Below are 54,535 nucleotides of genomic sequence, written 5' to 3'. Positions count from 1 at the left end.
CAGCACAAATCTCGCAAATCCCGAGCTATTGCAAAGACGACGTACAGCGCGAGATCGCCACTGCCGTGGTAGGCCTTATGCGTGGCGCCTTCGGTGTGCACAACCGATGCAATGGCCAGGTCGACGCCAATTCCACGCTGCTTGAGTACCGGCTGATCGGGGCGACCCGAGACCTTCCGGAAGGCTGGCGCGTTGTCGTGATGGCTGAGCTCGGCGCGCTGCGGCTCGATCTCTACAGCCCCGATGATGAACGCGTCGGTTTCACCGACGTGCCGCGCGACGAACTCTCCGGGCGCGTGTACGACGCGATCCAGAAGGCAATCGCGATAGCAACCACCGCAAAGGAATCTGCCGCGTGAAAACCCAGTTCCGCATCGAGAACCCCGACGACGTCCAGATGACCCTCAAGGTCACGATGACGGCGCGCGAATCGATTGCATTGGGATCAGCTAAACGCAGTGCGGGGCTATCGGTGGGACGCGAACCCTTGGGTTTTGGTAACCGAGTTTCGGCGCGCCGACAAAGCGGGAGACGCGCGATGCTAGGCCGAATATCTAGGCGAGTGGCTGACACCCATCGCGCAGTTGTACACCTCCTTCGCTGCCTCCCTGAGGTCTTCAAGAATCTCAATATCGTCGGTCGTCAAAGCCGCAGGATGTTGCTGCCCTCTCGTTTGAACAACACGGACGGTTTCCACGACCGAATGACGGAGGGTTCCTATCATCGCCAGCTGCCCTTTGTGCTCGACGCGTTGCCTGCACCAGGTCAGGCGCGTAAGCAAATCCGAAACTTCGTCGTCGTGAATCGCGATGAGATCAACTATGCCCGGCTTGGTATTCACGAATTTGTTCAATATCCGCAAGATGTCACCGCCCAGCCACGCGAGTTCCGCGCCGAGCAAATATCGGGCTTTTTCTTCATCTGCATTGCGGCGTGCGACATCGCGGCGATGTTGTTCACTCGCGATCCACGCCGCGCCAAATATGGCGGCGATAGAACCGATAGCTTGAACCCACGACGCAACGTCTCCAGAGTTCCAGCCCCACGCGGCTCTTGCCAGCGCAGATGCAGCAAGACCAATAAGCAGTGCCGCTACAAGGCCGAAAGCTATTTCCGTCCACTTCCAAATTCTTTCCACTTTTTATCCCCGAATTTTCGAGGAATCGTAGCATGAGCGAGAACAGTTCTATCGAGTGGACTGACCACACGTTCAACCCGTGGGAGGGTTGCCAGAAGGTGAGCCCCGGCTGCGATCATTGTTACGCCGAGGCGCGCAATGCACGCTTCGGCAGCGGTACCGCGATCAATTGGGGGCCCGGCGCGCCGCGGCGGCGGACGTCGGCGGCTAACTGGCGCAAGCCGCTCCAATGGAACGCTAACCACGCTGCCTTCTTCGAGGAGCACGGACGCCGGCAACGCGTCTTTTGCGCATCGCTCGCCGACGTCTTCGACAACGCTGTCGATCCCGCTTGGCGCCGCGACTTGTTCGACCTCATCGAACTAACGCCGAATCTCAACTGGTTGCTGCTGACGAAGCGAATCGGCAACGTCATGTCGATGGTCAGCGAGACAGCGCAGTATCAATTCAATCTGGGATGCCTGGAAAAGCCGCGGTTACCGGAAAACGTCTGGATCGGCGCAACGATCGTCAACCGCGATGAGATGTTGCGCGACGCAGAGAAGCTTCTCTCCGTGCCGGCGCATGTGCGCTTCTGGAGTGTTGAGCCGATGCTGGGCGACTTAGGAGAAATTCCACCGCACCTGATGCCCGATTGGGTGATCTGCGGCGGCGAAAGCGGCCCCAACGCACGGCCTATGCATCCGGAATGGGCCTGCGATCTCCGCGACCAGTGCGCCGAGGCCGGGACGCCCTTCCTGTTCAAGCAATGGGGAGAATGGGCGCCGGGCGAAAACTGTGGTGGGACGCCGACGCGCACCGAGCGGATCGCAGACTGGTTCGGCGACGAATGGATTTTCGACGCGATGACGCCGCGCGACCACGACGGACTTCACTTTGACGATGAGCCGCTGTTGTATCGCATCGGAAAGAAGATCGCCGGCCGCCATCTTGACGGCCGCACACATGACGAATTCCCGCGAAGTGTTGCATGAGTAAATTACTCAACAGCGTCGCCGGCGGGCAGCCGGTCGGCCTTCACGTTCGCGTCAAGCTCTGCTTCGAGCCGGGCAGCATCGGCAGACTTCAAGGGACGGTCGCGCATCTCTGTGTAGCCGTCGCCGTCGATGGTATAGGACCAACTCCATCTGTCTCGCGCATCTTCACCGGCGTCGATGCTGACGACGTGTCCGTTGCGGATGCTTTCCCAGTGCGGCACGGCTCTCTCCCAGATGGTCTCCGAGGAATCCTAGCATGACCCAACCCACCAGGCTCGAAGTGAGGGCGAATATGACAGAACCGGAAATGAATACGCTGGTTATCCAGACGGCGCGCGATGTCGGTTTGCGCGTGAACATCGGCAGCAAGATGCTGAACGACAACTACACGAATGTGACTGGCTCGTTTCCGTCGCTGGCGCGCTTCGCCCGCGCCCTGCTATCTGCAAGCAAGCCTGCCGCGCCGCAATTGTTCGAAGAGTGGGCGACTAAAGAAGGGCTTATCAGCGAGTCGCACGGCGTTCGATTCGTCAATTCGATGTGCGATGTTGCGCAAAAGGCGTGGAACGCCGCGCTCGCCGCATCCCCTGCCGCGCCAGCGCAATCGGCGGAGCCGGTCACTCTGGAGCAAGTGAAAGCGCTCGAATCGGCTGTTTGTGAAGGCCGAAACGGTGAGGCGCTTCGCCTACTGCATCACATGCGCAATGCACTTGCCGCCCCGCAGCCAGCACAGAATACGCAATCAGTAGAGGCGCAAGCATCCCGCCAGCGCGTAGAGCGCCTTTTGGTCGAGTTGCATAGCGAAGGTCGTCTTAGCGAGGGGCAGTGCGCGAAGGTGCTAGATATTCATCGCATCGAATGGCGCAAGATAGCGGACGACGCGGCGCTCGTCGCCCCGCAGCCCGCGACCGACGTGGTGCTGGACGATGAGCGCCGCCAGGCGATTCTGCACCAGTGCCGCCTATATCTGGACGATGAATCCGGCAAGTACAACGCGCGAGCAGTCCTTACGCGCATTTTCTCTATCGCTGCATCCCCGCAACCTGTGGAGCAGATTTCACCGATCATCGGCACGCAGGCGCCATTCTCGAATTGCCGGTTCAAGTTTTGCGATCTACCGGGACAGTGCCGCGACGAGGGTAAGTGCCACCACCCCGCAGTGCCAGCCGCGCAACGAGTGGAGCAAACGCTGGCGCTGACGGATTCGCAACTCGATGATTTGGTGCGGGCAGTCGAACGCAAGCTGGGCATCTACTGGTACGTCCCCGATGACAGCGAGACGTTTACCCAAAGGCCGATCAATACCGACGAGCAGCGCAAGTTCGTCCGCGCCCTTCTGACCGCCGCGAAGCTAGCAGGCGGAGGCACAACTCAGCCGAAGGGGGAATGATGGGGAATCTACCCGTTCAAGACCTCGCGGTCCATGAGACCGATTCCGATAATTTCAATTACTCGTTCGAGCGCCTCGCCTTCCGAAAGGCCGCCAGCGAGAAACGGCGCTATGTCGACTGTCGAAGTCTTCCCGTTTCCGGAGGGCTGCCTAATAAAAATCATCGCCTCCCTTCGCGCGGCGTTAAGCGTGGCAGTAATCAAGTGATTACACACAACACTCTGCTTGTTCAAGTCCGCCATGTCGATCTCCGTCGTGGTTTAGAGGAATCCTAGCATGAAGGAACGCCCTATCCTTTTCAGCGGCGCAATGGTGCGCGCGCTGCTCGATGGCCGCACGACGCAAATAGGTTATCGACTTCAGGAAGGAAAATTGACGGTCTCAGCGACCAATCGATTCCATTCCGATGATCACCAAAAACGGTTCGTGGTTTTGTTCTTCTGGAAGGTAGCCTTGCAGCTTTGGCGGAATTGCACGCTGAATCCTCGGGCCAATGATCTGTTCGATTTGCTCATCGGTTGCCGCGAGAATCTCTCGTTCGACGTCTCGTTCGACGGAGACGATGATCTCTCGTGCGAACCGATTTGGACGTGTCCGGGTAGGAATTGCACGGGTAACAAGAAAATGTCTTTCATTCCCAGGGCGAACCTCCGCATCTGTATCAAACGCGGCGGCGATAAACGGCATCAAGCGGTCGTTGAGAGACATCGCACCCCCTTCATGAATTTGAGGCAAATCCTAGCATGACCGCCGTCATTAGCCCTTGTGGCACGTACCGTTACCTGCTCAAACGCGGTGCCGAATCGATGGCACCGATGAAGTCGACGGCGCTGTTCGTCATGCTCAATCCGAGCACGGCCGACGCGCAACTCGATGACCCGACTATTCGCCGTTGCCGCGGCTTCGCGAAGCTGTGGGACTGCAATGGCCTCGCAGTCGCGAACGTGTACGCGTTGCGCTCGACGAACCCGGCGGCGTTGTGGACGCATCCTGATCCGGTCGGCCCGGACAACGACGATTATCTGTGGAACTTTGCCCGCGAGTTCGGCGACGTTGTGTGCGCGTGGGGATCGAACGCCAAGCCTGACCGAGCGGCGCGCGTCGCCAGCATCATGCGTGACGCCGGCGCGCGCCTTTGGTGCCTCGGCACAACGAAACACGGATCACCGCGCCACCCGCTATACGTCCGCGCTGACCAGCCGCTGATGGAATGGAGCCCCGCAGCTATCGCGGCATCCGCAGAGAATGGAGATAAGGTATGAACGGCAGCAAACGCTCGCTCTGCGGGGCTATCGGGGCCGCCCCAGCACTGAGGCAAGTACCGCCTTCCTCCAAGCAAGGTCGGGAGGCTTGCGCTCAGGAACTTGCGGGACAGGAGCACTCGACTCGCATTCCCACCAAAGGCCGGCCGGTAATCCATGGGATGTGTTTTGCTTCATCCAGCAACCGCAAGAGGCGCATCGGTAAACGACGTAGCGTGTTATCGGCGATTTTGGCGTACCAAAAACACCCGACCCAGAGCACAGGAGCTTTTCGTGCGGGGGAACTGTTGAGGCTCTTCCGATTAACGTCTCGCAAGCAAGGCACCGTTCCATTTCGCCCTCCCTCTGGGACACAACCGACGTATGCAATAAGCATAGGTCATCCATATAGGGCCGGATCATAAGTGGTCGCAAACCGTCTGTGATTGATTAACAGCGCACTACATCGCCAACCTAGCCTGGAAGCAATCCAAAGTGCGGATCGGGTTTCTTTGAGACACGTCAGCGAGGGATGATCGTGCTGCAGCTCGACGAGATTCATAAATCGGCGTCCTGCGCTCGCCGCAACACGAACAAGGTCGCGCACGAATACTGCCGTTAGCATTTAGGTGTCGTTTCGCACACAACTGTAAAGCGCTGTGTCGAGTAGCGTCTAAGCCTTATCCAGAGGCGCTAGACAGGCTAGGCAGCGGGAATCCAAATAGCAAGTGATGAATGTCGGGAGGCGAATACGGCGCGATTTTCGCAACGTAAGTCGTGAAAAAAAGATTAAGAGGGTTTAGGATTACTCCTGAGTGCAGCAAACAGTGTGCCCTCAAAAAAAAGCGGCACACCTTGGGTCTCTCACAACTTTCAGGTGCACCGCTCGACTGCAACCACTTAGGAGTACTCGTGATGCCTAACTTCTACCTCGTGATGTCTTGGCTCTACGCAATGATGGCCGTGATGTACGCCTTCGGCGCACTCTACAACCATTGATTCTGCCTGCGGAGACGGCGGCCTTCTGCTTGCGCACAACTTCAATTTAGCACCAGGCAGACGCTTGTCAATAAGTATCGTTGTCGCTTTTCGTGTTTGATTGCGCGAGGGATTCGATCGCCTGCTGCCGATGTAAAATCGCGCGGCAGGAGGTTAGATCCCCTGCATTTTGCGATTTTGGGCCGCCAGGCGCCGGATCAACTCTTCGATCACGCCGCGCGCGGAAAGTTGTCGCCGGATGCGTTGCCTTCACCCCGCTCGACACTTCACGACACCTTCGACGGCGCGCTGACCGCCGCGCAGCCAGAAACGGAGCCGGCAATGACTGATTGGGAGATAGCGCGGTGCCGTCCTCGGATGCAGGGTGTGTTTTCAGTGGTGGATGCAGTCGCCCCTCTTTTTACTGCTGACAGACGCGCTTGGTCACAAAATCCGCCACGGAATCTGGCACAACGTCAGACCAAGGGCCATCCCCCGAAACCGAATCAACCGTACCGCCATCAGGCGCATAGTAGGTCACAGACCGGAAGCGCATGGAATTGACGCTGGCGTTACAGTGAACTGTGATCTGGCTGATGCTATAGCTATATGGTTTTTTCTTTTCGTGCTGGAGTTTGGCATAAGCGAATTTCTGCCATGTCTCGACATAATCTCCGGTGCGTGTAAGGCGATCTGCCGCAACAAAAATTGTCATGGTCGAGCTTTCGCCGTAGTTTTGCCAGTCGGTCGCGTGTGCAAAGCCGGCAACGCTCAGTAAGGCCAGTGCTAACAGTTGCTTTTTCATGTTTCCCCCGATGTTGCTATTTGTCGATCTAACGCCCCAGGAGCGCAATATTAGCGCGTCGCGAGACCACCGCATTGCGGTGTTAACGTCAAAAGACACGGAAACTTAAAGGCGAGCGCAAACCACTGCGGCAAGATAGTCAGAGTAATTAGACTTTCTCGCCTCGCACAGTCCAGGCAGCGCGAATCAAAATTCCACGGGAGATAGTCGGAGGGCGAATGCGGCACGAATCTGATCCGTCTACGAGACCAAGGTAAGGAAATCGGCCATCGTCATATCGGGCACCTCGTTCGCCAGAATGCCGAACACGATGCGGTCGTACTCCGCGCCGACCTTCTTGTCGAGGATGTCGCAGTACCCGTACTGCGCAGTGAGAATGGCGTCCGCAGTAGCGTCGGCCGCTTCGAGAAGCTTTTGAGCTTTGATCTTGTCTATGGGCTGCATATCGGCATCCGGGAACAAAACTTTAGCGGTATGCGCTGAAAAATCTGCTTACCATTCTCAGTGGCGTAGAGGATTCGCGGTGCTGCCGCATACTCTTTCGACAGGGTTACAATGCGCTCCACTCAGAGCCGGTCAAAGTCGTTGCCGGCCGATGCCACGTGTCATAAGGAGATGCTGGAATGGGAAACAACAAACAGGAGCGCTGGGTCGAATTCTCGCTCGAACAGGTACTCAAACACTTCGCGGAAACACGCATCACGCTCGAAGAAGGCGAGACGCTTGTGGATCATGCCGCGTATGTGGACTTGTCGAAGGGCTTTGTAGCGTTCAAGCTCGACACCTACGTCGCGCCGAAGGTTACGTCTGACCACGATTCGACCCGCGTTCGCGAGTGTCCGTCGTGCAAGAGGCCGCCACGACTCGTCACGACCTACCTCGACCCACGCTCCGAGAGCCATCAATTTGAGTGCGACAAATGCGAACTGACGACGAGCCCGGTCGATTCGATCGAGCAAGCTACCCAGTCGTGGAATACTGTAGTCACGAACTACTGATAGCCGCGCCACCTCGCCGCTTCACCAAGCGCTCCCTCGCCTACCTACGGCGTGAAGAGAGGGAGCGCTTTTCCTAGGCGCCCCCTAGCCGTTTCCGCGTTCATACCAATCATCGATCAATGACTTTGCGCCATCGATGACAGCGCCGCCAAAGTTCATAGCGCCAGCGTCAACCTTAAGCACGGTCTTGGAGTAGCCGGCGGGTAAGGGTTTGCTCACGTCGCCGTCCGCACGCTCGAACGCGACATCACAAATCCATTCTGTCGGCGTTTCGTTAATGCCCAAAAGAATATTGAAGCCGCGGTGCGCTTCTATTGGTTGAGGGGTCATGTGGACCTCCATTTGCAATCAAGAATCGTAGCACGGTCACAGCAGCACAACGAGCCGACGGTCGATGATCGATCGCCCTACTGCTGCTCGAGCACGTCAAGCTTTGCGCGAGCCTGCTGGATATTATTCTGTGTCGCTTCAGCGCACGCTCGAGCACGTGGAGTGATCTCAACCTCCAAACGGCGTTGGAGGTCTGAATTGTTCGGGTCAATCTGTATAGGCATGTGGAGGGGATAGATTGTACGGAGATCCGTCAGCACTTCCCGCATTGCCTTGACCCGATCATGTCCCGATATGCCAATGTCGTGCACTTCCAATGCCGCGATGCGATCTAGATGCTGTTGATGAAGAGTCGGGTAGTAAGCGGCAAGTTTAATGCCGGTATTGACCGGTCCAGCCTCATCAATCAGGCGGTCGACATACGCCATCACATCATCGGTCACGATACCGATTCTGTATTCAATTTCTGCACGCCTCGACCAGTATTCCAACTGGCGAAGGCATTGGTCCTCTCGTCGCTGCCTGAACGGGATGTAGATCGCGACTCCGATGCCGACCGCAGCACCGATCGCTTGAACCCATGACGCCGCAGATGCGCTATCTGACGGCGGAAATCTCACAAACCAGCCGACGACCACACCACCGAGCAGTCCGGCGCCGAACAGCATTGCCCCTTTCAATCGCAACATCCATATCCCTGCGTGGTCTGGTTGAGTTACGCCTTCCCGTCAAGCCAACTCTCTGCGAACTTCTTGGCATGTGCGATGGCCTCGTTAGCCGTCGAGAACACCGGCAACGCGTCGAATTTCTTTTCCGGGTGGTAGCCGATCTTTGTCAATACGACCTGCGCGCCGAACGTGCCATCGTCTGGTTCGCGTGGGGTGCAGTCGATTGAATAGCCGCGATGCTGAAAAACCGTTTTCATCATTTCAGCTGGCTATCGATGTACGCTTGCGCTTCCTGCTTGCCGGCTACGATGGCAGCAGCCTCCGTCGGAAAATCCACAGTCCCAATACGATTCACGGGATACGTGTCAAATCTCCATCGAAACGTCCCATTTTTCTGGGGAAGTGCCTCTACAGTGTATTTCGTGTTCTTGTGGGTGAACTGCACTTTCACACTCCCGGAGCGGTTTTGAGCGAAGGCAATCCTACAACATTGCCGCCCGGATGACTCCTTTGTAAAAACATCTTGCTTAAATATGCGTACATGGCTATTATTAGGCGTGTCATTAAACCAGTGTCGTGATCTCAAGGAGATAGCCATGCAACTCATAATATGGATGTTCCACCGATCAGATTTGTCTCGCTCGCGCGCCATGGTCGCGGAAATCGCCGAAAAGCGCCTCGAAGCGAAACGCAAACTGGATGAACTCGAGCGGAACGCGGCCCGAGCACTGGCTGATGCGCGTCGCGTCGAAGATGACGATTTCCGCATGAAGTTCGAGAAGCGGCTCACACCGCAGTCCGCTTTCCTTCCGTCGCTTGTCCCGGCAGGTGCCGAGCCAACGCCGTTTGACGCTTGGAAGTACGCTAACTCCATTGCCGGCCGTCGCAATCAAAAGCCCACCTTCAAGCCGGCGCAGCCGTACCCGGTCCGGGCACTCTACGTTCCGCGTGCGGCCGCAGCGTAAGCGGCGATCGACCATCACTCATCCAAGACAAGCATGGATACCAAAAATCCGTCGATCGTCGACACCGAGTCTTTCGACGATCGTCTGCACGGCATCATTGGTCAAGTCGTTGCCATCTGCGAAACAGAAGGCGCCACGGATCTGATTGCGCGCGTCAACGCCGCAGTGAAAGCCGAGTACGACGCCCTCGAAGCCGACGGCAAATTTCACATGGCCTTTCCAGGTTGTCGCATCGTTGGCGGAGTCGGTTTGATACCGCCGGGCCTACAGCAGCTGCACCTGATCCCCGCCACGGCCTTCCATTCTCAAGCGCGACATCTGCACGATGACCGCGATGCGTTAGCACTCGGCTTCTTCGGCGAATACGACTTGTACCTGCAAAGCCAGGGCGGTCTCCCACCTACCCTCCTTGCGCGGTACGGCGATCATCCCCCTCAGTACAGTTCGTTCAATCCGACATTCACCAAGCTTTCTGACATCGGCGCGGAATCGCGGCCAGTGTTTGCTGAAGCTCTAGCGAGGGCTCGCGCACTCTCCTTCATGCGGTAAAGCATTTGCGTGAATAGCCGTATATGCATACTATGAAGCTCACACACATATCGAGAGTACTGCAATGCCGAAAGAGCTTTTCACCGAAGAGATTCGAGAGCAGTTGAAAGCAAAAGGCTACGCCGCGGTGGTCGTGCAGGTCATGGCGCAATTCGGCCGAGTGCCGAACGAAATTGCCAGCCGCCACCGTTCGGTAAGCGCCGCGAACAGGCGCGCGGATGTGAACCAGCGCGTCGCGATTCTCTAACCTGAATGTCACGAGGCGGAAAAGCCCCATGAACGAAACAGCCATACCCGATTCGAGCGCTATAGCGGATGCGATGCTGAAGCGTACAGGTGAGACTCTACGGGAGCAGAAACAGGCCTCTACAGCGCATGAAACCTTCGCCGAGAAGGTAATCAGCACGCTGAAGAGCCTTGGTGCGCCGGAGATGCTGATCAGTGGTCAGAGGTCGTTGGACGCTATCAACGCCCTTATCAAAGCCGCCGAGGTCGAAAAATCCAAACCAGTTTCCCTGCTGCGATTGGCGTCCTATTTCCAAAACGAAGCTCCCGAGGGCGCGACGCCGCGGTACTCGGAAGTTGAGAAACAGTTCCATGGCGATCCAGATGTGTTCCCGCTCTTCTTTGGTGAGAAACAGCCCCCCGCAGAAAGGCCGGCCCCGATCCTCAAGGGAATCGGGCGATTCAACGGCGATGGGTGGAAGGACGTGACGAAAAAAGGCGAAGTGGTTTTTGTCTGGAACGCCGAACTGCCGAGACCGTACGCCAAAGGCCAATACCCGCGCATCGGTAACGAAGGCTGGTCTGCGAGCACCTCTCAGTACGATTTTCAAGTGGCTACGATCGATGAGGTTCAAGAGCTATTTGAACGACTCGCCGCGGCCGCGCAGCAATCCAGCGCGTGCAAAGTCGAGGTCCAGCCTAATGAATGAAGCCATAAAGCACCTGCAGGATGCCCTCTACCCGGTGCACGAGTCTTCGTACGTCCCGCCGCGTGAATACCGGACGTCTGTAGATAAACGCGACTTGCGTGCGTTGCTTGATGCAGTCACATCACGCGAGGAAGCCCCGAAAACGATACTCGACATTCGCGCAGATAGCGAGGAGAGCCAGCGCTTCCGAGAATGGCGCGACGGATTCAGGGCGGAGAACGGTCGAGCACCAGAGCTCGTTGACGCGTGGCAGTACTCCATTCTCGAATCTCAAAAGGTGAAGATCTGATGCGCGCCCTATACCTATGTTTCTCTGCGCCGGTCGCGGCGATCACGCTTTTCGCGTTCTGGATCTGTCACCCGGCTGAGCAATATGCGATCAGCTCCGCGCTCCAGGTCTTTGCAGCCCTGCTGATCGGCCATGTCATCGCCGATTACCCGCTTCAGGGCGACTTCCTGTCGCGGGCGAAGAACCGCTTCGTGCCGATTCCCGGCGTGCCGTGGTATCAGGCCCTCGGAGCACACGTTCTGATCCAAGGCGGAGCTGTGTGGCTGATCACTGGCATCTGGTGGCTCGGCATGCTCGAACTCGTCTGCCACGCGCTCATCGACGACACAAAGTGCCGCGGCGGCATCAGCTTCAACGTGGATCAAACCCTTCACATCCTGTGCAAAGCCGTCTGGACGTGCATCGCCATAGCCGTGCTGGCTTGAGACAACCATAACCCCGTTAGAGCGGCCGGTATGGCGCTCTCTTTTTATTCGCAACCAGAGCACTAGTCTCCGGTCAGGATCAATGACATGCCCACAATGACAATGAAAATGGCGCTCGCCAGCGCCGAAGATATGGAAGTCGCGTACGACCTGCTCGGGCTGCTCGACAACGTCGAGCGCGACTACTACCCCGCTGACGAGAGCGATGATGACGCCCCAACGTTCATCGATGTCGACGACTCGGAACATCTGCGCCACGTGTATGGGCGCCTGAAAGCGATTATCGATCGTCGCGGCAGTGGCGCGCTTCACCGCGTGGTTGGCGGGTTCTCTACTGTTCGCTATGAGAAGAACCAGATCCTCGACCTGACGCAAGACGTCGTGGTAATGCATCCGCGTCTAACAGCTGCATTGGAGGCAGTCGAGAAGCTGGCACAGATTCGCGCGTCCATCGTCGCGTACTACGAGAAGGAGGATGACCATACCGGGCGCCGCGCAGCCGAAGACTCGACCGAGGTGCAACTGGTCGATGATCTGCTGGTGCTGCTGAATAACATGGACGCCTTGACGGTGTCCGCCGGCGGCGATGCGGAACGCGCGATCGAGCGCGCGCGGCTAGCCGAGTCCCGGCTTGAGAGCGCGACCCAACCGCTCGACGAGCAGATGGCGCGCTTGAATCAACGCGTGATCGAACTCAACGCCGAGAACGAAGCGCTCCGCAAAGTCCAGTCGTTCCAAGCCCGCGTGCAACCGTGGATGCTGGAATGCTTCGGCCCGGTGATCGCAGCCGACAAGATTGAGCGTAATCACCGGTTCTTCGAGGAAGCAACCGAGGCTGTGCAGGCCAACGGAATGACGCGCAGCGAGGCGCATCAGTTGGTCGATTACACATTCGGTCGGCCGGATGGCGAGCTCCATCAGGAAATCGGCGGCGTTATGGTGACCTTGGCTGCATTGTGTTTGGCCAGCGGCATCGATATGCATGCGGCCGGCGAAACCGAACTCGCGCGCATCAACGTTCCCGAGACTGTGTCGAAGATCCGCGCGAAGCAGGCGGCAAAGCCGAAACACTCGCCGTTGCCTGAGGCGCCCGCAGCACAAGGCCAATCATGAGCGCGCGAGCCACCCATGCGCTGATAGCCCGCGCGGCGCGCATGATCCAGCGCAACGCTGACTGTCTGCGTGAATGTCACGCGCCGCGCGGTGATTGGGGCGCAGAGCGCGAGACGCAGCAGATTTACGACGAAGAAGTGCGCACGGCGAATGGGTTGCGCTCGCTGCTAGCGCCAGCCCCCGCGAAGACGCCACCCGAGATTCCAGAGGGAGACGTGCTTATCCACCTTGCTCGAGTCGTCGGGCTTCGAGATGTCATGCAATGCATCGACGCCAAAGGGGCAAAAGACCTACTCTGGAAGTTCCTCGCCGCGGCGATCGCGGTGATGGACGAAACTGGCGTGGTTGACGCGGAGTTCGTGCTACAGGCCATCAACTATGCTGATGACCTTGCAGTCGCGGAGCACATTCATTCGGACAATGGAGCGCGCCATGCTCTCACCTGAAACTGAGTTCGCCGGAGGAAGCGCGATTATTAGCGAGTGCGGCCGGTACCGGTATTCGCTCGAACGAAGCGGCGACGCGCTCACGGCCGGCGCTGATCGTGCGGCATTTGTAATGCTTAACCCGAGCACGGCCGATTCCACGTTAGATGACCCCACGATTCGGCGATGCCGCGCCTTTGCAAAGCTTTGGGGCTGCGATGGGGTCATCGTTGGGAACCTCTACGCCTTTCGGTCCACAGACCCAAGCGCTCTCTGGGCGTGTGACGATCCAGTAGGTCCCGAGAACGACGACCATCTTTACACGCTCGGCATTTGCCCCGGTCGAATCGTATGCGCGTGGGGAGCCAATGCTCGCGAGGATCGCGTACGAGCGGTTGTGAGCCTGCTCAGAGACGTTGGGGCATCCCTGCTGTGTCTTGGCGTCACTAAGTCGGGAGCGCCTCGCCACCCGCTTTACGTTGCATCGGATCAATCGCTTGTCGAGTGGGTGCCGAATATTTAGCAGCACGCGTTTTTTTGACTTGCCATAGCCATATACGCGTATTAATAGGCGCAACTATTCCGTCTCAAATGGTAGTGAAACGGGTAGTCGAAGGAAACAGGACATGAACCCACGCATGACAATGCGGCGGCTCGACAAGCCCCGCGAAGGCGACCGGAAGTTGATAGGCGGCGTCGAACACGTACGCCGGCGCAAGCTACTGCTGAACCGTCGCGGACAGCCAGTTGGCTACGATCGCTGGCTCGGCTTCGATTGGTTCGTTTGGGAGCCGGCATGATCAGCTCACAACTACCACTCGACCCGCAATGGCTGCTTCACCGCCCTATCGCCGGCCCACGCAATGGCCACATAGGCGAGCAGGTTTTTTGTGAGAAGTGGCTCGAGCTGCAGCAGCGCGAGGTCGAATTCCTCGAGGTCGACGAGCCCGAACACACGATGAATCTCGATCGAATCTTGCGCCACGTCCAGTTGCCAGAAATTGGCGAGCGCGAGTGCTCTGTCGCTGCATCGTGGGCCTGCTACCTCGGATGCAATATCGGCGCCTCAGTGATCCATCTCGGTGATCGCATGCGCGCAGGCGCCGGCGACTATCGGCGCTTCGTCGCAGCTTGGGCGATTCACAACACCCGCTCCATCGGAGTCAACGGGGGCTATCGAGCGATCGAAATCATGCTCGCGTCGGCGGACCACCTCAACACCGACCCGTTTTCGTATGGTGGGCTCAAGCGGGCACCGGACCTTTCCCTCACGGACTATGACGTCATTGAGCACCTATGGCTCTGGCTTGGCACGGATGAGGGCACGGCATGGCTTGATGACTGCCAGTGTGAGATTGATCGCCGCCAGGCCGCCGCATGGCGCGCAGAAAATGCATTCAACAACGCCACCAGCACCAGCAACATCGCAAAATCGGGGTAAGAATGGTGTCCACTCTCAAACGCCTTGAATCACAGTTCAACGCCCCACTGCTGCCCGCAGAGGTGGTGCGCGCCAATTTCTTTCCCCACCTTTCCGCGGACATATTCAATCGACGCGCGCGAGCCAACGATCTGGGCTTCCCGGTCGTCACGGCCGACCGATCACAGAAGGCCGCTATGTTCGTCCATATCGAGGACTTGGCGTCCTATCTGGATTCGCGCCGTGTAATTGCAGTACGCGAGCACGCGAATCTTTCGGGGGCTGGGCAGCCTGCGTGACAAAGTCAAGCCACTTCCAACCGGCGTACTTATCTCCGGTCTGCCGGACGTGGCTGTATCGCTGAAGGCTTTCCCAAGTAACGTGCCCCGTGACGGCCGCGACGTGCGGAATCGTCCAACCCATCTCAAACAGGCGGGAAGCCGCTTCATGGCGAAGGTCATGGAACGTCAGATCCTCGATGCCAATCACCTTACACGCGCGTGAGAATATCGTCGAAACCGACGGTGCGTTGTACGGAAAAATGCGTTCATCCATACGCGGCTGCGCCTCAATGATGCGCATCGCCTCCGGCGTGAGATCGCAGTAGACATTGTTGGTCGCTTTTTTCTCCGGGTCTTTCATTTGCCGCACAAGCACGCGGCCGCGCTCCAAGTCGCTCCAGAGAATCCGACACGTTTCGCCCTGCCGGCGTCCGCTAAATATCGAGAAGACAATCAACGCGACCATAGGCACGCCACCAGGTTGGCGCTCTTCTGTGGCCCTGAAGTATTTGAGTATCTCGTCCAGCTCTGTCAAAGTGGGACGGCGTGTCCGCTCCTTGGATTTTGCAGTTATCCCCAGCTTCTTTAGGACGAGCCTCGCATCTTCGATCTGCTGTTTGTCCAACGGGTATCCCCATGCCGCTGGGGCGACCTTGAACACCGGCGATAGATGAGACATATAGGTCAAGCGAGTGGCTGGACCACACTCTAGTGTGTTCGCCCATTCAACCAGCGCAATGCTCGTCACGTCGCTGCACTTCAGCTTGCCGATCTTCGACGCAGACACCATCTCAAGCACCCGGCGCTTTGTCTTCCCCATCGGCCCAGCGGACTCGGCAAGGTACTTGGTGACCACAGCCGACAACAGAGGATCTGGCCCTGCGTTTAATGCGCCCGGCCTCTGAAGTTCTGCCTCGCGCGAGGTCATCCACTTCTGAGCGATCGCCTTTCTCTCAAACGTTTTTGACTCGCTGTGCACAACCTTTCCGCTCCGTTTTAGGCGGATCTGCGCGGTGTACACTACGCCGCTCTTTGTCGTGCGCGGTGTGATAGTTCCCATTGCTTGGTCTCCCAGTGCTTATGGGCAAAATATTAGCACCGATTTAAGCACCGCCGAATAAAATAAGCACCAAAATAGTCGTATATGATTGATAATAGTACAACATGACTCATTCAATTTTAACCAAGAGTCTCGATTTTAAAGGCCTGTAGGCCCGAAACCCATATCAGACGGACATCTGCAGAAATGGTAAAGACCGACCCCGAATCGCATCAACGCATGACCGAGCGCCGCCGCGAAGGCCACGAGAAGAAACAGGCCAACGCCACCGTCGAAAAAGGTCTGCTGATCGTCAACACCGGCACCGGCAAAGGCAAAACCACCGCAGCGTTCGGCATGGCCGTGCGCGTGCTGGGCCACGGCATGCGCCTTGGCGTCGTGCAGTTCATCAAGGGCGCGCTGCACACGTCGGAACGCGACTTTCTCGGCGCGATCGCCAACTGCGATTTCGTCACGATGGGCGACGGCTACACCTGGAACACGCAGAACCGCGACGCCGACATCGCGACCGCGCGCAAAGGCTGGAACGAAGCGCGCCGCATGATCGAAAGCGGCGACTACCAGATGGTGATCCTCGATGAGTTGAACACCGTGCTCAAGTACGAATACCTGCCGATTGACGAAGTCCTGTCGGTGATCAACGCGCGCGCGCCGATGCTGCACGTGGTGGTGACCGGCCGTCACGCGCCGGACGCATTGATCGAAGCCGCCGACCTCGTCACCGAAATGCGCATCGTCAAGCATCCGTATCGCGAGCAAGGCGTGAAAGCGCAGCGCGGCGTGGAGTTCTGAGCGATGGCCGCGTGCCCCGCCCTGTTCATCAGCGCGCCCGCTTCGGGCCAAGGCAAGACCACGATCACCGCGGGTCTCGCGCGCTACCATCGGCGGCTGGGGCGACGCGTGCGCGTCTTCAAGACCGGACCGGACTTTCTCGATCCGATGATTCTGGCGCGCGCGAGCGGCGCGCCCGTGCTCTCGCTCGATCTATGGATGGTGGGCGAAGCCGCCTGCCGCACGCTGCTCGCGCAAGCGGCCGCCGAAGCCGATCTGATCCTGATCGAAGGCGTGATGGGTTTGTTCGACGGCACGCCGAGCAGCGCCGATCTCGCCACCACGTTCGGCGTGCCGGTCCTCGCCGTGATTTCAGCGAAGGCGATGGCGCAGACTTTCGGCGCGGTCGCCTTCGGTCTCGCGCAATTCCGGCCGCAGGTGCCGTTTTACGGCGTGCTCGCCAATCGCGTCGGCTCCGCGCGGCATGCGCAGATGCTGGAAGAAGCGTTGCCGCCCGGTTTGCGCTGGTGCGGGCACATTGCCGCCAGCGATGAAATCGGGTTGCCCGATCGTCACCTCGGCTTGCATCAGGCGGACGAAATCGACGATCTCGACGCACGGCTGGATCACGCCGCTGACACTTTAGGCCATACCGCGCTCGCCGAATTGCCGCCGCCGGTCGAGTTCGGCGCGCCTTTATCGGACGTCCTGCCGCGCCTGCTGGACGGCAAGACAATTGCGATTGCACGCGATGCGGCGTTCTCGTTCGTCTATCCGGCCAACGTCGCGCTGCTGGAAGCACTCGGCGCGCAAGTCACCTTCTTCTCGCCGCTCGCCGACGAAGCACTGCCCGAACACGCCGACGCTCTGTATCTTCCGGGCGGCTATCCTGAACTGCACACCACCGCGCTGGCCAGCAACACGCGCAGCGCGGCAAGCATTCGCGCGCACGCGGCTGCCGGCAAACCGCTCGTCGCCGAATGCGGCGGCATGCTCTATCTGCTCGACCAGCTCACCGACACGCACGGCGTGAGCACGCCGATGCTCGGCCTGCTGCCCGGCCACGCGACCATGCAAACGCGCTTCACCGCGCTCGGCATGCAGCAGATCGACAGCCTGCACGGGCCGATGACCGGCCACACGTTTCACTACTCGAAGCTGAACACGTCGCTCACGCCGCTGCGTTCAGCTACCCGTCCGCAGGGCGACGCGCCCGGCGAGGCCGTCTATCGCGCCGGGTCGATCGTGGCGACTTACATGCACGCTTATTGGCCCTCCAACCCGGCCTTCACGGCCGCCCTGTTCCATGGCGAAGCCTTTTAACGATTCCGAGCGCGACGCCGTCTACCGCGCGATTTACGAACGCCGCGACATGCGCCATTTCGTGCGCGGTCCGGTCGACCCCGCCGTGCTGCAGCGCCTGCTCGACGCGGCGCATCACGCGCCGAGCGTCGGCTTCATGCAGCCGTGGCGAATCGCGCGCATTACCGATCCCGCCCTGCGGACGGCCTTGCATGACACGGTGGAGAACGAACGCCTCGCCACCGCCGACGCGCTCGGCAAACGCCGCGAAGAGTTCATGAAGCTGAAAGTGGAAGGCATGCTGGACTGCGGCGAGCTGCTGGTGATGGCGCTGATGGACGGACGCGAGCGCCACATCTTCGGCCGCCGCACCTTGCCGGAGATGGACCTCGCGTCGGTGGCGTGCGCGATCCAGAACATGTGGCTGGCCGCGCGCGCCGAAGGTCTCGGCATGGGCTGGGTGTCGCTGTTCGACGTCGACGTGGTTCGCCGACTGCTGCACATGCCCGAGGGCGCGCGCCCCGTGGCGATTCTGTGCCTGGGCCACGTTGACCGGTTTTATAGCGAGCCGATGCTGGAAACCGAACGCTGGGCGAGCCGCCTGCCGCTCGCCGACTGTGTGTTCGAAAACCGTTGGCCGGAAGACAGCAACGCGCCGGATTGATCCCGACGCGCGTTACTGCTGAAGCGGCTTCACCGACATCACTTCCGGCACGCCGCTCGACTCGTCGGCGCGCAGTTTCACGCGCCAATCCGGCGGTGCATCGAAGGGAAACCTGGCCAGCGCGCTTTTGACGAGCGTCGGCATGGCATGCAGCGGATCCGCGTCGCGGTCGCTGCTCACCGCGCTGACTTTGTAGACCTCCTGTCCGCTCGCGCGCTCGAAAAACCGCAGCGTCAGCGCATGCTGGTACCCAGGGCCGCCGAACAGCGAGAACGGTGTTTCGGGCGGTCGGGCACAGTCGCCCGACGTGCAGCCTTTTTCACCGACGCCGATTGTCGCCGGGCGCGTGTCGTACGCCACTGAGAGCAAATAACGCGCGGGCTGCCCCGTCGTTTCGACGAAGCCCTGTTTCGTCAACTCGTCCATCAACAAGGTTTCGAACTGCGGATGGTCCGCGCTGGCCTCTTGCGACGGCATGCGCGCGATCGTGTAGGTCCGTTCGCCTTGCAGCGCGGCGGCCGCGTTCGCGGCGTCGGCGGTATGCACGTCGGCGCTCAGGCCCGCGCAACCGGTGAGACTTGCCGCGGCCAGCGCGGCACAGATCAGGATTGCTTTCACCATCTTCTCGCTTCGATAAGGTGCGTGTTCATGCGTCATGTCCGCGGCGTGAGGGAGGCGCCGGATTGCGCGTCTTCGAGCACCGGCAGGCAGATCGTCAACGCCGTGCCCTGGCCGGGCTCGCTGGCCACCTCGACATCTCCGCCGTGGCGCGTGACGACCGTCTTGACGAAGGCCATGCCGAGTCCCGCGCCGCCCACTTCGGGCCGCTCGGTTTCGTGAAACCGCCGGAAGCGCTCGAACAGCCCCGCCTGCTGCTCCTTGGAGATGCCATAGCCCTGGTCGCGAATCGTGCACGACACGCGCCTGGCCGCGCCCGGCACGCCCTTCGGCGTCAGGCTCGCGAGGCTGCACACGATCCGCGTATCCGGCGGACTGTACTTGACCGCGTTGTTCAGAATGTTGACGAGCGCACGCGTCATCAGCGAACGGTCGGCGCAGATCCAGTGGGCGTCGTCGGCTGCATCGGCAGCGACGGTCTCCGTGTGCAGCGCGATGCGTTTGGCGTGCGCCTGCGGCCAGACTTCGTCGCTCGCGTCGATCAGCAACTCAGTCAAGCTCACCGGTTCGAGCACGTAGGTTTGCGATTCAGCGCGCGCCAGTTGCACGAAGTCGTCGGCCAGCGTGAGCGCGCGCTGCGCGTAGCGTTCGATACGCTCCAGCAAGCCGCGCGCGAGCCCCGGCTCACTGCGGGCGCGCTCGATCTCCACCAGCGCGAGAATCGACGCCTGCGGCGAGCGCATGTCGTGCGACAGCAATCGCAACGCGTCTTCCCGCTGACGCTCGGCCGCATGCAAGGCCGACACGTCGACAAGGCCCGCGATCCAGCCAGTGGTCTCGCCCTGCTCGTTGGTGCAGTTCGCGTAGCGCAGCAAGTGGTCGCGCTCGTGGGCGTCGCGCACCTCGACGCCGTGCGCCATCAGCGCGCCGAATTCGTGGCGCGCCGGATCGAGCGGCGCCGGCCAGTGCGTGCGGGCGAGCAGATTGTTTTCGGCATCCGACGTCGCGTCGCCGTCGATCGTCTTCACGAGCGTCAGGCCGCCCAGCACGGCCTGCATCGAACGGCCTTCGGGGAGCGGCGCGCCGAGCCGCGCGAAATGCGCCTTGGCGGCATGGTTCGCGATCAGCACGACGCCGCGCACGTCGCTCACGAGGATCGGCTCGGGCATGCTGTCGAGGCTGTCCCACACGAAACGCTTCATGTCCTGCACGCGCTGCGCGGCCTGCGCCATCAGCGCCATGTGCTGCTCCAGCACGTCGCCGCCGAACTCGCGGCGGCGCTGCGGCGTTTCCGGCAACAGATGGGGTTCGTCGGCGAGACGTTGCAGTTCTTCGCGCAGATACGCCATCGTCATTTCGAGGCGCCGCCAGTTCCAGATCGGATAGACGGCCACGAGGCCGACGATCGCCGGCACCGGCGACATCCAGAGCCGCGCGCCGTACAGCAAGGCGGCGCTGCCGGCCGCCGCGAGCAGACACAGTGCGCCGGTCAGCAGCAGCGAACGGCGCGGCGACAACACAAGAAATCCGGCCAGCAGCGCGGCAAGCGGCGCGAGCGACACCGCGAACAGAATCCACGGATAGACCGGCTCGATCTCGCGGCCGGTGAGCAGCGTATCGAGCACGTTCGCGTGGATATACACGCCGGGCAGCGGGCCGAGTCTGCCGGACACCGGCGTCGCGAAGCGATCGTACAGGCCCGACGCGGTCACGCCGATCAGCACGATGCGTCCGCGCAACTGGTCCGGCGTCACGTCGCCGGCGAGGACGCGCGCGAAACTCAGTTTCGTGTAGTTCTGCGCGCTGGGGCCGAATGGGATCAGGAAACGGCCTTCGCCGCCGTCGTCGGCTTCGGCTTCGGCTTCGGCTTCGGCTTCAGTCAGAGCGTGGCTGGGTTGCCAGCCGTTCAGATGGAGCGAGCCATGCTCCACCGCCTGGGCGACCGGCACCATCAACTGCGGCCAGCGTGAATCGGCGTCGCCCTCGTACCGCGCGACGCTGCGTACGATGCCGTCACTGTCGACTTCGAGATTGATATGGCCGAGCCCCGCCGCCGCGTGCGCGAGCGGTGCCACCGGTTCGACCACGACGCGGCGGCCGCCGTCATCGGCTGCGGTAAGCAACACCGGCAGATAGGTCGGACTCAGCGCGATGGCGCGGGCGAGTTCGGCGTCTTGCGGATTGGCCTCGGTGAACAGCACGTCGTAGATCACCGCGGCGGGCTTCGCGCTCGCGATCCGTTCGAGCAGCCTGGCGTGGACACTGCGCGGCCACGGCCAGCGGCCGAGTTGGGCGATGCTCGCGTTGTCGATTTCGACCACCACGATATCGCGCAGCAAAGGCTGCGCATGCAGGCTCAGAAAACGGTCGTAGACCAGTTGATCGACACTCGCGCTCAGGCGGCCGAGCGAACTGAGCAGAATCACCACGATGCCGAGACAGCCGATGCCCACCCATTCGATCAGGAAGCGGCGGCCGGCGCGCCGTCCGAGACGGGCGCGCGGATCGAGGCTCAGGCGCGTAGGTGTGGTCGGCAAAGGGTTGCTTGGTTCGAAGCCAGGAAGCGGGCTGATGCACGGCTCAGCCCCGTGAATCTACCAGCGTCAGCGTGCAAGCGTAAACGAGCGCACCGCGCTGCTCTTCTCATAGAAGCGGCCGTTCTCGAACTGCTCGGCGACGATCGTCCAGTAGTAGACGCCGGCCGGCAGATCGCTCACGACCAGTTGGCCGCCCGGCAGATCGGTGCGATCCACGAGCGGATGACGCAGATCGGCCGTGCTCGCCAGCACGAAACGAAAGCGTGTCTCGACCGTGGCGCGGCTGACGAACCAGCGGAATTCATAGTCGCGGCTGCCGGCCCGCTGCGTCGCCGACGCGGCCAGCCCGAGCTGGCGGCGTTCGAACGCGTACACCTGCGGCAAACCTTCGAGCCCATTGCCGTCGATCGCGGCGATGCGTAGGAAATAGGTGCCGTCGGCCAGGTCGCCGAAATCCGCATGCGGCTCGCTCACGCGCTGATCGCGGATCAGATCGAGCTGGTCGGCATCGCGCGCGATTTGTACGCGGTAGGCCACGGCATGATCGGCCGGGACGAAATCGAACGCGACGGTCTTGCCATCCTGCACTCTGGCCGGCTGCGTGAGCGCCGGCGCGGGCAGCAACTCGACCGGTCGGCCGATCGCTCCGCCCGCCCGCGTCACACTGCCGAAGCGCGCCTTCACGAGCTGCGCCGAGGCCCGCAGCGGCACGCCGGGCGGCGCCAAAGCACGGCCGCCGAGCGCGGCCGGGTCGACGCCGACTGCGCCATCCAGCACTTCGACCGCGGTGGTTCGTGCGTCGCCGTCGTAGGCGACCTTGAAGCGCGTCCCGCGCACACCCGCCACGACCGACGGCGAGCGGATCTGGAAGCGGTCGTCCTTTTTTGTCGCGTGCGTAACCTGGCTTTCGACTTCGCCGTTGCGCAGTTGGAGTATGCGATCGCCGGCGCCGGTCAGCGTGGTACGCCGCAGCGTGCCGATATCCAGCAGGCCGTTCTGCCCCACCGTGACATGCGAGCCGTCCGGCAGCTCCAGTGTCACAAAGCCGTTGTCCCCGGTGCGGACGCGGTCGCCTTCGCCGAGCGTCGTACCTTCCGCGAGCGGCACGTAGGGGTTCTTGCCGAACGCGTGCTCGGCCGGTCCGCTGGTCGCGATCACGCGCGCCGATTCCTGTTCCTGTTTGAGCTTGTCGGCGGGCAGAAGCAAGGCGATGCCGGCCGGCATGCGGCGGGGAGCCGGCACATGATTCAGGCGGCTCAGCACGGCCCAATCATTCGGGTCGCGCATATACCGGCCGGCGATGTCGTACAGCGTGTCGCCTTCGTGGGTCAGATACGAAACGTATACCGGTGTGGCGGCTTTCGCGCGCGGCTTCGGCGCGCGCGACGATTGCGCGGACGCCGACACCGGCGCGAAACAGGTCATCGCAAGCAGGCCGGCTGCCGCCAGCCATGCGCCGCTGCGGCGGCCCGGCGAAACCGCGCTGCCGCGCGTTGCCCCATCGACGGAAAACGTCACGCCTCCCCCGCTTCGGGGCGTTCGCCGGCCGCTGCCGGCGGCGCGGACGAATCGATCCGCTCGAGCCGGTAGCCATAACCGTAAATCGGCGTCAGACGATAGCCGTGCTCCGGGCGTAGACCGAGCTTGCTGCGCAACATCGAGACGTGGGTGTCCATGGTGCGCGACGGAATGTCGGTCGCCTGCTTCCAGATCACGTCGAGAATATGCGCGCGCGACAGCGGTCGGCTCAGATGCTGGAACAGCAGGAGCGCGAGTTCGAATTCCTTCTGCGTGACGGCCACCGCTGTGCCGCGCACCACCACGTGCTTGGCGCCCAGATCGAATTCGAATTCGCCGAAGACTTCCTTCGCCGCGGGCGGCTTGAGGTGGTATGCGCGACGCAAGAGTGAGCCGACGCGCGCCAGCAAGACCGCGGCGGACACCGGTTTGACGACATAGTCGTCCGCGCCCGTGTTGAGAATCGACGTGATGTCGGTTTCGCGGCCGCGGCTCGTCATGAACAGCACCGGCAGGCGCTCCGAGAGGCTTTCGCGCACCCAGCGCAGCACCTCTTCGCCCGACATGTCGGGCACATTCCAGTCGAGCACCAGCAGATCGAATGTCTGGCGCCGCAACTGCCGCACCAGTTCGCGGCCCGCACCGTATGCGTGACAGATATGGCCCGCCGCCGACAGCGTTTGGCAAACAAGGTCGGCCTGAGCCGAATCGTCATCCAGGACAGCAATTCTCATAAAACCCCGCAACGCGACATCCTTCGTAACTGGTGGCCGGCTAGCCGGCAGATGACCGGGATGACGGCGTAAGCACCGACGATCCGGCTTCCAATTTCATCTTCGGCTGCACATTTTTCGACTAATGGTCCCTTTGCCTTGCGCCTAGTCCGGTCCTGCCGCCGCCGTCTCGATATTGGGACGGGTGATTGGCTTTATCGCGCCGGGTATCGAAGGGGGCAGGTCATCATAATCGAAAAACGGCCGCTGTTTTCCGGATGCGATTAAGCCGCTATCCGGTCCGGCTATGCGACGCCATTTATTGGTATCGACCGCAAGGGTCGTAGTTCGGGTCGGCTGGTCTCGCTCGCACGGTGATTTGGCCCCGTTCGCCGTTGTCCTTTCAGGCCGCGTCCCGCATTCAGGTCACGGCGATTTGACAATTTGCGAGTCAGTATAGAAACAGTCTCAAAATAAATCGTTTAAAGATTGTTAAATCGCAGGGCTCGCGATCCGGACAAAAAAATGCGGCGTGGCCTCAATCCGGAGGCCGACACCGCTCAAAACATCACACGCTCGCGGGGATCTAGCCGCACGAGTGAACATAAACTAGCCGGTCAGAAAATCGACCTCAAGATGAAAGAACTGCCTTTGTAACTAATAGTAGGTAGTTATTACGTCGGACGTAATCCGCGAGGGATGGAAACGTTGCCCATCTGCGCTGAAATTCGTATGAATTGAAGCGCCCGCAATTGACAACTTACATACGCAGAGGTTTTGTTACAGTCGGGCGCGGTTCCCGGAATATTACGGCGGCCTTTAATCAATCGGCCACATGTTCGAGCTTCCCTCTTTCTTGATCACGATCAGCATCACGCGCCGGCTTCCATACAGCGGCGTGCTGCAGCGACGCGTTCCAGGGTGACCTGCGCATTGCCTGCCGAACCGACGCCGAGTGCCTGTGCGGCGGCATACGATAGATCGATGATCCGTCCACGCACGAACGGACCGCGATCGTTGATGCGAACGATCACCGAGCGCGCGCCGCCGAGCGCTGTCACGCGTACGCAGGCGCCCAGCGGCAAGGTGCGATGCGCCGCCGTGAGCGCGTGCATGTCGTAGCGCTCGCCGCTCGCGGTGCGGCGTCCGTGGAACTGCTTGCCGTACCACGTCGCCATGCCCGTTTGCCGGAAGGTATGGCCGCATGCGCAGGCGGGTGTGGACGATGCGGCATCGTCGTTCACCATTGGATTGCGTGGCGGCTCGTCACTCGCGGCGTCTGATGCGTCGATGATGCCGGTTTGCGCCGCGTGCTGTATTGCACCTTGACCGCTGCGGGCGGCGGCAGCGTCGCCACTCAGCGAATCGCGACCGACGCCTGGCTGCGCGCATCCGGCCAGCGCGAGCAGCGCGCCGAGCAGCAAGACTGTCGACGCGCGCCGGCCCGCGCCAAACCAATGTAGATAGAAATTCATAGGCATCACGTCGCGCGGCGCACTGCATGCGGCAGGCTCCGCGTCGCGTTCGAGTTCAAGTCAATGTCAATGACAGATGAGCGGCGAAGCCGCAAGCGCGCCGCGTTACTGGCGTTTCGGGAGGTACCTGAGCGGATCGACAGGAGTGCCGTCCGCGCGCACCTCGAAGCGCAGCGACGCCTGGCCTTTGTCGTCCGCGCCCATTTCGGCGATCACGTCGCCTGCCTTGACGTCCGTGCCTTCCTTGGCGAGCAACGCGCGGTTGTTGCCGTAAGCGGTCAACACATGCGCGTCGTGCTTGATGATGATCAGCTTGCCGTACGCCGCGATCCGCCCGCCCGCGTAGACAACCCGGCCGCCCGATGCCGCCCGCACCGGTTCGCCGACACGTCCGCCTATCACGATCCCCTTCGTCTTGCCCGACACGAATAGCGCGGTCACGGGGCCGCTCACCGGCCACGCGAGTCGTGCCTTTGTGGACGCAGGCTCGCTCGCACTATCCCCGAAGATCGCGCGCGCTTGCGCGAGTGAGTTCGACGGCGCGCCGGTTGCGGTCGAGGCGCCGACGCCCAGCGGCGGCGCGACGCGCAGCACCTGGCCGACAAGCAGGCCGTCAGCGGGCGACAAGCGGTTCCACTGCGCGATCGCCGAAAGCTCGCGCCCGAACGCTTTGGCGACGCCGATCTGCGTGTCGCCTGGGTTGACGCGGTAGAAGCCGGCAGGGACTTGCGAAGTGGACACAGGCGCAGGCGAAGATGCAGTCACGGGCACGGGCGGCGGTGCGTCATCAACATGGGCCTGACCTGCTGGCGACGCGCTCGGCGCCGGCACCGCACATCCCGCCATCGACGCGGCCAGCGACAACGCAAACAGCATGGAAAAGCCCGATATAACGCATCGGTACAAACAGGTTTTCATCGGGAAGATCCGGGTAAATCGCGTGGGTGGCTAGCCGCGGTTCGCGCGTCCTCCTGGATGGGGTGTAATGGACGGTGATTGCTTAACGAACCGCGTTGACGGACCGCTTCACGGCCGCGTATTCAACGAGTGTCAGGACAAAGCGTTGACGGCACCACCGGGAATAGGACATTCCTTGACGATTTGTCACACTTCAGCACATGAAAGCATCAGATATAGGGATATTTGCGCGCTCACGAATGGGCACAGCATCGCGTAGCGCGACATGCACGCTCGACGTGTCGAGATAATTTCTCTGGATTCCAAAGCATCCGGAACGATGCGCACGATTTGCGCATGAACGATAAGCGAGTCGGCGGCAACTCGCTTCTCCCGATGTCGAAAATTTCTATTTCAGATACAACGCAGGCACTCCAATATTCTTCTCGCGTGAATTGAACTCGACTACCGTACCCGTATTATTTTTGATGCAAATTGCCGTCTCTGGCGCACTAGCCGCAATTTGCTGCTTCACGTAACTGTCCACTCCGTTCAGCCGGAGCTGATCGACGTTATCCAGATAAATCCCGCCGATCGATGTAGACGTGCAGGCGCTTGCATTCGGTGGATTGTTGGCGTCGTCCCAGGAAGTCGTGCCCGCATACAAGTTCAAATACTCGGCTGTCGAGTTCGTTGTGTTGTGGCCTTGGGTCTGCAAATTCGCGCTTGTCCACGGATAGTCAGTCGTATTCGTCGGCGTCGGGAATTTCAGGAAGATGATGTCGCCCGGACCCACGCGCAGCGTCTGATCGCCGTTGTGAGGCGTACCGGCCGAGTCCAGCCATGTATCCGCGATCGCCTTCGAATAGTAGGTGGGAATGTTGTAGCCGCACGCGTTGTCGGTGTTCGAGCAGTTGTCGGTCGCATATTGCAGGCTGTCGGGCTTCCACCCATTGATGAAGTCGGCATGGGCCGTGTACAAGCTGCCCCACTGCGGCGTCAACACACCGTTCACCATGATCGGGTCCATGGACAATTGCGCATCCGTCAGGTCGCCGTTATTGCCCAATGTGTACTGTATGTTCATGTTCAACTGCTGGATTTTCACCGGATATCCCGGCGGGCAAACACCGGCGTTGTTGTAGGCCATATTCTGGACGCCAGCGGAAAAATCCGGCTTGATGTTCACACCATCCCAACAGTCCGGAAACCATACGACGATGTTGAGCTGCGCATTGCCATTGACAACGGGGCAACTGGTTGGCGCGTTTTGCGTATACCCGACGTTAGCGCAGAAGAACGAAATGGGTGCACTGGGACCCGTCCCATGATGGTTGCCTGCCAGCATCTCCAGGCCTTGAGGGATTGCCGTGAGAGGTTGGCTCGCCGAACCATTCTTGTAGTAGGTCTTCTGAAAATCCGGGACCACGATGCCGGTAGCCCGCTTCAATTGCGGTGCCCAATACGCAGATATGTCCGCCGCGCTATTGCAGGTCGTGACCTTGTTGGCTTGCAGCGCGGCCAGCTCGGTATAGGCATCCGTCTTCGTGTTGCCGAAGAAGTCGTGTTGCATCGCGAAGCCGGGGAGTCCGTAACGGACGATTGAATCATCAGGCAGCGTATGGGAATAGGCGCATTGCACACTGAATTGGCCGGCCCATGCCACGTTGGCTCCTGCCATCAGCAGTGACAGCAATACGAAGCGCGTGACCGTGATCATGTTTTTCATCGTTCTTCTCCATTTTTCATGAAATACCGATGCCATTCGACGATCATAGGAATCCTGACTACATGAAAATTTATTATGCGTTTTTCATATTCGATCAGTGATTGCTTCGAGGCCGCGAATTCATTCTAGGACACGCGCAACGCCACTCCAATGGATTCGCCGGTTTTTATTCCGTTACACGGATGAGTCGTATCGCCGCAGTGAGCGTTGAATAAAACATTTAGCTCGCGCAGGCACCCCTGGCCTGCGCGAATAGGATGCTTGGTGTGTACCACGAGGTTCGGCGCGAATGACATGCCTAAATGAAATCGCGACCGGGACGGTCGCGAATGTTTTATCCCGCAGAGCCAACGCTGACGCAACGCGCCTTATCTACCGCCTTCCATCTCAGGCATCGGCGCAAATAGCGCATCAAGATCGTCGTCCGAGAACTTGGCGGCGCCGGCGGCGTCTTCGGAAAGAATGCTGTCGGCGAGCCCAGCCTTCTGCTCCTGCAACTCCACGATCTTTTCTTCGATGCTGCCCGCCGCAATCAGCTTGTAGACGAACACGGGCTTGTCCTGCCCGAGCCGATGCGCGCGATCGGTCGCCTGATTCTCTGCCGCCGGGTTCCACCACGGGTCGTAGTGGATCACCGTGTCGGCGGCGGTCAGGTTCAGGCCGACGCCGCCCGCCTTCAGGCTGATCAGGAACAGCGGCACCTCGCCCTGCTGAAAACGCTCGACCGGCGTGACGCGATCCGTCGTGTCGCCGGTGAGCAGCACATAGGGAATCGCGGCTTCTTCGAGCGCCTCGGCGATCAGCGACAACATGCCGGTGAACTGCGAGAACAGCAACACGCGGCGCCCTTCTTCGATGAGTTCCGGCAGCATCGACAGGAGCAGGTCGAGCTTGGCCGAACGCATGGCGCGCGCGCCCTTCTCGGCCCTGTCCGTCTTGTCGCGCTTATCGCCTGCTTCACCGGCCGCCTTGAGTGTCCTCACGAGCCGCGGATCGCAGCACACCTGGCGCAGCTTCAGCAACGCGTCGAGCACGATGATGTGGCTGCGCGCGAGACCTTGCGCGCTGACGGCGGCGCGCACTTTCTCCTGCATCGCCGTGCGCACGGTTTCGTAGAGATCGCGCTGCGCGCCTTCCAGATCCACCGAGCACATGATCGTGGTCTTGGCCGGCAGCTCCTTGGCGACCTCGTCCTTGCGACGGCGCAGCATGAACGGCCGGATGCGGCGCGCCAGCAACGCGCGGCGCACGCCGTCGCCGTTCTTCTCGATCGGATTGCGCCAGCGTTTGGTGAAGTCTTTCTGGCTGCCGAGAAAGCCCGGCAACAGAAAATCGAACTGCGACCACAGCTCGCCGAGATGATTCTCCAGCGGCGTGCCCGTCAAACACAGCCGATGCGACGCGCGCAGCCCGCGAATCGCCTGCGCGGCTTTGGTGGTTGCGTTCTTCACGTACTGCGCTTCGTCGAGAATTAGCAAGTGGTAGTCATGCTCGGCGAGCACCTTCTGATCGCGCCACAGCAGCGCGTACGTGGTCAGAATCAGTTCGTGTTCGGCGATCTGCTCGAAGCGCTCCTTGCGCTGCGGACCGTTGAGCACCAGCACTTTCAGTTCGGGCGCGAAGCGGCGCGCTTCCTCGCGCCAGTTGTGCACGAGCGTGGTCGGCACAACGATCAGCGCCGGCCGCGTCAGACGCCCCGCTTCTTTTTCCGCGAGGATATGCGCGAGCGTCTGCACGGTCTTGCCCAGACCCATGTCGTCGGCGAGCACGCCGGCGAGGTTCTGCTCGCGCAAAAACTGCATCCAGTTCAGGCCTTGGTGCTGATAGGTCCGCAGTTCGGCCTTCAGGCCGCGCGGCACCGGCACCTCGCGCAGTCCGGGCCCGGCTTGCAGACGCTGCGCGAGTTGCCGGATCGAATCTTCGCCGCGGAATTGCCAACGGCCCGTGCCGTTCAACGCCTCGAGTCGACCGGCGTCGACGGATGCCACACGTAGCGGCGCACCGTCCGCGAGCGAGCCGCCGAGCGCGTCGAACAGATCGACGAGTACGCGCACTACCGGCTTCAGACGGTCGGCGCGCAAGCGCAGACGCTTGCTCTCCTCGGTCTTCAACTCGATCGGCTCGTCGTCGGCGATGGATTCGAGCGCGCCGCTCAGCCAGCGCCGGTCGCGCCGGAACAGGTCGGCGAGCAGCGGTTCGAGCCGCACGTTGCGCTCGCCGATGCGGATGCCCATCTCCAGATCGAACCAGCCGTCGCCGGCCTGATGCGCGGTGCCTTCGATCGCGTCGATCTCGATGACGTTGTAGCGGAACTCCGGCGCCATCGTCACGCGCCAGCCTTTGCTCACGAGGTCCGGCACGGCGTCGTTGACGAACGCGGACCACGCCTCGGCGTCGGGCAGGCCGAGCATGGTGTCGGGCAGCAGGCGCGATGCGTAGACCCGGCTCGTCGGCACCTTCTGCAAACCGGTCTTGCGCAGTTCGAGCAGGCGCTTTTTCTCGGCCTCGTAGCGGCGGCGTATATGAATGACGTCGCCGCCCGGCATCGGCACGAGCGTCACGCTGCTATCCACGTTGATGCTCACGCCGTCGTAATCGAAACTCACGCCGGCCAGTTCGACCGCTCCGGATTGACGCAGTCCCGCCTTGCTCGCCGACGACGGCAGCGCATGACTGTTGAGCGAGAGCACCGGCACGGGCTCGACGTCGATCACGCGAATCGCCGACGCGTCGTGCGTGGGCGGCAGCGGCAACTCGGGCGCGATCTCGCGCAGCACCGAGGCGACCAGCGGCGCTTCGGCGAGCGAGATCGGCGGCATGGCGAGGTAATCGGGCAACTGCTGGAACGGCAGCGACGACTGGACGATGCCCGCCTCATTCGCGACGCCGTCCACGTACCAAACCGGCTCGGTGGGCAAAACCATGCTGGCGCGCGGCTCGGTGCACAACACGGGCCGCAGACGCTCGTCGGCGAGCGGCTCCCATTCGATCCGGCCGGGCCGGTCGGCGCCGCGTGAGAGCGCGGTCGGTCCCGTTTGGCCGGGCGCGGGATTGAAGTCGACGAAGAGCCGCCCCGTCGCGATCAGTTTCTGCAGCATCTCCGCGCCGCTCGTGCCGCGCAGGATGAACTGGCCGAAGTCCTCACGGGAGCGGCCGAGCCACAGGCCGCGCAGGATCGACAGATCTTCGTCGGAGACGAATTTCGGCTGCTTGAGCAGCGCTGTCTCGACATTGCCCCAAGGTTCGTCCACTTCGACAACCGCGCCATCCGGATTGCAGCGCGCGCGGTACAGCACCACCTCGTGGCGCATGTGGAAGTTGGACCAGTTCAGCCGGTAAGCGAGCGTCTGGGTGCGCGGCGCGCTCGCCTTGTGGGCGTCGGCGTCCGCAGCCTCGGCGCGGGCGCGAAAACGTTCGAGCCAGCTGACCAGTTCGGGCCGCACGCCTGACGGCTGTCCCATGTGCGCCATCGGCTTCGGCGGCAGGTCGCGCGCGGTCTCGCCGTCGTCCAGTTCGACATGCGTGATGTGGTCCATCTCGTCGTGGTAGTCGAGCTCGGCGAGCAGCAGCGCGGCGACGTGCTTGCAGTTGCGGCCGACCGGACACGTGCAGTCGCCCTGCGCCCAAGGCGAGCCGCCATCGGTGCGAAACCGCACCCGCGTTTTGTAGGGTATCGGCCGGGTGCCCTGCACGTCGCCGCTGAGCGTGGCGCCGTGCCATTTCACGTTGGCGACAGGGCCGACCGAGCGCGCCTTGGCGACGGTGTGGTCCCCCAGCCATTCGGCAATCCGTTCCCGATCAAAGAAAACTGACGACATCAGCGTCCAATCCTATTCAAGCCGGCTTGGGCAAGCGCGCGGACAGAATCAGCTCGACAGAGCGCGGATGGCGCGGGCCGGTGAATGTCTGTGCGGCATCGATTGCCTGTGGTAACCGGCCATTTTACGCGTTGGACGAAATTGGCTGTGTGCCCACCTGCACATCCACCTTGGCCGCCGCGAACACTTGAGCGAGCGCGGGCGCGGGGGGCTCGTCCGTCACCAGCAAATCGACGGCGTCCGCGCCGAACGCATGCACCAGCGCGCTGTGGCCGAATTTCGCGTGATCCGCCGCGACCACGCGCCGTTCGGCCTGAGCGAAGGCCGCCAGCGAAAACGCGACGTCGGCGGGCAGAGCGTCCATGAAACGTCCCTGCGTGTCGATCGCGGTGACCGAGACGATCGCGTAGCGCACGTGGAACTGGCGCAGGAAAGCCAGCACGCTGTCGCCCACCGCGGCGCAGTCGTCCGGCCGCAACTCGCCGCCCGCGACGAACACCCGGTTGCCATTGCGCGGCGCCAGCACGCGCGCGACCTCGATGGAATTGGTCACCACCGTGAGCCGAGAGCGGACGGCGAGCGCCTGCGCGATATGCAGACACGTCGTGCCGCCCTCCAGGATCAGCGAATCGCCGTCCCGCACCAGTTCGCCGATGCGCGCGCCGATGGCCCGCTTGCCCTCGAGGCTCGCCGTCATGCGCCGCTGGAACGGCGGCTCGTCGAGACGCTCGGGCAGCATGATGCCGCCGTGGACCTTGACCAGCAGGCCGTCGGCGATCAACGGCTTGATATTGCGGCGGATGGTCTCGTCGGACACGTCGAAACGGCCGGCGAGATCGGTGATCGTGCAGGTGCGCTGCTCGCGGACGAGTCGCAGGATTTCGGCTTGGCGCTGGTTGGAGAACATGAGGATTAAGCGGTGACGGTTCACCGGAGTCTAGCAAAAGTCACGATCTGGCGGACTGGATAGCCACACGTTACCAACTAAAACCACATTTTCATGGTGATCGCGGCTGGCTTTCTCCTGTTCTTCTTCTGAAACAAGCCCGCGACGCCAACGACTTTCGTGTAAAACAGGTTCATATGACCGCCGCATGACGCCGTCGCAATCACAACAAGGCTGCACGCTCGTTGCATTTCGTGTCTTTTTGCGGCAACCTAAGCGCATTTCATCCACATATTTCCACACATGTCCACATCCATTCCCACTCACGCTCGCGTCGTCATAGTCGGCGGCGGGATCATCGGCTGCTCGGTCGCCTACCATCTGACGAAGCTGGGTTGGACCGATGTGGTGCTGCTCGAACAGGGCCAACTATCGTGCGGCACGACGTGGCATGCGGCCGGGCTCGTCGGCCAGTTGCGCGCCCAGGAGAGCATGACGAAGCTGATCCGCTACTCGACCGCGCTCTATGCCGAACTCGAAGCCGACACCGGCCTCGCCACCGGCTGGAAGCAATGCGGCTCGCTCTCGGTGGCCCGCACGGCCGAGCGGATGACGCAACTCAAACGCACCGCCGCCGTCGCGCGCGCCTACGGCGTGGCCTGCGACGTGATCAGCCCGCGCGAAGCGGGCGATCTGTGGCCGGTCATGCGCACCGACGACCTGCTCGGCGCCGTCTGGCTGCCCGGCGACGGCAAGGCGAATCCCACCGATCTGACCCAGGCGCTCGCCCGCGGCGCCCGCCAGCGCGGCGCGCGCATCGTCGAGAACACCCGTGTGACGGCGATCCACGCGCGCGCTGCGCAGGACGGCCAGGCGAGCGGCGCGCGCGAAGTCAGCGGCCTCGCGTGGCGCAACAAGGACGGCGAAGAAGGCACGCTCGGCGCGGACATCGTCGTGAATTGCGCGGGTCAGTGGGCCAAGGCCGTCGGGCGCTTGTGCGGCGTGACCGTGCCGCTGCATTCGGCCGAGCACTACTACATCGTCACGGAACGGATTGCCGGCGTGCATCCGGACCTGCCGGTGATGCGCGACCCGGACGGTTTCATCTACTTCAAGGAGGAAGTGGGCGGTCTCGTGATGGGCGGCTTCGAGCCGGATGCGAAGCCTTGGGGCATGAACGGCATCCCGGAGAATTTCGAGTTTCAACTGCTGCCGGACGATTGGGATCAGTTCGAAATCCTGATGGAAAATGCCCTGCAGCGCGTCCCCGCGCTCGAAACGGCTCAGGTGAAGCAGTTCTATAACGGCCCCGAATCGTTCACGCCGGACAACAACTTCATGCTGGGCGAAGCGCCCGAACTGCGACGCTTTTTCGTCGGCGCGGGTTTCAATTCAATGGGGATCGCGTCGGCGGGCGGCGCCGGCATGGCGCTCGCGGAATGGATCGTGGCGGGCGAGCCGACTATGGATCTGTGGCCGGTCGACATTCGCCGCTTCGCGCGCTTCAACGGCAACGACACATGGCTGCACGACCGCGTGAAGGAAACGCTCGGCCTGCATTACGCGATGCCGTGGCCGAATCGCGAACTCGATAGCGCGCGACCGTTTCGCCGTTCGCCGCTGTATTCGCTGCTGCGTGACGAAGGCGCGTGTTTCGGCAGCAAGATGGGCTGGGAGCGCGCCAACTTTTTTGCGCCTTCGCCTGACGAGGCAAAGATCGAGTACGCATTCGGCCAGCAGAACTGGCTGCCCTGGAGCGGCGCCGAACACCGCGCGTGCCGTGAAGGCGTCGCGCTGTTCGACATGACGTCGTTCTCCAAATTTCTTGTCAAGGGACGCGACGCGCAAAGCGTGCTGCAAGGCATCGTCGCCAACGACGTGGATGTGCCGACCGGCACCACGGTATACACCGGCATGCTCAATGAGCGCGGCGGCTACGAATCGGACTTCACACTCACGCGCCTCGCGGACGATCAATACCTGCTCGTCACCGGCACCGCGCAAACCACGCGTGATTTCGACAGCATCGAAAAATTGATTCCGCACGACAGGCACTGCACGCTCGTCGACGTGACCGGCCAATATGCGGTGCTCGCCGTGATGGGCCCGCGTTCGCGCGAACTGCTGCAAAGCGTGTCGAAAGCGCATTGGAGCAACGAAGCATTCGCATTCGGCCAAAGCCGCGAGGTCGATCTCGGCTATGCGACGGTACGGGCCACTCGCCTCACCTACGTCGGCGAACTCGGCTGGGAACTGTACGTGCCGGTGGAATTCGCGGTCGGCGTGTACGAGACGCTGCACGCAGCGGGTCAAGCGTTCGGCCTCGTCAACGCGGGTTACTACGCGATCGACTCCTTGCGCATCGAGAAAGGCTATCGTGCATGGGGCCGCGAACTCACGCCGGATACGAACCCGTTCGAAGCGGGCCTGTCGTTCGCGTGCAAGCTCGACAAGGACATTGCGTTTCGCGGCCGCGACGCGCTGCTGAAATTGCGCGCCGAACCGCTGCGCCGCCGCATGGTCGTGCTGACCGTCGACGGCGCCACGGATCGCATGCTATGGGGCGGCGAAGCGATTCTGCGCGACGGTAAGCCGGTGGGCTTCGTGAGTTCGGCGGCGTTCGGCCACACGCTCGGCTGTCCGGTGGCGATGGGCTATGTGAACAATCCCGACGGCGTAGCGAACACCGCCTATCTGAACAGCGGCAGCTATGCAATCGACGTCGCCGGCGAGCTGCTGCCGGCAACGCTGCATCTGAAGGCGCCTTACGATCCGCGTTCGGAACGCGTGAAGCGCTAAAGAACTAACGCTCGCCGCGCGCCATGCTCGAAAACACGCCGTCGCGTCGGATCAGCCCATGAAACAACGCGGCCGCGAGATGCATCAGCACGGTGGCGAACAAGGCGAACGCGAGCCACGTGTGCAACGCGCGCAGCAACGCGAACAACTCGACGTTATGCGGCGCGATCGGCGGCAAATGCAGCGGGCCATAGAGCGTGACCGGATAACCCGCGGCGGACAGCATCGCCCAGCCGATCAACGGCATTGCCGCCATCAACACATACAGCACCAGATGCGAGGCCTTCGCCGCGAACCGCTGCGGCGTGGGCATGTCGTCGGGCAACGGCGGGCTGCCGCGTGTGATGCGCACGCTCACGCGCAGCACCACCAGCAGCAGCAACGCAATGCCGAGCGGCCTGTGAATCGCGATCAGCGTGTCGTGCGCGCGCGAAACGGTGGCGACCATGCCCACGCCGATGAACAGCATCGCGATGATCAGGGGCGCCATCGTCCAATGCAACAGGCGCGCGAGCGGACTGAAATGGGTGCGCGTCGGCCTCATGAGTGATCTCCGTTTGTCTGGGCTTGGTGAACCGCGGGATGCAAGGCTTCCTCGCGTGTGCGGCGCTTGTATGACAGCGCATAGGCGGCCGAACGCGCGGCCAGCAAAGGATCGTCCGATGGCTTGATGCCGGCCGGCAGGATCGTCGGATCGAAGTTGACGTCGCGGCACGTGCCGTTGGCCTGCGACGTCGTGTGATCGATCACGAGCGTGCCTGCGTCGATATGTTGACGATCGTCGGGCCATTGCAGCGTGGCGTCGCTCGTGGGATCGCCGGGCTTCGCGACGGTCAGGATCAGATGCCAGTGCAGAGGTCCATTTTGCAGGCGCTGATCGAGGTCGGCTTCGAGGAAATTCTTCTCGGCTTTTTCGGCGTCCGTGATCGGCGCGTAGGGCGTCTCGGGCACCATCGCCCAGCGCACCGCGCGCGTATTGCCGGCGCCGTCGGTGAAACGGAATGCGTTGATGCTGTAGTACGCGGCATTCGCCAGACTCGACGATGGCGGATGCGCCTTCACCCACGCCTGAAATGGCTGGGTCTCGGGATTCGCGGCGTAAAACGCCTTGAGTCTGGCGGGGTCCGGTTTGCCGGTCGCCGGATCGGGCTTCGCGGCACTCAGTTGCTGATAGAACTGCTCGGGCGTGTGCACCGCGAAAACGGGCGTCGAATTCATCCCGGTGCGCCACTGCTCGCCGTTTTGCAACTGGAACAACAATGCGAGGCTGCGCACGGGCGAACTGGTATCCGGCGCGGACGGGTTGCCGCCGGGCACCGCGAAGCGGCCCGTGACCGGCGTGCGGCCGGGCGCGAACACCGCCGCGCTGGACAGCGCCGCGCCATCGCCGTTACTGTCGAAATAGCCCTCGATACACAGGCCCTTGGCATGATTGCGCCGATAACCGGGATGCGGCTGGCCGGCCACGGCTTCGAATGTGTCGATGAAACGCGCTGCGCTCAGACGCGCCGGCGTCAGCCAGCCTGCCGTGTAGGCGAAGCCGCCGGCGAGCACCAGCACGGCTGCGCCGATCGCGGCGAGTCGGCAAGGCACGCAGACAGGCCCCGGATTGGGAACGGATGGTTTTGCCACGGAAACTCCTCTTTCGGATAGATGCGCTTACCGGGCTAACACGCGATGCAGCGATCTATTCCATTCGATCTCCGGCGCGCCCGTTCCAGTTGCGCGCCGGGTATCGGCACTTCAATTGACGCTGCCTGCCTGCGCGTCCTGGCTCGCAACACGGTTAGCGGCCGCCGCTTCTTTGGCGAGCGCTTCCTTATGCTGGGCGACCTGCTGCGCGAACACCGGGCTCACGTCGGGATACGATGCATCGGTGACGTAATTCAGGCCGTTCTGCTCGGCCTGGATCAATTCCTGGTACACCTCAGCACGCGTCTTGCCTTGCGCGAAAGCGCTCGACGAGGCGGCGAGAACGGCAACGGACAATGCGGCAAAAACGATCTTCTTCATGATGAACTCCAGTGAGTTTTGTGCGGGTTTGCATGAAGGAGAACCACAGGTCCGCGGCTTTTATTCCTGCCTCGAAGCGTCAGAAAAAACATATCCGGAAGCGGGAATAAACCGGCGCGCAATCGGGTTAGCTCGCGCTTCGGCGGCGCGGTGAGGGCTGCATGAAAGTGCGCTTGCGCCAGCCCTGCGGCGTTGAAATTGGCGTGCGAACATATGGAATAAACTTGGGTGTGTGCGTGTTCGCCCCTTCGCTAGCCGAACTCCCACGCACGCCGACATCATGACCACTGACGCCCCTTCCGATTCGCCGCTTTCCGAAGCGGACATTCAGGCCTACGCCGACGGCACGCTGACGCCGGAGCGCGCGGCATTCCTGCGGGACTATCTGGGCAAGGATCCGGCGGAGGCGCGCCGGGTGGCGTTTTACGGCAGGCTGAACGCGCAGATTCAGCAGGCTTTTCAAACAACTGACGAACCCGTGCCGGGCCGCGTCAAAGGGTGGCGCCGCGTGTTCGAGCGCATCAACACGGGAAAACGCACCCGCAAGGTGGTCAACACGCTGGCGGCGCTCGCGCTGACGCTGGCCGTGGCAAGCGGCTGGCTCGCCGCGACCCAGGTGTCCGCCCAGGCGCTGAATAACGCCGCGGTGATGGCACTGGCCGAAAGCGCCGCCGGGCAAGTTTCCGCTGCGTCGCCGACGCGCGTCGATCCGTCCGCGCCGAATCTTTCGGCAATCGGGTTGCGGCTCGTGGACCAAAGAGTGGTGGCGCTGGGTCCGCTTCAGCGGGTCAGCGAATTCATCTATCTGAACGGCGACAACCAACCGGTGGTGCTGCTGTCGGCTCTGGCGCTATTCGCGCCGGCGCAGACGCAGTGGTCCGCGAGACGCATCGGCGAGATTCGGCTGTTGTTGTGGACCGCGCAGCGGCAGCGTTTCGTGGTCGCCGGCGACGCCCGCACGCACGGCCTGATGCGCGCCGCCGACGCGATGACCATGCGATGACCGCCACACGTATTTCACGATCTCAGACACCACGGCGGAATAAAGTGCGCGCACGTGTGTTCGCATCTCAAATGCGTGTTTTCGCTCGGCAGGAGAACACCTTCTTGCCCGCGAAAAACCCCACGATCGGGATACAAAATGGATGTCCGTGACGAGTTGATGGAGCATGTGCCGCGTTTGCGGCGCTATGCGCGAGCGTTGATCAACAATCGCGACCTCGCCGACGATCTGGTGCAGGACACGCTCGAGCGCGCGCTCGGCCGCACCGGCATGTTCCAGCCGGGCACCGACCTGCGCGCGTGGCTATTTACGATCATGCACAACGTGTTCGCCAATCAGGCGCGCAAGGCTTCGGCGCGCGCCGTCCACGTGGCGGTCGACGACGAAAGCGTGCACGAAAGCGAATTCGCCGTGCCCTCCGAGCAGACCCGCTCGCTGGAAATGCGCGACCTCGACTACGCGCTGCAGCGCCTGCCCATGGAGCAGCGCGAAGTCGTGCTGCTGGTGGGCCTCGAGGAAATGAGCTATGCCGACGTGGCGCTCGCGCTGAACATTCCGCTCGGCACGGTGATGTCGCGGCTGTCGCGCGGACGCGAACGCTTGCGGGCGTTGATGGCGGGCACGCAGCCCGGTGCAAAATTACAGGTGGTGCGATGAGCGACCAAACGATGCCGATCGGCGAAGAAGACCTGCATGCGTACGTGGACGGCACGCTGTCCGACGAACGCCGTGCCGATGTGGAGCGCGCGCTCGAACAGAACCCCGAACTGGCCGCGCGCGTCAGCGATTATTTTTCGCTGAACAACATGTTCCATGAGCGCTACGACCGCGTGCTGAGCGAGCCCGTGCCGAAGCGCCTGCAGGCACCCGCGCCGCGCCGCTGGCGGATTGCCGCCAACTGGCCGCAGTTCGCCGGAATGGCGGCGGCGCTGGTGATGATGGGCGTGGGCATCGGCGTGGGCACGCATATGGGACAGGACGTGATCGCGCCGGTCGCGGGCGGCCACTCGGACACGCGCCCTGTCAGTGCGGACAGCTCGGAAATGTTCGCTCGGCAAGCGGCGGTGGCGCATGTGGTCTACATGCCCGCCGTCGACCGGCCGACCGAGATGAGCACCGATGATCACGAACAGGATTTCGTGCAGTGGCTCTCGAACCGGCTCGGCACCAACGTGCATCCGCCGATTCTCTCGAAGAGCGGCTTCAATCTCTCGGGCGGCCGCCTGCTGCCCGGTGCCGACGGACCCACCGCGCAGTTCATGTATCGCGGGCCGAACGGCGAGCGCGTCACGCTGTGCATTTCGCGTCGCCAGCAGAACTCGAACACAACTGCGTTCAAGCTGTATCAGGACGGCCCGGTGAACGTGTTCTACTGGATCGACGGCGACTTCGGCTATGCAGTGTCGGGCGGAATCGAACGCAAGCAGTTGCTGCAACTGTCGCATGACATCTATTCGCAGTTGACGGGCGCGGCGCCGGGGTGATCGCTGGCCTGCACTACGGTTTGCGCTATAGCTTGCAGGTGTGCGGCCTCGATTCAGTGAGGCCGCGCGCATGGCGCCATTCGAGGGTCTAGCGCGGTGTAGCAATGCGGCGAGAATTGCTCGAATCGAACTCGACAATGTTGCCTGCATTCGCACTCGACCTGATCAGCTCGCGCGGCGTCACACCCAGCAAGCGGCCCATCCAATGCGCCATGTGACTCTGATGCGCGAAGCCCGTATCGAGCGCGATCTGACTCGCGTTGAGCTTGCCTTGCAGCAGCAGCGTCCGCGCGCGCTCCACGCGCCGCTGCACCACGTATTGATGCACCGGCACGCCGAGCGTCTCGCGAAACAACACCTTGAAATGCGGCACGCTCAACTCGGCGAGCGCGGCCAGCTCGGTCAGCGTGAGACGCTGGTCCAGATTCGTTTCGATGAACTCGATCACGCGCGCGGCCGTTTTCGGCGCGAGCGTGCGCCGCTTGTTATCGAGCGTCGGCGCACCGCCGATCAGTCGCACCACCATCGCCGTACACAGGCTTTCGGCGTAAAGCGGATCGGATGCCTCGTCCGCTTCGAGTTCGGCGCGCAACGCCCAGGCGAGATGCTGAAAGCGCGGATCGCGCAGTTGGAATTGCGGGCGCAGTTGCGCGCCGCTCGATTTCAGCGACAGTTGCTCGACGGTCCGCTGCGCGAACGCCTCGCTGATCCACACGCTGAAAATCGTGCAGGCGGCTTCATCGCTCCACTGCCCGTCGAGTCCGGCGGGAATCACGTCGGCATCGCCATGCGCCTGGATTCGCGAGTAGCGGCGCTCGTTGCACAGGCAGCGTGCCTTGACGGGCGCGCCGACATGCACGCCCACCCGGTGAAATTTGAACGCGGGAATACGGTGCAGCCCGGCCGACACGTTGACCAGTTCCGCGCCGAAGCCTTGCCAGCCGAGCAGCCTGCTCGAACGCAACACGACGCGGGAACCGCTATGCGGCTGCGGTTGCAGTACAGGTATCGGTGTCACTGCATTCATTGCTTCCCTCGTGGACGGCGGCCAATGTGAGTACATTGTGCGGCGTTTTTTGCGGCTTCGCTCGACTCTACGTGTTTCATCGCTCCTGCTGCGGCGCCGCGGCGGATAAAACCGTCATCCGAATCTGCGCGGCGCGATCCGTGCCCGCGCGCCCCGTGATCGCTGCGCCCCTAAGATGAGGCCATACCGAGCCAACAAGGAGCGCAACGTGTTCGTGATTTTTGGAGCAGCCGGCAATGTCGGCACAGTGAGCGCGGCGGCATTGCGCCGGGCGGGCCGCAACGTGCGTGCGGTGGTCCGCGATAAAAAACAGGGCGAATTCCTCGCCGGGATCGGCTGCGAGATCGCCGTCGCCGATCTGCTCGACGCCGAGATGGTGGCGCGCGCAATCGAAGGCGCGCATGCCGTGCAACTGCTATGTCCAGTGCCGCGCGGACACGCCGATCCCGCACAGGCGATGCGGCGCACGATCGACGTGAGCATGGCGGCATTGCGCGCCAACCCGCCCTCCCGCATTCTCGCGCTCTCCGACTACGGCGCGGAACATGCGGCCGGCACGGGCATCACCACGCTGTTTCACGAGCTTGAAACGCAACTGCGAACGGTGGACTCGCAGTTGATGTTTCTGCGCGCCGCCGAACACATGCACAACTGGGCTCGCGTGCTGCCGATCGCGCTCGCGAGAGGCGCGCTGCCGAGTCTGCATCATCCGTTGAGCAAGCGCTTTCCGACCGTCGCCGCACAGGACGTGGGCCTGCTGGCCGCCGAGTTGTTGCTCGACGACAGCGTGCAGCCGGTCTCACCGCGTGTCGTGAGCATCGAAAGCGATGAGCGCGTCAGCGCATTGGACGTGGCGCGCACGATTAGCGAACTGGCGGGCCGTGCGGTCGTGGCACGCGAAGTGCCACGCGGCGAATGGGCCACGGTGCTGCAAGGCGCGGGGCTCGGCGAACATCACGCGCGTTTGATCACCGATCTCTACGACGCGCACAACGCGGGTCGTATCGACGTCGAAGCGGACATCGGCGAGCGGCGTTTCGGCGCGACGACGCTAGCCGAAGTATTGGCGGCGATTCTGCCGCGCGTGGCCGCTGCTGCGGCAACTGCCGACGGCACCGCTCGCTAAAGAGGAGAGACCGCATGCATACCTGCCCTTTGCTACGCGCATCGATCGATGCACGCAAGGTCGCATCTCAACATCGAACGCAGTCGACGCGCATAAGCATGCGCGCGCGGCGCTGGCTGGCGATATCGGCAAGTCTCGTGGGATGGCTGGGCTGGCGCGCGCTGCGGGACGTGCTCAACGCAATTCCCGACAGCAACGACGACTTCAGCCTGTTCTGATCCGCCGCACTTCGATATATCGAAGGCACAAAGCAAAGCGCCCGGCATGCCGGGCGCAAGATATCGACGAATCCGCCGCTACAACGCCGGCTGCCGTTCACACACGGCGGCCGGTGCATAAGCGTGGCTCATTCGTTCTCATCGAAGTAATGACCGAACTTGACCTGCTTCGTACGGATATAACGCTCGTTTTCCTCGCGCATCGGAATCGCCAGCGCGACCCGCTCGCACACCGGAATGCCGTGCTTGGACAGCGTGTCGAACTTCTCCGGATTGTTGCTCATCAGGCGCACCGACGTGACCTTCAGCGTGCGCAGAATGCCCGCGGCCGAGTCGTATTCGCGCGAGTCGTCCGGCAAGCCGAGATCGAGATTGGCCTCGACAGTGTCGCGCCCCTGCTCCTGCAGCGCATACGCACGAATCTTGTTCGACAGGCCGATGCCACGCCCTTCGTGGCCGCGCAGGTACAGCAGCACGCCGCAGCCTTCCGCCGCGATGTAGCGCAGCGCGAGGTCGAGTTGCTCGCCGCAGTCGCAGCGGTACGAGCCGAGCACGTCGCCGGTGAGGCACTCGGAATGCAGGCGCGTCAACACGGACGACTGGTTGGCGACGTCGCCCATCACGAGCGCGAGATGTTCGGCGCCGCTCTCGCATACGCGGAACACGTAGGAAGTGAACGTGCCGTAGCGCGTGGGAAGCGTGGCGGTGGCGTCGAGAATGACGCATTCGCCGTTGGGTGCGCCGTCTACTACAGGCGACGGATCGTGAGACGTGAGCATGGCGTTAGACAATGGTGCTGACATGAACCCGATCAAACCGGGAATAAGGTACGGACTGGGAGTTTACCGCTAATCGGCATCCCGCACCCGTATGCCCTTGCATACAGCACGGAACCGCCGTCGCGGCGCGCCGCTACCCGAGTTAAACGTAGCGCGCGCCACAGGTATTCCCGAAGTACCCCGGTGCCGCGTCACGCCTATACTGGAATGGCCTGTCCCTCACGACAGCGCGCCGCGCCGGCGTGCTGCACTGCGAAACGGAGCCGCTCCATGACAAGCGTTGCACAGCTTCTTAAAACGAAACCGAACAACACCACCGTTTTCACTGTCGGGGCCGACGACTCAGTCTACGACGCGATCAAGCTGATGGCTGAAAAGGGCATCGGCGCGCTGGTCGTCACGGACGGCGACAGCATCGCCGGAATCGTCACGGAGCGCGACTATGCGCGCAAGGTCGTGCTGATGGACCGTTCGTCGAAGGCCACGCCGGTGCGCGACATCATGAGCAAGGCCGTGCGCTTTGTCCGCCCCGATCAGACCACCGACGACTGCATGGCCCTCATGACAGAGCGGCGCATGCGCCACTTGCCGGTGATCGAGAATGACCGGCTGGTCGGCATGGTATCGATCGGCGATCTGGTGAAGAACATCATCGCCGAACAGCAGTTCACGATTCAGCAGCTCGAGTTCTATATTCACGGCGAGCGGCCCTGACAGACGGCACACGCGGCAGAACCAGACGCGCAAAAAACGCCCAATCCGTGAAACGGTTGGGCGAAGCTACCTTGCGGCAGCGGAGGTTCCTTGACTCGTGGGCCGCGACTCGCGCGGCACGGCGGTCTTGTGGCGCTCGCGGCTCTGCTGCCGCGCGTCGCGCCCGAATCAATTCGACGGTTGAAACCTGCGCGCCATGAGTGCAGCGCGCACGTCGATAGCAATTTCACACTGCTTGCTGACTGCCTACTGCATTTCGCTTCGAGACGAAACGCTACCGGTTGATCCGCTCGCCTTCGCCTCGATCGACGTTCTGAAGAGCCGGCCGCCAAGGCTTGAATCCACCTCCGCAACCGGCTCCCTCGCTGGCTTAATGACCGAAGTACACCGACTTCGGACCCGACATCGGCTGAACCACGCCGCCGGCTTGCGACGAACCACTCGTCGCGCCACCGTAACCACTGGTATCGGCGACCGGTTCCTGAGTCTGCGCGACGGCCGGATTTTGCGCCTGTACGCGCTGTTCGGCAGCCTGAATGTCGGCCGGATAGGTCGAGTCGTTGGACGTGCCCGGGTTATAGCCGGCTTGTTCGACCCGGATCAGATCGGCGCGAACTTCCGCGCGGCTGACCGGCTGCTGGCTCGACTGAGCGAACGAAGCGATCGGAGCGGCGAGAACGGCTGCAATGGCGACTGCCTTGATGAGCGATTTCATGATGACTTACCTCCAGACCTGGTTTTATTTGCGACGCTTGCCACACCATGTGAGAAGCGAGTGATTTCAGTCTAGTCATCAGATCGCCAAGGGAAAACCCTTAATTTCGAGATAGATAATTGTCGAAATTGCAAGAATGATCCGAAAATTACCGCGGCACCCGATCCAAATAGCATCTTTGACGTAATAATTGTCGGGATCGTAACCCTTTGTGTCTGAAGTTTCAAAAATACGTCTGATCTGAGCGTGTTGTGCCGGCTGACGCGTGATCGCCGGGCAAATTTACGCCCTTTTCGGCGCACCGGACTGGGGCATCAGCAGGAGCCTGCGCGGCCCGCTGACAAAGGCGCTGCCGGGTTCGAAAAACCTGAGCGGCCGATGCATTTCGCGCGACAAGCCAATGCGCGTCGTTACCCCCACCGGCACTTCGCCCCGTTCCATGACGCCGATCCACAAGCTGCGGCCCGAGCACAGATCCCAGCCGTCGAACGCCGGGCCGATGCCGAGCGCCATCGTGAGCCGGCCGGGCCCGCGCGCGAGATCGCGCAGCGGCACGCCGGGCCGTCGCGCTTCCATGAGCGGCAGGCCTTCGAGCGGCTCGATCGCGCGCAACAGAATACCGGCGCCAACCTCTTCCGCTTCGGCGGACATGTTGAGCATGTATGACAGCCCATAGGTGAGCCGCACATACGCGTGACCCGGCGCGAGAAACATCGAACCGTTATACGGACGACGGCCCATGAACGCATGACTGGTCGAATCGCCGAGCGGATACGCCTCGGTCTCGACGATTCGTCCGCTCACACGCCCTTCGGGCAGATCGTGGACGAGGTATTTGCCGATCATGAAGCGCGCGAGTTCGACGGTATCGAGGGGTAATTCGTCACGAAGCAATGGCAGGATGGGAAGTTGATGTTTGCGCATGCGTCAGGCCTTATTTTTAAAGCGCATGGTGAGGACTCAAAAGATAGGCGAACGGTATGGGGGATGCGTGGAATCGGGCCGCCGAGCGCCGCAAACGGCGCGAGGCAACGCATTGGTTCCAGCGGTTGAGCGCCATCGGCCAGTTTTCATCGGCCCATTCGTTGTACCAAAACCTCACTTCCGTGCTGCGCTGCCATCACCATGGCACTAATTGGAGTATCGTGTGTTTCCGGCCTGCAGCACAGCCTTTGCCGGCTCGCGTGTGTTTCGGCCCGCCCGAATCAGCATACAGATTGAAAGCATTCGCACGATCCGCAGCACGTTCCATTCAGTTTTGATCCCGATGTACCTGCTGGTGTAGCGCACTGCCTCATTCGGGGGCGGTTGTACCCATGACAATAGGAGAGAGTTGAATGAAAGCATTCCCGGCAATCAAGATGATCGGCAGCGCGGTGATTGTTCTCGCGTCCCTCAATGCGTATGCGCAGAGCAGCGATGCCGCAGCTCCGGCGGCGGCATCGGCGTCACCGACGGCCAAGCAGACCAAGGCGGCCGATCGCGCCTTGGGACGCAAGGTCCGCACCGCACTGTCGAAGACCAAGGGCCTGAGCGTGGCGAACATCACCGTGCGTGCACGTGGCGGCGCAGTGACGCTGGCGGGCTCCGTGCCCGAGCAGCCGCAAGTCGACCTGGCCACTCAGGCGGCACAAGGCGTGGCCGGCGTGACGTCGGTCAAGAACGCCCTGACGATTCGTCCGGTCGGCCAGTAAATCGAGTGAACCTGCTGTAACGACATAGCGGGACGCCAATGCCTTCTCGCAAGGCATTGGCGCCACCGGAGCGGTTTCGCCGGATGCGGCGCGCCCGCAGTATCCTCGACACACCAGGGGTTTCCCGACATCCCGCGTTCAGCCGACGGAACCTCAATGCATACCGGTCGCCATAGCCACCGCGCATTAGCCACGCACCGGCCACGTCCGCGACGCGTTACCCGCGCGATTCTGCGTGACCCGATCCCTTTCTCCAGCAGTCGCCGTTTGCTCTACAGCATGCCGGACGCACGCCGTCGTCATGTGGCCCTGAGACTCGACAAAGCCCCGTCTACGAACAACTATCCTTTATAATTTAATGCGTTAGCGCGTGTTGATTAGAAGATGCATGAATCTGTGCGCTCGCTTCAAGCCAAGGCGGAAGCCGATCACGCCCCGCCGGGCCACTCACTACAAGCATTAAAAGGAAGCCCGAATGACCACGCCCGCGACCGTTCTGCCCCGCTGGACCATTGCCGCGCCATTCGTCGCGTGGATCGTGCTCGGTATCGCATATGCCATGCCGGACAGCGGCCTGCTGCTCGCGCTGGTCGGCGTGGCGCTGTGTGCGGCGGTCTTCACGGCGGTGCATCATGCGGAAGTGGTCGCGCATCGGGTCGGTGAACCGTTCGGCACGCTGGTGCTGGCGGTGGCCGTCACCGTGATCGAAGTCGCGCTGATCGTCTCGGTCATGCTGACATCCGGTCCGGAAAAGGCCGGTCTCGCGCGCGACACCGTATTCGCCGCGGTGATGATCGTCTGCAACGGCATTGTCGGCATTTGCCTGCTGGTGGGCGGCATCCGCCATCGTGAGCAGGATTTTCAAAGCCGTGGCGCCGCTGCCGCGCTAGCCGTGCTCGCGTCGCTGTCCGTGCTGACGCTGGTCATGCCGAACTACACGACCACCAGCGTCGGTCCGATCCTGTCGTCTTCGCAACTGGCGTTTGCCGGGGTGTCGTCCCTCGTGCTGTACGGCGTGTTCGTGTTCGTGCAAACCGTACGCCATCGCGATTACTTCCTGGCTGCCACGCCGGACGAGGACGTCCACGCCGCGCCGCCAAGCGCCGGCCAGGCGCGGGCGGCCGGTGGCTTGCTGCTGGTGTGCCTCGTCGCGGTGGTATTGCTCGCGAAGGTGCTCTCGCCGGTGGTCGAAACCGCAGTCAAAAATGCGGGCGCGCCGGCCGCCGTAGTCGGCATTGTGATTGCCGCGCTCGTGCTGCTGCCTGAAGGGCTGGCCGCCGTGCGCGCGGCGCGCGCCGACCGCTTGCAGAACAGTCTGAATCTCGCGCTCGGCTCGGCGCTGGCCAGTATCGGGCTGACCATTCCGACCGTGGCCGGGGTGTTTTTGTACACCGGCCAGCCGCTGGTGCTCGGCATCGACGGCAAGGAAACCGTGCTGCTCGTCCTCACGCTGATAGTCGGCACGCTCACGCTCAGCTCGGGCCGCACGACGATTCTTCAAGGCGCCGTGCATCTGTCGCTGTTCGCGGCGTATCTGTTTCTGTCGTTCGCGCCTTGACCTCGGGCGTCAGAGCCTGAAGGAGCGGCGTCGGATCCGCTGACCCACGCCGCCACACGATAGCCGGACTACTCCTCCCAGTGCGCCGCGATCCAGTCGCGAAACAGATTCAGCTTCTGCTGATGTGCGACCGAGTCCGGGTAGACGAAGTAATAACGCCAGCCGGTCCTGAGCACCGTATCGAACGGCCGCACGAGACGCCTGGCCGCCACGTCCTCGTCGATCAGCGCAAGATCGCTGATCGCGACACCGAACCCCTGTAACGCGGCGTTGGTCGCCATATCGAGCGTGTCGAAGCTCGGGCCGTGCTCGGCGTCGATCGCCGCGGCGTTTGCGGCATCGATCTCGGTCACCTTGGCGAGCCACATCTTCCAGTCGCGATGATCGCGCGTGGGATGCAGCAGCGTGTGGCGCGCGAGGTCGGCCACCTCGGCAAGCGGCTTGTCTTTCAGCAGATCGGGCGCGCACACGGGCGTCAGACGTTCCTCGAACAACGGCACCGCCTGCACGTCCGCCCCCGGCGACGAGCCGTAAATGATCGCGGCGTCGAACGGTTCGAGCTGGAAATCGACGTCGTGCTGCCACGTGGTCGTGATCTGCACGTGCAACTCTGGATACTCGGCCTGGAAGCGCATGATTTTCGGCAGCATCCAGCGCATCACACAGGTCGGCACTTTCAGTGCGAGATCGGTGCGCTGCCGTGTGAGGCGCAGCGAAATTTCCTCGATGCGCGCGAAGCTCTCCTTCACGGCCGGCAGCAACAATTCCCCTTCGGCGGTGAGCGTCAGGCCTTTCGCATGGCGCTTGAAGAGCGGAAACTTGTAGTAGTCCTCGAGCGCGATGATTTGCCGGCTGACCGCGCCCTGTGTCAGGCATAGATGGTCGGCGGCGCGCGTGAAACTGCGATGCCGCGCCACGGTTTCGAAAATCTGCAGCGCGTTGAGCGGCGGTAGGCGTCGCATCGTGGGTATCCAGTACGATCAGGAAAATTCATTGCTTGGGCGTGGCGGCGGGAGTATCGCCTGCCGCAAAAACGCCTCTTGCGGTCCTACAGGATACGCGATCACAAATTGCCGTACGAGAAGCAGCCAACGCGACGGTCATGCATTCGGCTCATGCCGGCGCCGAACCTTGCCGTTAACCAGTCCAGCATGCACCGGCACAGGGCAAAGCACGTCCACAACCGCACCAGAACCGAGCTTTCCTCATACCTCCACGGGAGCGCGAATCGTCGACGAAACATGGACGTTAACCCGCATGCGTTACTGCCTCGGCGCTCCCGCCCTCTGACCGGCGTGCGCCGCTCCGGTCGCGCGACGGCCGTTGCATGAGATTACGTCATGCCCTCCATGCGCATATTTCGTTTGTTGAGGGATTTTGGCAAACCTAGAGTGCATCCACACGCAGCGCAGGGAAGCAACGCAAACGAGCGATGCAGCGGCGGCGGTCACAGCGATATCACCAGGCAACAGGCGTTCAACACAGGAGATCGCCATGGAAGAGATCAAACGGGGTAGAAGGCAGGCCATCAAGACGATCGGCGCGGCGCTCGCGGCGTCCACGTTGCCGATGCCGTTCATCAATCTGCGCGCTCAGGAACACAACTTCAGCGGCAAGACGTTGCGCCTCCTGACCTGGTCGGACGACACGGGCGCCGCCGCTTTGCGCAATATCGCCGCCACGTTCACCGCAAAAACCGGCGCCAAAGTGATCGCCGACCGCGCCGACGGCACCTCCGGCATGGTTGCGAAGGTCAAGGCCGCGGGCGATCGCCCGACCTACGACGTCATCACGCTAGCCGGCGTCGGCGCGGCCGGTCTCGGCGACGCCGGTTTGCTGATGAAGCCCGATCTGGACAAGCTGCCGAACCTGAAAGACGTCGCGGCGCAGTACCGCACGGGCGCGAACGGCTTCGGCGTCGGCTATCTGCTGTGGTCGGACGGGTTGATCTACAACACGTCGACGGTCAAAACCGCGCCGGCATCGTACGAAGCATTGTGGGATCCCAAATACGCCGGCCGCCTGTTCCTGCCGCCGCCCGAGTGGGCCGAAGCGGTGGATCTCGCGATCATCGCCGCGAAGATGAACGGCGGCTCGCAACAGAACATCGAGCCGGGCTTTCAGAAACTGATGCAGCTGAAAGATCGCGTGATGACGCTCGGCGAGAACCCGAACCAGGTGGCCGATCTGTTCCGCACCGGCTCGCTCGATATCGGCGGCATCTATTCACCGGCGTTCTTCCCCAACCAGATCCGCAAGCCCGAGTACAAGATGGGCGTGACCTACGGCATGAAGGAAGGCTTCGCCACGCAGCTGATGTTCACCGTGATCCCCAAGGCGCATCCGGGCGACAGCGATCTGATCCACGCCTTCATCAACCATTCGCTCGACGCGGGCGTGCAAGGCCGCATGGCCGCCGACGTGCTGAACGGCCCGGTCAATTCGAAAGCGGTGATTCCCGCCGAGAGCCGCGCGTTCGTGCCGAGTCCGCAGCAGATCGCCGAGAAAGCCGTGCTGCATGACGACAAGGCGCTCGCCGTGGTGCAGCCGGCGTGGATCAAGCGTTACACCGAAATCTTCTCGGCATGACCGCGATGCTCGCGCGCTTTTCGCGGCGTGCTTCATCGGCGTCCGCTGCTTCGTCCGCTGCCATGCCGGACGCCGGGTCCGGTCCAGGACCGGACACGCCCGCCGCCACCGCGATGGCAAGGGCGCGGCCGTGGCTGCTGCTCGCGCCGATCCTGCTGTTTCTCGCCATCCTCGGCGCGGCGGCGCTGGTGGTGCTGCGCATGAGCTTCGGCACGCAAGGCAACGAGTGGCGCGGCTTCACGCTGCAAAACTACGCGGACCTGCTCGACGGCTACTTCATGAAGTCGTTGTGGCTCACGTTGAAGCTAGCGTTCCAAAGCATGATCTGCGCAGTGCTGCTGGCGATTCCGGTCGCGTTGGCGATGGCGCGCACGAAGTCGCGGCTCGCACGACGGCTTCTGCTCGCGGGCGTGCTGCTGCCGCTGCTGGTCAATCTGCTGCTGCAAGGCTATGGCTGGCTGATCATCCTCGGGCCGGCCGGTCTGCTCAATCACGCGCTGCTCGGCAGCGGCCTCGTGCAACGTCCGTTGATGTGGCTGTACCGCGAAAACGGCGTGCTGCTCGGCCTGATCCAGACGGCGTTTCCGCTCGCCGTGCTGCCGCTTTCGAGCGCGATGCGCGCGGTCTCGAGCTCCTACGAAGAAGCCGCCGCCACGCTCGGCGCGACACGCTGGCAAACGCTGCGTCACGTGCTGTTGCCGCTCGCCATGCCCGGTCTCGTATCCGGCGCGCTGCTCGTATTCGCCTACAACGCGAGCGCGTTCGCCGTGCCGCTGCTGCTCGGCGGACGACGCGTGCCGATGCTGGCCGTGCTGGTCCACGATCAGGTCGCGCCTTTGCTGAACTGGCCGGCGGCCTCCGCATCGGGTGTCGTACTGATGGTCGCCACGCTGACGGTGATGGCGCTGTCGCAGCGCCTCGTGCGCCGTACGCAGCGTCTCGCCGAGGAGCCTCACGCATGAGCACGCCTATTCAAACCGCGCCGCCGCGCTTGCAGTCGCGTGCACCACGCTTGCCGGCCGTCATGCCCGGCCAGCTCGGCAAGGCCACCGCCCTGCTCGCGGCGATCGTTCTGTTCCTCGCCGCGCTGCCGATCCTCACGATGATCACGATGTCGTTCAGCGCGGCCGACACGCTCGAATTCCCGCCGCACGCCTACGGCTTGCACTGGTATCGCGCCGCGTGGCACAGCTTCGTGTCGCCGGACGCGAGCGACACGCTGTCGATGGGCGGCGCATTGCGCACGAGCCTGATCGTCGCGCTGTCGACGATGGTGATCGCCACGCTCGTCTCGGTGCCCGCCGCCTACGCGCTGAGCCGCTACCGCTTTCGCGGCAAGCCCGCGGTCGAACAACTGGTCGCGTTGCCGCTCGTCTATCCGCTCGTGATGCTCGGCCTGTCGCTGCTGCTGGTGTTCAACGTGCTACCGGTCGAACTCGGCGTGTTCCGCCTGATCATCGCGCACGTGATTCTGGCGCTGCCGTTCACCGTGAAGAATTGCGCGGCGTCGGTCGCCTCCATCGGTCCGGAATTCGAAGAGGCCGCCTGCGTGATGGGCGCGAGTCCTGGCCGTGCGCTCGTCGACGTGATCCTGCCGCTGATGCGCCCCGGCATTCTCGCCGGCATGCTGTTCGCGTTCATCATCTCGTTCAACGAATTCACGGTGACGTTCTTCCTGTACGGCATCGATACGATGACGCTGCCGGTGTGGCTGTACAGCCGCACGGTGTCGTCGCTCGATCCCACCGTGTTCTGTTTCGCCGTGTTCATCGTCGCGATCGACTTCGCGCTGATCTGGCTGCTCGAAAAGCTGATCGGCGACGAAGGCGTCGCGCTGTGACCGCCTCTTTTGAACACGCGCCCATGACGCCCAATTGCTGGAGCATCCGATGACCCATTTAACGTTGCAGGCCGTGACCCGGCGTTTCGGCGTGGCGCATGCCGTGGACAGCGTCGATCTGAGCGTGCCCGACGGCAAGCTGGTGTGCTTTCTCGGCCCGTCCGGCTGCGGCAAGACCACGCTGCTGCGGATGATCGCCGGCCTGGAAACGCCGACCTCGGGCAGCATCCATTTCGCCGGACGCGACATTACGCGGCTGCCGGCGAACCAGCGCGACTTCGGCATGGTGTTTCAATCGCTCGCGCTGTTTCCGCACATGACGGTCGCGCAAAACATCGCGTATCCGCTGAAGCTGCGCAAGACCGCGAAGGACCAGCAGACGCGGCGCGTGAGCGAGTTGCTGGAGTTGATCCAGCTGCCGCACATGGCGAACCGGCCGGTTACGCAACTCTCCGGCGGCCAGCGCCAGCGCGTGGCGATTGCGCGTGCGATCGCCTCGCAGCCGAAACTGCTGCTGCTCGACGAGCCGCTCTCCGCGCTCGACGCCAAGCTGCGCGAAGCGATGCAGGTGGAAATCCGCCTGCTGCAGCAGCGTCTCGGCATCACGACGATCATGGTCACGCACGACCAGCGCGAAGCGATGACGATGGCCGACGAGATCGTCGTGATGGAGAAAGGCCGCATCGCGCAGGTCGGCAAGCCGCTCGATATCTATCGCGATCCGGTCAGCGAGTTCGTCGCCGACTTCATCGGCCTCGGCAATATCCTGCCGGTCACGTACGACGGCGCGGGCGGCGTGAGCCTGCCGGGCGGCCGGCGCATCAGCGTCGTGCAACCGGCGCGCGTGCCGGAGTCCAGCAGCGATATCCGTCTGCTGATCCGCCCGGAAGACGTGTGCGTGAAAGCCGCATCCGATGCGGCAGGCCCGAACCGGCTGCAAGGCACCGTGACGTTTATCCGCGACGTGGGCGCGTCGCTCGAAGCGACCATCGACTGCGCCGGCTTCACGCTGACCGCCGCCACCACGCCGCGCGAAACGCCGGGGCTCACGCTCGGCATGCCGGTGCTCGCGGAATTGCCGCCGCATGCGTGCAAACTGATCGCCGCGCGGGTCGGGCACTGAATCGCACGCCACTAAAACCCATTCCAATACCGACATTTTCGACAGAGGAAAGATCATGAACCACCGCCCCGCTGCCCAAACCCGCACCCGCCGCGTGTTCGCCACGCTCGCCGCGACGCTCGCCTTCACCTCCCTCGGCGCACTGTGCGCGTTGCCGTCGGCCGCGCATGCGGACGCGCTCGACAACATCGCCAAGTCGGGCACGGTGCGCATCGGCGTGTTCGAGGACTATCCGCCGTTCGGCTCGATCGGCCCGGACATGAAACCGATGGGCTACGACATCGACGTCGCCAACCTGATCGGCAAGGCGCTCAACGCCAAGGTCGAACTCGTGCAGGTGACGGGGGACAACCGCATGGCCTACCTCGCCGACCACAAGGCGGACATGCTGCTGTCGGTCGGCCAGACGCCGGAACGTGAAAAGGTGATCGACTTCTCGCAGCCGTACGCGCCGTACTACCTCGCCGTGTTCGGCCCGAAAGCCCTGCCCGTAAAGAACGCCGCCGACCTCGCCGGCAAGTCGATTTCGGTCGCGCGCGGCACGCTGGAAGACCTGAGCGTGACCAAGATCGCGCCGCCCACGGCGAACATCAAACGTTTCGACGATCCTAACGGCGCAATTTCGGCGTTCCTTTCTGGTCAGGTACAGTTGATGGTAGTCGGCAACGACGTCGGCGCCACGATTCTCGCGCGTCATCCCGCCAACGATCCCGAGCAGAAGTTCTCGCTGTTCAGCTCGCCTGATCACGTCGGTTTGAACAAGAACGAGCCACGTCTGAAGCAGAAGGTCGACGAAACGATTGCCAAGGCCCGCAAGGACGGCACCATGAACGCGATTTCGCAGAAGTGGCTGCGTGCGCCGCTGCCGGCCGACCTCTGAACCTTTTTGCGCGGGCCCCCCAACCGGGGGCGCGCCGGCGGGTTGGGGCACGGATACG

General features: G+C 62.3%; 60 protein-coding genes (1 of these 60 cut by a window edge). 35 read left to right on the top strand and 25 right to left on the bottom strand.

Features of this window, described 5'->3' with window-relative positions; translation table 11 throughout:
• The 3 genes in view from PQR32_RS29525 to PQR32_RS29515 are tightly spaced (each overlapping or abutting the next) and all read left to right on the top strand, a layout consistent with a single transcriptional unit that may run on beyond the window.
• A protein-coding gene (locus PQR32_RS29525) for a hypothetical protein (RefSeq protein ID WP_408235338.1) crosses the window boundary here: on the top strand, window positions 1–359 show its 3' portion. Its footprint begins 88 nt before the window's first position; only the last 359 of its 447 coding nucleotides appear in the window; its start codon lies beyond the left edge, outside the window; it ends in the stop codon at window positions 357–359.
• The gene (locus PQR32_RS29520) at window positions 356–1,174 is read left to right on the top strand and encodes a hypothetical protein (protein ID WP_408235335.1); all 819 of its coding nucleotides are present in this window, start codon (window positions 356–358) and stop codon (window positions 1,172–1,174) included. The genes PQR32_RS29525 and PQR32_RS29520 overlap by 4 nt, the downstream gene beginning before the upstream one ends.
• Window positions 1,171–2,112: a phage Gp37/Gp68 family protein gene (locus tag PQR32_RS29515; protein WP_408235332.1), complete on the top strand. Its 942-nt coding sequence runs from the start codon at window positions 1,171–1,173 to the stop codon at window positions 2,110–2,112. The genes PQR32_RS29520 and PQR32_RS29515 overlap by 4 nt, the downstream gene beginning before the upstream one ends.
• 5 nt (window positions 2,113–2,117) lie before the next feature.
• Here PQR32_RS29515 and PQR32_RS29510 read toward each other — a convergent pair whose 3' ends face one another.
• Window positions 2,118–2,336 carry a hypothetical protein gene (locus PQR32_RS29510; protein WP_408235329.1) on the bottom strand — a complete coding sequence of 73 codons (219 nt, stop codon included), beginning with the start codon at window positions 2,334–2,336 and terminating at the stop codon, window positions 2,118–2,120.
• Window positions 2,337–2,371: 35 nt separating this feature from the next.
• Here PQR32_RS29510 and PQR32_RS29505 point away from each other — a divergent pair, with 35 nt between their 5' ends.
• The gene (locus PQR32_RS29505; protein ID WP_408235326.1) at window positions 2,372–3,505 is read left to right on the top strand and encodes a hypothetical protein; all 1,134 of its coding nucleotides are present in this window, start codon (window positions 2,372–2,374) and stop codon (window positions 3,503–3,505) included.
• A 381-nt stretch (window positions 3,506–3,886) separates the two neighbouring features.
• Here the strand turns inward: PQR32_RS29505 and PQR32_RS29500 are convergent, their stop codons facing one another.
• Window positions 3,887–4,213 (bottom strand): hypothetical protein, encoded by a 327-nt coding sequence (locus PQR32_RS29500; protein ID WP_408235323.1) that lies wholly within the window; start codon window positions 4,211–4,213, stop codon window positions 3,887–3,889.
• Window positions 4,214–4,248: 35 nt separating this feature from the next.
• On the opposite strand from PQR32_RS29500, the gene PQR32_RS29495 reads away from it, so the two are divergent.
• On the top strand, window positions 4,249–4,767 hold the full coding sequence (locus tag PQR32_RS29495) for a DUF1643 domain-containing protein (protein WP_408235320.1): 519 nt from the start codon (window positions 4,249–4,251) through the stop codon (window positions 4,765–4,767).
• A 1,378-nt stretch (window positions 4,768–6,145) separates the two neighbouring features.
• On the opposite strand, the gene PQR32_RS29490 is transcribed toward PQR32_RS29495, so the two are convergent.
• Window positions 6,146–6,529 carry a surface-adhesin E family protein gene (locus PQR32_RS29490; protein WP_408235317.1) on the bottom strand — a complete coding sequence of 128 codons (384 nt, stop codon included), beginning with the start codon at window positions 6,527–6,529 and terminating at the stop codon, window positions 6,146–6,148.
• Between the two features lie 240 nt (window positions 6,530–6,769).
• Window positions 6,770–6,973: a hypothetical protein gene (locus PQR32_RS29485; RefSeq protein ID WP_408235314.1), complete on the bottom strand. Its 204-nt coding sequence runs from the start codon at window positions 6,971–6,973 to the stop codon at window positions 6,770–6,772.
• 179 nt (window positions 6,974–7,152) lie between these two features.
• On the opposite strand from PQR32_RS29485, the gene PQR32_RS29480 reads away from it, so the two are divergent.
• Window positions 7,153–7,527 (top strand): hypothetical protein, encoded by a 375-nt coding sequence (locus tag PQR32_RS29480; protein ID WP_408235311.1) that lies wholly within the window; start codon window positions 7,153–7,155, stop codon window positions 7,525–7,527.
• Window positions 7,528–7,611: 84 nt separating this feature from the next.
• Here PQR32_RS29480 and PQR32_RS29475 read toward each other — a convergent pair whose 3' ends face one another.
• The 3 genes from PQR32_RS29475 to PQR32_RS29465 all read right to left on the bottom strand — a co-directional run bounded on the left by PQR32_RS29475 (window position 7,612) and on the right by PQR32_RS29465 (window position 8,785).
• A complete protein-coding gene (locus tag PQR32_RS29475; RefSeq protein WP_408235309.1) occupies window positions 7,612–7,857 on the bottom strand; it encodes a hypothetical protein in 246 nt (81 codons plus the stop codon).
• 77 nt (window positions 7,858–7,934) lie between these two features.
• Window positions 7,935–8,525: a hypothetical protein gene (locus tag PQR32_RS29470; protein ID WP_408235306.1), complete on the bottom strand. Its 591-nt coding sequence runs from the start codon at window positions 8,523–8,525 to the stop codon at window positions 7,935–7,937.
• A 47-nt stretch (window positions 8,526–8,572) separates the two neighbouring features.
• A complete protein-coding gene (locus PQR32_RS29465; protein ID WP_408235303.1) occupies window positions 8,573–8,785 on the bottom strand; it encodes a hypothetical protein in 213 nt (70 codons plus the stop codon).
• A 336-nt stretch (window positions 8,786–9,121) separates the two neighbouring features.
• On the opposite strand from PQR32_RS29465, the gene PQR32_RS29460 reads away from it, so the two are divergent.
• The 12 genes from PQR32_RS29460 (at window position 9,122) to PQR32_RS29405 (ending at window position 14,945) form a co-directional block, all read left to right on the top strand.
• On the top strand, window positions 9,122–9,490 hold the full coding sequence (locus PQR32_RS29460; protein ID WP_408235300.1) for a hypothetical protein: 369 nt from the start codon (window positions 9,122–9,124) through the stop codon (window positions 9,488–9,490).
• Window positions 9,491–9,523: 33 nt separating this feature from the next.
• On the top strand, window positions 9,524–10,039 hold the full coding sequence (locus tag PQR32_RS29455; RefSeq protein ID WP_408235297.1) for a hypothetical protein: 516 nt from the start codon (window positions 9,524–9,526) through the stop codon (window positions 10,037–10,039).
• A gap of 64 nt (window positions 10,040–10,103) precedes the next feature.
• Window positions 10,104–10,286 (top strand): hypothetical protein, encoded by a 183-nt coding sequence (locus PQR32_RS29450; protein WP_408235294.1) that lies wholly within the window; start codon window positions 10,104–10,106, stop codon window positions 10,284–10,286.
• Window positions 10,287–10,314: 28 nt separating this feature from the next.
• A complete protein-coding gene (locus PQR32_RS29445; RefSeq protein ID WP_408235291.1) occupies window positions 10,315–10,974 on the top strand; it encodes a hypothetical protein in 660 nt (219 codons plus the stop codon).
• Window positions 10,967–11,263, top strand: coding sequence for a hypothetical protein (locus tag PQR32_RS29440; RefSeq protein ID WP_408235288.1), 297 nt, complete (start codon window positions 10,967–10,969; stop codon window positions 11,261–11,263). The genes PQR32_RS29445 and PQR32_RS29440 overlap by 8 nt, the downstream gene beginning before the upstream one ends.
• Window positions 11,221–11,688: a DUF3307 domain-containing protein gene (locus PQR32_RS29435; RefSeq protein ID WP_408235285.1), complete on the top strand. Its 468-nt coding sequence runs from the start codon at window positions 11,221–11,223 to the stop codon at window positions 11,686–11,688. Before PQR32_RS29440 ends, PQR32_RS29435 begins: the two co-directional genes overlap by 43 nt.
• Before the next feature lie 87 nt (window positions 11,689–11,775).
• On the top strand, window positions 11,776–12,801 hold the full coding sequence (locus tag PQR32_RS29430; protein ID WP_408235282.1) for a hypothetical protein: 1,026 nt from the start codon (window positions 11,776–11,778) through the stop codon (window positions 12,799–12,801).
• Complete coding sequence (locus PQR32_RS29425; RefSeq protein WP_408235279.1) at window positions 12,798–13,247, top strand: hypothetical protein; 450 nt, start codon at window positions 12,798–12,800, stop codon at window positions 13,245–13,247. Before PQR32_RS29430 ends, PQR32_RS29425 begins: the two co-directional genes overlap by 4 nt.
• Window positions 13,180–13,749, top strand: a complete 570-nt coding sequence (locus PQR32_RS29420) for a DUF1643 domain-containing protein (RefSeq protein WP_408235276.1) — start codon at window positions 13,180–13,182, stop codon at window positions 13,747–13,749. The genes PQR32_RS29425 and PQR32_RS29420 overlap by 68 nt, the downstream gene beginning before the upstream one ends.
• Window positions 13,750–13,852: 103 nt before the next feature.
• Window positions 13,853–14,026: a hypothetical protein gene (locus tag PQR32_RS29415; RefSeq protein ID WP_408235273.1), complete on the top strand. Its 174-nt coding sequence runs from the start codon at window positions 13,853–13,855 to the stop codon at window positions 14,024–14,026.
• A complete protein-coding gene (locus PQR32_RS29410; RefSeq protein ID WP_408235270.1) occupies window positions 14,023–14,667 on the top strand; it encodes a type 2 periplasmic-binding domain-containing protein in 645 nt (214 codons plus the stop codon). Before PQR32_RS29415 ends, PQR32_RS29410 begins: the two co-directional genes overlap by 4 nt.
• Window positions 14,604–14,945 carry a pyocin activator PrtN family protein gene (locus tag PQR32_RS29405; RefSeq protein WP_408235268.1) on the top strand — a complete coding sequence of 114 codons (342 nt, stop codon included), beginning with the start codon at window positions 14,604–14,606 and terminating at the stop codon, window positions 14,943–14,945. Before PQR32_RS29410 ends, PQR32_RS29405 begins: the two co-directional genes overlap by 64 nt.
• Here the strand turns inward: PQR32_RS29405 and PQR32_RS29400 are convergent.
• Window positions 14,842–15,987, bottom strand: a complete 1,146-nt coding sequence (locus PQR32_RS29400; RefSeq protein ID WP_408235265.1) for a tyrosine-type recombinase/integrase — start codon at window positions 15,985–15,987, stop codon at window positions 14,842–14,844. The two genes, PQR32_RS29405 and PQR32_RS29400, sit on opposite strands and share 104 nt — an antisense overlap.
• A gap of 186 nt (window positions 15,988–16,173) precedes the next feature.
• Between PQR32_RS29400 and cobO the strand changes: the two genes are divergently transcribed.
• Genes cobO through bluB form a run of 3 tightly spaced genes read left to right on the top strand, consistent with a single transcriptional unit; the run spans window position 16,174 to window position 18,724 of the window.
• The gene (gene cobO / locus PQR32_RS29395) at window positions 16,174–16,779 is read left to right on the top strand and encodes a cob(I)yrinic acid a,c-diamide adenosyltransferase (protein ID WP_408235262.1); all 606 of its coding nucleotides are present in this window, start codon (window positions 16,174–16,176) and stop codon (window positions 16,777–16,779) included.
• A gap of 3 nt (window positions 16,780–16,782) precedes the next feature.
• A complete protein-coding gene (locus PQR32_RS29390; RefSeq protein WP_408235259.1) occupies window positions 16,783–18,081 on the top strand; it encodes a cobyrinic acid a,c-diamide synthase CobB in 1,299 nt (432 codons plus the stop codon).
• A complete protein-coding gene (bluB, locus tag PQR32_RS29385) occupies window positions 18,065–18,724 on the top strand; it encodes a 5,6-dimethylbenzimidazole synthase (protein ID WP_408235256.1) in 660 nt (219 codons plus the stop codon). Before PQR32_RS29390 ends, bluB begins: the two co-directional genes overlap by 17 nt.
• 12 nt (window positions 18,725–18,736) lie before the next feature.
• Here bluB and PQR32_RS29380 read toward each other — a convergent pair whose 3' ends face one another.
• The 9 genes from PQR32_RS29380 to PQR32_RS29340 form a co-directional block, all read right to left on the bottom strand.
• Window positions 18,737–19,381, bottom strand: coding sequence for a DUF4136 domain-containing protein (locus tag PQR32_RS29380; protein ID WP_408235253.1), 645 nt, complete (start codon window positions 19,379–19,381; stop codon window positions 18,737–18,739).
• Window positions 19,378–21,879 (bottom strand): CHASE2 domain-containing protein, encoded by a 2,502-nt coding sequence (locus PQR32_RS29375; protein ID WP_408235250.1) that lies wholly within the window; start codon window positions 21,877–21,879, stop codon window positions 19,378–19,380. Before PQR32_RS29375 ends, PQR32_RS29380 begins: the two co-directional genes overlap by 4 nt.
• A gap of 66 nt (window positions 21,880–21,945) precedes the next feature.
• Window positions 21,946–23,397: a FecR family protein gene (locus PQR32_RS29370; RefSeq protein WP_408235247.1), complete on the bottom strand. Its 1,452-nt coding sequence runs from the start codon at window positions 23,395–23,397 to the stop codon at window positions 21,946–21,948.
• Window positions 23,394–24,131: a response regulator transcription factor gene (locus PQR32_RS29365; RefSeq protein WP_408235244.1), complete on the bottom strand. Its 738-nt coding sequence runs from the start codon at window positions 24,129–24,131 to the stop codon at window positions 23,394–23,396. The genes PQR32_RS29370 and PQR32_RS29365 overlap by 4 nt, the downstream gene beginning before the upstream one ends.
• A gap of 851 nt (window positions 24,132–24,982) precedes the next feature.
• Entirely contained in the window at window positions 24,983–25,585 is a 603-nt protein-coding gene (locus PQR32_RS29360) for a septal ring lytic transglycosylase RlpA family protein (protein WP_408235241.1), read from the bottom strand.
• A gap of 105 nt (window positions 25,586–25,690) precedes the next feature.
• Entirely contained in the window at window positions 25,691–26,503 is an 813-nt protein-coding gene (locus PQR32_RS29355; RefSeq protein WP_408235238.1) for a peptidoglycan DD-metalloendopeptidase family protein, read from the bottom strand.
• Window positions 26,504–26,891: 388 nt separating this feature from the next.
• A complete protein-coding gene (locus PQR32_RS29350) occupies window positions 26,892–28,211 on the bottom strand; it encodes a DUF1996 domain-containing protein (protein WP_408235235.1) in 1,320 nt (439 codons plus the stop codon).
• A gap of 368 nt (window positions 28,212–28,579) precedes the next feature.
• Window positions 28,580–32,029: a DEAD/DEAH box helicase gene (locus tag PQR32_RS29345; RefSeq protein WP_408235232.1), complete on the bottom strand. Its 3,450-nt coding sequence runs from the start codon at window positions 32,027–32,029 to the stop codon at window positions 28,580–28,582.
• Between the two features lie 124 nt (window positions 32,030–32,153).
• On the bottom strand, window positions 32,154–32,936 hold the full coding sequence (locus PQR32_RS29340) for a DeoR/GlpR family DNA-binding transcription regulator (RefSeq protein ID WP_408235229.1): 783 nt from the start codon (window positions 32,934–32,936) through the stop codon (window positions 32,154–32,156).
• A gap of 282 nt (window positions 32,937–33,218) precedes the next feature.
• Here PQR32_RS29340 and PQR32_RS29335 point away from each other — a divergent pair, with 282 nt between their 5' ends.
• Window positions 33,219–35,714 (top strand): GcvT family protein, encoded by a 2,496-nt coding sequence (locus PQR32_RS29335; protein WP_408235226.1) that lies wholly within the window; start codon window positions 33,219–33,221, stop codon window positions 35,712–35,714.
• 4 nt (window positions 35,715–35,718) lie between these two features.
• Here PQR32_RS29335 and PQR32_RS29330 read toward each other — a convergent pair whose 3' ends face one another.
• The 3 genes from PQR32_RS29330 to PQR32_RS29320 all read right to left on the bottom strand — a co-directional run bounded on the left by PQR32_RS29330 (window position 35,719) and on the right by PQR32_RS29320 (window position 37,727).
• Window positions 35,719–36,258 (bottom strand): cytochrome b, encoded by a 540-nt coding sequence (locus PQR32_RS29330; RefSeq protein ID WP_408235223.1) that lies wholly within the window; start codon window positions 36,256–36,258, stop codon window positions 35,719–35,721.
• Window positions 36,255–37,346, bottom strand: a complete 1,092-nt coding sequence (locus tag PQR32_RS29325) for a catalase family peroxidase (protein WP_408235220.1) — start codon at window positions 37,344–37,346, stop codon at window positions 36,255–36,257. Before PQR32_RS29325 ends, PQR32_RS29330 begins: the two co-directional genes overlap by 4 nt.
• Window positions 37,347–37,457: 111 nt before the next feature.
• Window positions 37,458–37,727, bottom strand: coding sequence for a DUF4148 domain-containing protein (locus tag PQR32_RS29320; RefSeq protein WP_408235217.1), 270 nt, complete (start codon window positions 37,725–37,727; stop codon window positions 37,458–37,460).
• A 280-nt stretch (window positions 37,728–38,007) separates the two neighbouring features.
• Here PQR32_RS29320 and PQR32_RS29315 point away from each other — a divergent pair, with 280 nt between their 5' ends.
• The 3 genes from PQR32_RS29315 (at window position 38,008) to PQR32_RS29305 (ending at window position 40,214) form a co-directional block, all read left to right on the top strand.
• A complete protein-coding gene (locus PQR32_RS29315; RefSeq protein WP_408235214.1) occupies window positions 38,008–38,730 on the top strand; it encodes an anti-sigma factor family protein in 723 nt (240 codons plus the stop codon).
• 138 nt (window positions 38,731–38,868) lie between these two features.
• Entirely contained in the window at window positions 38,869–39,387 is a 519-nt protein-coding gene (locus tag PQR32_RS29310) for a sigma-70 family RNA polymerase sigma factor (protein ID WP_408217391.1), read from the top strand.
• Entirely contained in the window at window positions 39,384–40,214 is an 831-nt protein-coding gene (locus tag PQR32_RS29305; RefSeq protein ID WP_408235211.1) for an anti-sigma factor family protein, read from the top strand. Before PQR32_RS29310 ends, PQR32_RS29305 begins: the two co-directional genes overlap by 4 nt.
• 88 nt (window positions 40,215–40,302) lie before the next feature.
• Here PQR32_RS29305 and PQR32_RS29300 read toward each other — a convergent pair whose 3' ends face one another.
• Window positions 40,303–41,241 carry a helix-turn-helix domain-containing protein gene (locus tag PQR32_RS29300; RefSeq protein WP_408235208.1) on the bottom strand — a complete coding sequence of 313 codons (939 nt, stop codon included), beginning with the start codon at window positions 41,239–41,241 and terminating at the stop codon, window positions 40,303–40,305.
• 208 nt (window positions 41,242–41,449) lie between these two features.
• On the opposite strand from PQR32_RS29300, the gene PQR32_RS29295 reads away from it, so the two are divergent.
• Together PQR32_RS29295 and PQR32_RS29290 are read left to right on the top strand one after the other, a co-directional pair.
• On the top strand, window positions 41,450–42,367 hold the full coding sequence (locus PQR32_RS29295) for an NmrA family NAD(P)-binding protein (protein ID WP_408235205.1): 918 nt from the start codon (window positions 41,450–41,452) through the stop codon (window positions 42,365–42,367).
• 14 nt (window positions 42,368–42,381) lie between these two features.
• On the top strand, window positions 42,382–42,585 hold the full coding sequence (locus PQR32_RS29290) for a hypothetical protein (RefSeq protein WP_408235202.1): 204 nt from the start codon (window positions 42,382–42,384) through the stop codon (window positions 42,583–42,585).
• Between the two features lie 128 nt (window positions 42,586–42,713).
• Here PQR32_RS29290 and ribA read toward each other — a convergent pair whose 3' ends face one another.
• Window positions 42,714–43,364: a GTP cyclohydrolase II gene (gene ribA, locus PQR32_RS29285; RefSeq protein WP_408235537.1), complete on the bottom strand. Its 651-nt coding sequence runs from the start codon at window positions 43,362–43,364 to the stop codon at window positions 42,714–42,716.
• Between the two features lie 270 nt (window positions 43,365–43,634).
• Between ribA and PQR32_RS29280 the strand changes: the two genes are divergently transcribed.
• Window positions 43,635–44,078 carry a CBS domain-containing protein gene (locus tag PQR32_RS29280; RefSeq protein ID WP_054036399.1) on the top strand — a complete coding sequence of 148 codons (444 nt, stop codon included), beginning with the start codon at window positions 43,635–43,637 and terminating at the stop codon, window positions 44,076–44,078.
• A gap of 370 nt (window positions 44,079–44,448) precedes the next feature.
• Here the strand turns inward: PQR32_RS29280 and PQR32_RS29275 are convergent, their stop codons facing one another.
• Window positions 44,449–44,793 (bottom strand): DUF4148 domain-containing protein, encoded by a 345-nt coding sequence (locus PQR32_RS29275; protein WP_408235199.1) that lies wholly within the window; start codon window positions 44,791–44,793, stop codon window positions 44,449–44,451.
• 282 nt (window positions 44,794–45,075) lie between these two features.
• Entirely contained in the window at window positions 45,076–45,717 is a 642-nt protein-coding gene (locus PQR32_RS29270) for a DNA-3-methyladenine glycosylase (protein WP_408235197.1), read from the bottom strand.
• 413 nt (window positions 45,718–46,130) lie between these two features.
• On the opposite strand from PQR32_RS29270, the gene PQR32_RS29265 reads away from it, so the two are divergent.
• Both PQR32_RS29265 and PQR32_RS29260 read left to right on the top strand, forming a co-directional pair.
• The gene (locus tag PQR32_RS29265; protein ID WP_408235194.1) at window positions 46,131–46,487 is read left to right on the top strand and encodes a BON domain-containing protein; all 357 of its coding nucleotides are present in this window, start codon (window positions 46,131–46,133) and stop codon (window positions 46,485–46,487) included.
• A 475-nt stretch (window positions 46,488–46,962) separates the two neighbouring features.
• On the top strand, window positions 46,963–48,045 hold the full coding sequence (locus PQR32_RS29260; RefSeq protein WP_408235192.1) for a calcium:cation antiporter: 1,083 nt from the start codon (window positions 46,963–46,965) through the stop codon (window positions 48,043–48,045).
• A gap of 68 nt (window positions 48,046–48,113) precedes the next feature.
• On the opposite strand, the gene PQR32_RS29255 is transcribed toward PQR32_RS29260, so the two are convergent.
• On the bottom strand, window positions 48,114–49,007 hold the full coding sequence (locus tag PQR32_RS29255; protein WP_408235189.1) for a LysR substrate-binding domain-containing protein: 894 nt from the start codon (window positions 49,005–49,007) through the stop codon (window positions 48,114–48,116).
• Window positions 49,008–49,539: 532 nt separating this feature from the next.
• Between PQR32_RS29255 and PQR32_RS29250 the strand changes: the two genes are divergently transcribed.
• From PQR32_RS29250 to PQR32_RS29230, 5 genes are read left to right on the top strand one after another with little or no spacing between them, the layout of a single operon-like run.
• Entirely contained in the window at window positions 49,540–50,634 is a 1,095-nt protein-coding gene (locus PQR32_RS29250) for an ABC transporter substrate-binding protein (RefSeq protein ID WP_408235186.1), read from the top strand.
• Window positions 50,631–51,596 (top strand): ABC transporter permease, encoded by a 966-nt coding sequence (locus PQR32_RS29245; protein WP_408235183.1) that lies wholly within the window; start codon window positions 50,631–50,633, stop codon window positions 51,594–51,596. Before PQR32_RS29250 ends, PQR32_RS29245 begins: the two co-directional genes overlap by 4 nt.
• A complete protein-coding gene (locus PQR32_RS29240; RefSeq protein WP_408235180.1) occupies window positions 51,593–52,474 on the top strand; it encodes an ABC transporter permease in 882 nt (293 codons plus the stop codon). Before PQR32_RS29245 ends, PQR32_RS29240 begins: the two co-directional genes overlap by 4 nt.
• 49 nt (window positions 52,475–52,523) lie before the next feature.
• Window positions 52,524–53,597: an ABC transporter ATP-binding protein gene (locus PQR32_RS29235; RefSeq protein WP_408235177.1), complete on the top strand. Its 1,074-nt coding sequence runs from the start codon at window positions 52,524–52,526 to the stop codon at window positions 53,595–53,597.
• A 55-nt stretch (window positions 53,598–53,652) separates the two neighbouring features.
• Window positions 53,653–54,477, top strand: a complete 825-nt coding sequence (locus PQR32_RS29230) for a transporter substrate-binding domain-containing protein (RefSeq protein ID WP_408235174.1) — start codon at window positions 53,653–53,655, stop codon at window positions 54,475–54,477.
• Window positions 54,478–54,535: the final 58 nt, after the last annotated feature.

This window comes from Paraburkholderia dipogonis (assembly GCF_046027395.1).
In the GTDB taxonomy this organism is placed as follows: domain Bacteria; phylum Pseudomonadota; class Gammaproteobacteria; order Burkholderiales; family Burkholderiaceae; genus Paraburkholderia; species Paraburkholderia dipogonis_A.
This window is presented reverse-complemented; position numbering and strand designations above follow the sequence as displayed.

Excerpts from the sequence above, each read along its gene's own strand:
- bluB (WP_408235256.1), top strand. The coding sequence starts at position 18,065 with ATGGCGAAGCCTTTTAACGATTCCGAGCGCGACGCCGTCTACCGCGCG.
- PQR32_RS29420 (WP_408235276.1), top strand. The coding sequence starts at position 13,180 with ATGCTGATGACCTTGCAGTCGCGGAGCACATTCATTCGGACAATGGAG.
- PQR32_RS29310 (WP_408217391.1), top strand. The coding sequence starts at position 38,869 with ATGGATGTCCGTGACGAGTTGATGGAGCATGTGCCGCGTTTGCGGCGC.
- PQR32_RS29485 (WP_408235314.1), bottom strand. The coding sequence starts at position 6,973 with ATGCAGCCCATAGACAAGATCAAAGCTCAAAAGCTTCTCGAAGCGGCC.
- PQR32_RS29355 (WP_408235238.1), bottom strand. The coding sequence starts at position 26,503 with ATGAAAACCTGTTTGTACCGATGCGTTATATCGGGCTTTTCCATGCTG.
- PQR32_RS29495 (WP_408235320.1), top strand. The coding sequence starts at position 4,249 with ATGACCGCCGTCATTAGCCCTTGTGGCACGTACCGTTACCTGCTCAAA.
- PQR32_RS29400 (WP_408235265.1), bottom strand. The coding sequence starts at position 15,987 with ATGGGAACTATCACACCGCGCACGACAAAGAGCGGCGTAGTGTACACC.
- PQR32_RS29475 (WP_408235309.1), bottom strand. The coding sequence starts at position 7,857 with ATGACCCCTCAACCAATAGAAGCGCACCGCGGCTTCAATATTCTTTTG.
- PQR32_RS29255 (WP_408235189.1), bottom strand. The coding sequence starts at position 49,007 with ATGCGACGCCTACCGCCGCTCAACGCGCTGCAGATTTTCGAAACCGTG.
- PQR32_RS29415 (WP_408235273.1), top strand. The coding sequence starts at position 13,853 with ATGAACCCACGCATGACAATGCGGCGGCTCGACAAGCCCCGCGAAGGC.
- PQR32_RS29470 (WP_408235306.1), bottom strand. The coding sequence starts at position 8,525 with ATGCTGTTCGGCGCCGGACTGCTCGGTGGTGTGGTCGTCGGCTGGTTT.
- PQR32_RS29505 (WP_408235326.1), top strand. The coding sequence starts at position 2,372 with ATGACCCAACCCACCAGGCTCGAAGTGAGGGCGAATATGACAGAACCG.
- PQR32_RS29450 (WP_408235294.1), top strand. The coding sequence starts at position 10,104 with ATGCCGAAAGAGCTTTTCACCGAAGAGATTCGAGAGCAGTTGAAAGCA.
- PQR32_RS29235 (WP_408235177.1), top strand. The coding sequence starts at position 52,524 with ATGACCCATTTAACGTTGCAGGCCGTGACCCGGCGTTTCGGCGTGGCG.
- PQR32_RS29290 (WP_408235202.1), top strand. The coding sequence starts at position 42,382 with ATGCATACCTGCCCTTTGCTACGCGCATCGATCGATGCACGCAAGGTC.
- PQR32_RS29455 (WP_408235297.1), top strand. The coding sequence starts at position 9,524 with ATGGATACCAAAAATCCGTCGATCGTCGACACCGAGTCTTTCGACGAT.
- PQR32_RS29240 (WP_408235180.1), top strand. The coding sequence starts at position 51,593 with ATGAGCACGCCTATTCAAACCGCGCCGCCGCGCTTGCAGTCGCGTGCA.
- PQR32_RS29440 (WP_408235288.1), top strand. The coding sequence starts at position 10,967 with ATGAATGAAGCCATAAAGCACCTGCAGGATGCCCTCTACCCGGTGCAC.
- PQR32_RS29480 (WP_408235311.1), top strand. The coding sequence starts at position 7,153 with ATGGGAAACAACAAACAGGAGCGCTGGGTCGAATTCTCGCTCGAACAG.
- PQR32_RS29335 (WP_408235226.1), top strand. The coding sequence starts at position 33,219 with ATGTCCACATCCATTCCCACTCACGCTCGCGTCGTCATAGTCGGCGGC.
- PQR32_RS29490 (WP_408235317.1), bottom strand. The coding sequence starts at position 6,529 with ATGAAAAAGCAACTGTTAGCACTGGCCTTACTGAGCGTTGCCGGCTTT.
- PQR32_RS29460 (WP_408235300.1), top strand. The coding sequence starts at position 9,122 with ATGCAACTCATAATATGGATGTTCCACCGATCAGATTTGTCTCGCTCG.
- PQR32_RS29360 (WP_408235241.1), bottom strand. The coding sequence starts at position 25,585 with ATGAATTTCTATCTACATTGGTTTGGCGCGGGCCGGCGCGCGTCGACA.
- PQR32_RS29245 (WP_408235183.1), top strand. The coding sequence starts at position 50,631 with ATGACCGCGATGCTCGCGCGCTTTTCGCGGCGTGCTTCATCGGCGTCC.
- PQR32_RS29280 (WP_054036399.1), top strand. The coding sequence starts at position 43,635 with ATGACAAGCGTTGCACAGCTTCTTAAAACGAAACCGAACAACACCACC.
- PQR32_RS29445 (WP_408235291.1), top strand. The coding sequence starts at position 10,315 with ATGAACGAAACAGCCATACCCGATTCGAGCGCTATAGCGGATGCGATG.
- PQR32_RS29465 (WP_408235303.1), bottom strand. The coding sequence starts at position 8,785 with ATGATGAAAACGGTTTTTCAGCATCGCGGCTATTCAATCGACTGCACC.
- PQR32_RS29260 (WP_408235192.1), top strand. The coding sequence starts at position 46,963 with ATGACCACGCCCGCGACCGTTCTGCCCCGCTGGACCATTGCCGCGCCA.
- PQR32_RS29410 (WP_408235270.1), top strand. The coding sequence starts at position 14,023 with ATGATCAGCTCACAACTACCACTCGACCCGCAATGGCTGCTTCACCGC.
- PQR32_RS29350 (WP_408235235.1), bottom strand. The coding sequence starts at position 28,211 with ATGAAAAACATGATCACGGTCACGCGCTTCGTATTGCTGTCACTGCTG.
- PQR32_RS29390 (WP_408235259.1), top strand. The coding sequence starts at position 16,783 with ATGGCCGCGTGCCCCGCCCTGTTCATCAGCGCGCCCGCTTCGGGCCAA.
- PQR32_RS29430 (WP_408235282.1), top strand. The coding sequence starts at position 11,776 with ATGCCCACAATGACAATGAAAATGGCGCTCGCCAGCGCCGAAGATATG.
- PQR32_RS29250 (WP_408235186.1), top strand. The coding sequence starts at position 49,540 with ATGGAAGAGATCAAACGGGGTAGAAGGCAGGCCATCAAGACGATCGGC.
- PQR32_RS29500 (WP_408235323.1), bottom strand. The coding sequence starts at position 4,213 with ATGTCTCTCAACGACCGCTTGATGCCGTTTATCGCCGCCGCGTTTGAT.
- PQR32_RS29345 (WP_408235232.1), bottom strand. The coding sequence starts at position 32,029 with ATGTCGTCAGTTTTCTTTGATCGGGAACGGATTGCCGAATGGCTGGGG.
- PQR32_RS29380 (WP_408235253.1), bottom strand. The coding sequence starts at position 19,381 with ATGACGCATGAACACGCACCTTATCGAAGCGAGAAGATGGTGAAAGCA.
- ribA (WP_408235537.1), bottom strand. The coding sequence starts at position 43,364 with ATGCTCACGTCTCACGATCCGTCGCCTGTAGTAGACGGCGCACCCAAC.
- PQR32_RS29270 (WP_408235197.1), bottom strand. The coding sequence starts at position 45,717 with ATGCGCAAACATCAACTTCCCATCCTGCCATTGCTTCGTGACGAATTA.
- PQR32_RS29275 (WP_408235199.1), bottom strand. The coding sequence starts at position 44,793 with ATGAAATCGCTCATCAAGGCAGTCGCCATTGCAGCCGTTCTCGCCGCT.
- cobO (WP_408235262.1), top strand. The coding sequence starts at position 16,174 with ATGGTAAAGACCGACCCCGAATCGCATCAACGCATGACCGAGCGCCGC.
- PQR32_RS29315 (WP_408235214.1), top strand. The coding sequence starts at position 38,008 with ATGACCACTGACGCCCCTTCCGATTCGCCGCTTTCCGAAGCGGACATT.
- PQR32_RS29405 (WP_408235268.1), top strand. The coding sequence starts at position 14,604 with ATGGCGCGCAGAAAATGCATTCAACAACGCCACCAGCACCAGCAACAT.
- PQR32_RS29300 (WP_408235208.1), bottom strand. The coding sequence starts at position 41,241 with ATGAATGCAGTGACACCGATACCTGTACTGCAACCGCAGCCGCATAGC.
- PQR32_RS29365 (WP_408235244.1), bottom strand. The coding sequence starts at position 24,131 with ATGAGAATTGCTGTCCTGGATGACGATTCGGCTCAGGCCGACCTTGTT.
- PQR32_RS29425 (WP_408235279.1), top strand. The coding sequence starts at position 12,798 with ATGAGCGCGCGAGCCACCCATGCGCTGATAGCCCGCGCGGCGCGCATG.
- PQR32_RS29515 (WP_408235332.1), top strand. The coding sequence starts at position 1,171 with ATGAGCGAGAACAGTTCTATCGAGTGGACTGACCACACGTTCAACCCG.
- PQR32_RS29320 (WP_408235217.1), bottom strand. The coding sequence starts at position 37,727 with ATGAAGAAGATCGTTTTTGCCGCATTGTCCGTTGCCGTTCTCGCCGCC.
- PQR32_RS29330 (WP_408235223.1), bottom strand. The coding sequence starts at position 36,258 with ATGAGGCCGACGCGCACCCATTTCAGTCCGCTCGCGCGCCTGTTGCAT.
- PQR32_RS29305 (WP_408235211.1), top strand. The coding sequence starts at position 39,384 with ATGAGCGACCAAACGATGCCGATCGGCGAAGAAGACCTGCATGCGTAC.
- PQR32_RS29340 (WP_408235229.1), bottom strand. The coding sequence starts at position 32,936 with ATGTTCTCCAACCAGCGCCAAGCCGAAATCCTGCGACTCGTCCGCGAG.
- PQR32_RS29265 (WP_408235194.1), top strand. The coding sequence starts at position 46,131 with ATGAAAGCATTCCCGGCAATCAAGATGATCGGCAGCGCGGTGATTGTT.
- PQR32_RS29230 (WP_408235174.1), top strand. The coding sequence starts at position 53,653 with ATGAACCACCGCCCCGCTGCCCAAACCCGCACCCGCCGCGTGTTCGCC.